Origin of the sequence: Ornithinimicrobium avium (genome assembly GCF_003351765.1) — a bacterium.
GTDB lineage: Bacteria > Actinomycetota > Actinomycetes > Actinomycetales > Dermatophilaceae > Ornithinicoccus > Ornithinicoccus avius.
Genome location: NZ_CP031229.1, coordinates 2,100,532 through 2,157,118, shown reverse-complemented (window position 1 = coordinate 2,157,118; position 56,587 = coordinate 2,100,532). Strand labels below are relative to the sequence as shown.

General features: G+C 71.4%; 53 protein-coding genes and 2 riboswitches (2 of these 55 running past the window's edge). Of the genes, 20 read left to right on the top strand and 33 right to left on the bottom strand.

Features of this window, described 5'->3' with window-relative positions; translation table 11 throughout:
* Positions 1-534, bottom strand: the 5' portion of a protein-coding gene (locus tag DV701_RS09930) for a DUF4082 domain-containing protein (RefSeq protein WP_162802948.1). 4,290 nt of this gene lie to the left of the window's left edge; only the first 534 of its 4,824 coding nucleotides appear in the window; its start codon is at positions 532-534; its stop codon lies off the left edge, out of view.
* 208 nt (positions 535-742) lie between these two features.
* On the opposite strand from DV701_RS09930, the gene lhgO reads away from it, so the two are divergent.
* Positions 743-1,963 (top strand): L-2-hydroxyglutarate oxidase, encoded by a 1,221-nt coding sequence (gene lhgO / locus DV701_RS09925; protein ID WP_114928159.1) that lies wholly within the window; start codon positions 743-745, stop codon positions 1,961-1,963.
* A gap of 21 nt (positions 1,964-1,984) precedes the next feature.
* Here the strand turns inward: lhgO and wecB are convergent, their stop codons facing one another.
* The 3 genes from wecB to DV701_RS09910 form a co-directional block, all read right to left on the bottom strand.
* A complete protein-coding gene (gene wecB, locus DV701_RS09920) occupies positions 1,985-3,085 on the bottom strand; it encodes a non-hydrolyzing UDP-N-acetylglucosamine 2-epimerase (protein WP_202863494.1) in 1,101 nt (366 codons plus the stop codon).
* A 56-nt stretch (positions 3,086-3,141) separates the two neighbouring features.
* Positions 3,142-3,699 carry a S26 family signal peptidase gene (locus tag DV701_RS09915; RefSeq protein WP_162802947.1) on the bottom strand — a complete coding sequence of 186 codons (558 nt, stop codon included), beginning with the start codon at positions 3,697-3,699 and terminating at the stop codon, positions 3,142-3,144.
* A gap of 94 nt (positions 3,700-3,793) precedes the next feature.
* A complete protein-coding gene (locus DV701_RS09910) occupies positions 3,794-4,159 on the bottom strand; it encodes a hypothetical protein (protein ID WP_114928157.1) in 366 nt (121 codons plus the stop codon).
* Between the two features lie 189 nt (positions 4,160-4,348).
* Here DV701_RS09910 and DV701_RS09905 point away from each other — a divergent pair, with 189 nt between their 5' ends.
* A complete protein-coding gene (locus DV701_RS09905; protein ID WP_114928156.1) occupies positions 4,349-5,608 on the top strand; it encodes an ATP-grasp domain-containing protein in 1,260 nt (419 codons plus the stop codon).
* A gap of 95 nt (positions 5,609-5,703) precedes the next feature.
* Here DV701_RS09905 and DV701_RS09900 read toward each other — a convergent pair whose 3' ends face one another.
* From DV701_RS09900 to DV701_RS09885, 4 genes are all read right to left on the bottom strand, one after another.
* Positions 5,704-6,669 (bottom strand): type IV toxin-antitoxin system AbiEi family antitoxin domain-containing protein, encoded by a 966-nt coding sequence (locus DV701_RS09900; protein ID WP_114928155.1) that lies wholly within the window; start codon positions 6,667-6,669, stop codon positions 5,704-5,706.
* Positions 6,670-6,812: 143 nt separating this feature from the next.
* Positions 6,813-8,552, bottom strand: coding sequence for a hypothetical protein (locus DV701_RS09895; RefSeq protein WP_202863493.1), 1,740 nt, complete (start codon positions 8,550-8,552; stop codon positions 6,813-6,815).
* A 136-nt stretch (positions 8,553-8,688) separates the two neighbouring features.
* A complete protein-coding gene (locus tag DV701_RS09890) occupies positions 8,689-9,306 on the bottom strand; it encodes a hypothetical protein (RefSeq protein WP_114928154.1) in 618 nt (205 codons plus the stop codon).
* A 184-nt stretch (positions 9,307-9,490) separates the two neighbouring features.
* Positions 9,491-10,357, bottom strand: a complete 867-nt coding sequence (locus DV701_RS09885) for a potassium channel family protein (RefSeq protein WP_114928153.1) — start codon at positions 10,355-10,357, stop codon at positions 9,491-9,493.
* A 170-nt stretch (positions 10,358-10,527) separates the two neighbouring features.
* Between DV701_RS09885 and DV701_RS09880 the strand changes: the two genes are divergently transcribed.
* From DV701_RS09880 to DV701_RS09870, 3 genes are read left to right on the top strand one after another with little or no spacing between them, the layout of a single operon-like run.
* On the top strand, positions 10,528-11,865 hold the full coding sequence (locus tag DV701_RS09880) for a DUF2254 domain-containing protein (protein WP_114928152.1): 1,338 nt from the start codon (positions 10,528-10,530) through the stop codon (positions 11,863-11,865).
* Positions 11,862-12,590, top strand: coding sequence for a DUF5058 family protein (locus DV701_RS09875; RefSeq protein WP_114928151.1), 729 nt, complete (start codon positions 11,862-11,864; stop codon positions 12,588-12,590). Before DV701_RS09880 ends, DV701_RS09875 begins: the two co-directional genes overlap by 4 nt.
* Positions 12,591-12,594: 4 nt before the next feature.
* Entirely contained in the window at positions 12,595-13,347 is a 753-nt protein-coding gene (locus DV701_RS09870) for a hypothetical protein (protein WP_114928150.1), read from the top strand.
* Between the two features lie 28 nt (positions 13,348-13,375).
* Here DV701_RS09870 and DV701_RS09865 read toward each other — a convergent pair whose 3' ends face one another.
* The 5 genes from DV701_RS09865 to DV701_RS09840 all read right to left on the bottom strand — a co-directional run bounded on the left by DV701_RS09865 (position 13,376) and on the right by DV701_RS09840 (position 19,788).
* Positions 13,376-14,899, bottom strand: coding sequence for a fatty acyl-CoA synthetase (locus DV701_RS09865; protein ID WP_228254968.1), 1,524 nt, complete (start codon positions 14,897-14,899; stop codon positions 13,376-13,378).
* A gap of 264 nt (positions 14,900-15,163) precedes the next feature.
* Entirely contained in the window at positions 15,164-15,580 is a 417-nt protein-coding gene (locus DV701_RS09860) for a DoxX family protein (RefSeq protein WP_114928148.1), read from the bottom strand.
* 80 nt (positions 15,581-15,660) lie between these two features.
* A complete protein-coding gene (locus DV701_RS19145) occupies positions 15,661-15,954 on the bottom strand; it encodes a type II toxin-antitoxin system RelE family toxin (protein WP_202863719.1) in 294 nt (97 codons plus the stop codon).
* Positions 15,955-16,074: 120 nt separating this feature from the next.
* Positions 16,075-17,019 carry a hypothetical protein gene (locus DV701_RS09845; protein ID WP_114928147.1) on the bottom strand — a complete coding sequence of 315 codons (945 nt, stop codon included), beginning with the start codon at positions 17,017-17,019 and terminating at the stop codon, positions 16,075-16,077.
* A gap of 195 nt (positions 17,020-17,214) precedes the next feature.
* A complete protein-coding gene (locus tag DV701_RS09840) occupies positions 17,215-19,788 on the bottom strand; it encodes an IPT/TIG domain-containing protein (RefSeq protein WP_114928146.1) in 2,574 nt (857 codons plus the stop codon).
* Positions 19,789-20,053: 265 nt separating this feature from the next.
* Between DV701_RS09840 and DV701_RS09835 the strand changes: the two genes are divergently transcribed.
* On the top strand, positions 20,054-20,251 hold the full coding sequence (locus DV701_RS09835; RefSeq protein ID WP_114928145.1) for an asparaginase domain-containing protein: 198 nt from the start codon (positions 20,054-20,056) through the stop codon (positions 20,249-20,251).
* An 11-nt stretch (positions 20,252-20,262) separates the two neighbouring features.
* Positions 20,263-20,490 carry a hypothetical protein gene (locus tag DV701_RS09830; protein ID WP_114928144.1) on the top strand — a complete coding sequence of 76 codons (228 nt, stop codon included), beginning with the start codon at positions 20,263-20,265 and terminating at the stop codon, positions 20,488-20,490.
* Positions 20,491-20,572: 82 nt separating this feature from the next.
* Here DV701_RS09830 and DV701_RS09825 read toward each other — a convergent pair whose 3' ends face one another.
* The 9 genes from DV701_RS09825 to DV701_RS09785 form a co-directional block, all read right to left on the bottom strand.
* Entirely contained in the window at positions 20,573-21,787 is a 1,215-nt protein-coding gene (locus DV701_RS09825; protein ID WP_114928143.1) for a metal-dependent hydrolase family protein, read from the bottom strand.
* Positions 21,784-23,484 carry a DUF885 domain-containing protein gene (locus tag DV701_RS09820; RefSeq protein WP_114928142.1) on the bottom strand — a complete coding sequence of 567 codons (1,701 nt, stop codon included), beginning with the start codon at positions 23,482-23,484 and terminating at the stop codon, positions 21,784-21,786. The genes DV701_RS09825 and DV701_RS09820 overlap by 4 nt, the downstream gene beginning before the upstream one ends.
* Before the next feature lie 64 nt (positions 23,485-23,548).
* A complete protein-coding gene (locus DV701_RS09815) occupies positions 23,549-24,370 on the bottom strand; it encodes an ATP-binding cassette domain-containing protein (RefSeq protein ID WP_114928141.1) in 822 nt (273 codons plus the stop codon).
* A complete protein-coding gene (locus DV701_RS09810; RefSeq protein WP_114928140.1) occupies positions 24,363-25,226 on the bottom strand; it encodes an ABC transporter ATP-binding protein in 864 nt (287 codons plus the stop codon). Before DV701_RS09810 ends, DV701_RS09815 begins: the two co-directional genes overlap by 8 nt.
* Positions 25,223-26,218, bottom strand: a complete 996-nt coding sequence (locus DV701_RS09805) for an ABC transporter permease (RefSeq protein ID WP_114928139.1) — start codon at positions 26,216-26,218, stop codon at positions 25,223-25,225. The genes DV701_RS09810 and DV701_RS09805 overlap by 4 nt, the downstream gene beginning before the upstream one ends.
* Complete coding sequence (locus tag DV701_RS09800; RefSeq protein WP_114928138.1) at positions 26,218-27,153, bottom strand: ABC transporter permease; 936 nt, start codon at positions 27,151-27,153, stop codon at positions 26,218-26,220. The genes DV701_RS09805 and DV701_RS09800 overlap by 1 nt, the downstream gene beginning before the upstream one ends.
* Positions 27,154-27,162: 9 nt before the next feature.
* Entirely contained in the window at positions 27,163-28,947 is a 1,785-nt protein-coding gene (locus DV701_RS09795; RefSeq protein WP_114928137.1) for an ABC transporter substrate-binding protein, read from the bottom strand.
* 115 nt (positions 28,948-29,062) lie between these two features.
* Positions 29,063-29,881 (bottom strand): hypothetical protein, encoded by an 819-nt coding sequence (locus tag DV701_RS09790; protein ID WP_114928136.1) that lies wholly within the window; start codon positions 29,879-29,881, stop codon positions 29,063-29,065.
* Positions 29,882-29,884: 3 nt separating this feature from the next.
* On the bottom strand, positions 29,885-30,055 hold the full coding sequence (locus DV701_RS09785; RefSeq protein ID WP_162802945.1) for a hypothetical protein: 171 nt from the start codon (positions 30,053-30,055) through the stop codon (positions 29,885-29,887).
* 586 nt (positions 30,056-30,641) lie between these two features.
* On the opposite strand from DV701_RS09785, the gene DV701_RS09780 reads away from it, so the two are divergent.
* On the top strand, positions 30,642-31,643 hold the full coding sequence (locus DV701_RS09780) for a glycosyltransferase family 2 protein (protein ID WP_114928134.1): 1,002 nt from the start codon (positions 30,642-30,644) through the stop codon (positions 31,641-31,643).
* A complete protein-coding gene (locus DV701_RS09775; RefSeq protein ID WP_162802944.1) occupies positions 31,636-32,304 on the top strand; it encodes a hypothetical protein in 669 nt (222 codons plus the stop codon). The genes DV701_RS09780 and DV701_RS09775 overlap by 8 nt, the downstream gene beginning before the upstream one ends.
* A 645-nt stretch (positions 32,305-32,949) precedes the next feature.
* Here the strand turns inward: DV701_RS09775 and DV701_RS09770 are convergent.
* From DV701_RS09770 to DV701_RS18240, 4 genes are all read right to left on the bottom strand, one after another.
* Positions 32,950-33,234, bottom strand: coding sequence for a DUF4235 domain-containing protein (locus DV701_RS09770; protein ID WP_114928132.1), 285 nt, complete (start codon positions 33,232-33,234; stop codon positions 32,950-32,952).
* A gap of 63 nt (positions 33,235-33,297) precedes the next feature.
* Entirely contained in the window at positions 33,298-33,627 is a 330-nt protein-coding gene (locus DV701_RS09765) for a hypothetical protein (RefSeq protein WP_114928131.1), read from the bottom strand.
* A gap of 19 nt (positions 33,628-33,646) precedes the next feature.
* On the bottom strand, positions 33,647-34,201 hold the full coding sequence (locus tag DV701_RS09760) for a S24/S26 family peptidase (RefSeq protein WP_162802943.1): 555 nt from the start codon (positions 34,199-34,201) through the stop codon (positions 33,647-33,649).
* Positions 34,202-34,208: 7 nt separating this feature from the next.
* Positions 34,209-34,568: a hypothetical protein gene (locus DV701_RS18240; RefSeq protein ID WP_162802942.1), complete on the bottom strand. Its 360-nt coding sequence runs from the start codon at positions 34,566-34,568 to the stop codon at positions 34,209-34,211.
* A 225-nt stretch (positions 34,569-34,793) separates the two neighbouring features.
* Positions 34,794-34,900: riboswitch (TPP riboswitch) on the top strand.
* Between DV701_RS18240 and DV701_RS09750 the strand changes: the two genes are divergently transcribed.
* Positions 34,901-36,082 (top strand): thiamine ABC transporter substrate-binding protein, encoded by a 1,182-nt coding sequence (locus tag DV701_RS09750; protein WP_228254967.1) that lies wholly within the window; start codon positions 34,901-34,903, stop codon positions 36,080-36,082.
* A 39-nt stretch (positions 36,083-36,121) separates the two neighbouring features.
* Here DV701_RS09750 and DV701_RS09745 read toward each other — a convergent pair whose 3' ends face one another.
* Positions 36,122-36,862, bottom strand: a complete 741-nt coding sequence (locus DV701_RS09745) for a hypothetical protein (RefSeq protein WP_114928128.1) — start codon at positions 36,860-36,862, stop codon at positions 36,122-36,124.
* 165 nt (positions 36,863-37,027) lie between these two features.
* Here DV701_RS09745 and DV701_RS09740 point away from each other — a divergent pair, with 165 nt between their 5' ends.
* From DV701_RS09740 to DV701_RS09715, 6 genes are all read left to right on the top strand, one after another.
* Positions 37,028-38,905, top strand: coding sequence for a sensor histidine kinase (locus tag DV701_RS09740; RefSeq protein WP_162802941.1), 1,878 nt, complete (start codon positions 37,028-37,030; stop codon positions 38,903-38,905).
* Positions 38,893-39,534: a response regulator transcription factor gene (locus tag DV701_RS09735; protein ID WP_114928126.1), complete on the top strand. Its 642-nt coding sequence runs from the start codon at positions 38,893-38,895 to the stop codon at positions 39,532-39,534. The genes DV701_RS09740 and DV701_RS09735 overlap by 13 nt, the downstream gene beginning before the upstream one ends.
* Before the next feature lie 47 nt (positions 39,535-39,581).
* Positions 39,582-39,691, top strand: a riboswitch (TPP riboswitch).
* Positions 39,682-41,394 carry an ABC transporter permease gene (locus tag DV701_RS09730; RefSeq protein ID WP_114928125.1) on the top strand — a complete coding sequence of 571 codons (1,713 nt, stop codon included), beginning with the start codon at positions 39,682-39,684 and terminating at the stop codon, positions 41,392-41,394. (Overlaps the previous riboswitch by 10 nt.)
* On the top strand, positions 41,394-42,383 hold the full coding sequence (locus DV701_RS09725; RefSeq protein WP_114928124.1) for an ABC transporter ATP-binding protein: 990 nt from the start codon (positions 41,394-41,396) through the stop codon (positions 42,381-42,383). Before DV701_RS09730 ends, DV701_RS09725 begins: the two co-directional genes overlap by 1 nt.
* A gap of 242 nt (positions 42,384-42,625) precedes the next feature.
* Positions 42,626-44,113, top strand: coding sequence for a sugar transferase (locus DV701_RS09720; RefSeq protein WP_114930988.1), 1,488 nt, complete (start codon positions 42,626-42,628; stop codon positions 44,111-44,113).
* Between the two features lie 467 nt (positions 44,114-44,580).
* Entirely contained in the window at positions 44,581-45,270 is a 690-nt protein-coding gene (locus DV701_RS09715; RefSeq protein ID WP_202863491.1) for an RDD family protein, read from the top strand.
* A 136-nt stretch (positions 45,271-45,406) separates the two neighbouring features.
* Here the strand turns inward: DV701_RS09715 and DV701_RS09710 are convergent, their stop codons facing one another.
* The 3 genes from DV701_RS09710 to DV701_RS09700 all read right to left on the bottom strand — a co-directional run bounded on the left by DV701_RS09710 (position 45,407) and on the right by DV701_RS09700 (position 50,457).
* Positions 45,407-45,955, bottom strand: coding sequence for a hypothetical protein (locus DV701_RS09710; RefSeq protein ID WP_114928123.1), 549 nt, complete (start codon positions 45,953-45,955; stop codon positions 45,407-45,409).
* Positions 45,956-46,347: 392 nt separating this feature from the next.
* Positions 46,348-47,145 (bottom strand): thioesterase family protein, encoded by a 798-nt coding sequence (locus DV701_RS09705; RefSeq protein ID WP_114928122.1) that lies wholly within the window; start codon positions 47,143-47,145, stop codon positions 46,348-46,350.
* A gap of 183 nt (positions 47,146-47,328) precedes the next feature.
* Positions 47,329-50,457, bottom strand: coding sequence for a S8 family peptidase (locus DV701_RS09700; RefSeq protein ID WP_162802940.1), 3,129 nt, complete (start codon positions 50,455-50,457; stop codon positions 47,329-47,331).
* Positions 50,458-50,582: 125 nt separating this feature from the next.
* On the opposite strand from DV701_RS09700, the gene DV701_RS09695 reads away from it, so the two are divergent.
* Both DV701_RS09695 and DV701_RS09690 read left to right on the top strand, forming a co-directional pair.
* Positions 50,583-51,620 carry a DUF2891 family protein gene (locus tag DV701_RS09695; RefSeq protein ID WP_114928120.1) on the top strand — a complete coding sequence of 346 codons (1,038 nt, stop codon included), beginning with the start codon at positions 50,583-50,585 and terminating at the stop codon, positions 51,618-51,620.
* Positions 51,617-53,122: a sensor histidine kinase gene (locus DV701_RS09690; protein ID WP_114928119.1), complete on the top strand. Its 1,506-nt coding sequence runs from the start codon at positions 51,617-51,619 to the stop codon at positions 53,120-53,122. The genes DV701_RS09695 and DV701_RS09690 overlap by 4 nt, the downstream gene beginning before the upstream one ends.
* A gap of 122 nt (positions 53,123-53,244) precedes the next feature.
* Here the strand turns inward: DV701_RS09690 and DV701_RS09685 are convergent, their stop codons facing one another.
* Positions 53,245-53,496 (bottom strand): hypothetical protein, encoded by a 252-nt coding sequence (locus DV701_RS09685; protein WP_162802939.1) that lies wholly within the window; start codon positions 53,494-53,496, stop codon positions 53,245-53,247.
* Between DV701_RS09685 and DV701_RS19140 the strand changes: the two genes are divergently transcribed.
* Positions 53,404-53,892 (top strand): GNAT family N-acetyltransferase, encoded by a 489-nt coding sequence (locus DV701_RS19140; protein WP_114928117.1) that lies wholly within the window; start codon positions 53,404-53,406, stop codon positions 53,890-53,892. The two genes, DV701_RS09685 and DV701_RS19140, sit on opposite strands and share 93 nt — an antisense overlap.
* 31 nt (positions 53,893-53,923) lie before the next feature.
* Positions 53,924-54,940 carry a HoxN/HupN/NixA family nickel/cobalt transporter gene (locus DV701_RS09675; protein WP_202863490.1) on the top strand — a complete coding sequence of 339 codons (1,017 nt, stop codon included), beginning with the start codon at positions 53,924-53,926 and terminating at the stop codon, positions 54,938-54,940.
* Between the two features lie 80 nt (positions 54,941-55,020).
* On the opposite strand, the gene DV701_RS09670 is transcribed toward DV701_RS09675, so the two are convergent.
* Positions 55,021-55,935, bottom strand: a complete 915-nt coding sequence (locus tag DV701_RS09670) for a siderophore-interacting protein (RefSeq protein ID WP_114928116.1) — start codon at positions 55,933-55,935, stop codon at positions 55,021-55,023.
* Positions 55,932-56,587: the 3' portion of an ABC transporter ATP-binding protein gene (locus DV701_RS09665; protein ID WP_114928115.1), read on the bottom strand. 196 nt of this gene lie beyond the right edge of the window; only the last 656 of its 852 coding nucleotides appear in the window; its start codon lies off the right edge, out of view — the gene reads right to left on this strand; its stop codon occupies positions 55,932-55,934. Before DV701_RS09665 ends, DV701_RS09670 begins: the two co-directional genes overlap by 4 nt.

The window sequence follows — 56,587 nt, the reverse complement described above, 5'->3', positions numbered from 1 at the left end:
CCCGTCCTGCCGGTCGAAGAGCGCGTAGTAGACGCCCGAGAGAGCGCCCGCCGGGATCGTCCAGGTGGCCGAGACCGCCCAGGTCCCGCAGTCGACGAGGCCGGTCGCCTCGTCGGTGACGGGGTCCGGCTGGTGCTGGGGGAGGGTGGCGCTCGGCGTCACGTCCGCCAGGTGGCGGGCGCCGTGGCCCTGGTACCAGCCCAGGCGGTAGATCCGGACGCGGTATGCGGTGGCGTCGCTCCTGATCTTGAAGGCCACCTCCTCCCCGGGGAGGAAGCTGTAGCGGGTGGTGAAGCCGGCGATGGCCTCGTCGTCGCCCCACGACTCCCACTCGGAGGGCGGTGAGCCGGGCAGCAGGTTCTCCCCCGCCACGCTCTCGCCGAAGCCGCCCTGGGCGAGCTGCGCGCCGGGGGAGGCGAAGACCGGTGCGGCCTGGCCCACCACCGCCGCGGAGCCCGCTCCTGCGGCGGCGTACCACAAGAACCTCCGGCGGCTCAGTCCATGCTGTCGTCGACGCTCGTCCGGATCGCTCACGGGACTCTTCTTCCGTCACCCTTGCTCGGCAGAGGGGACGGCGGACGTCGCCAGCCTCCCTGCACGGCGCGCACCGTGGCTGCCGCGGACGCGTCCGGCGCCGCTCCCTGCCGCGGTGCCTAGGGGTGAGGCTAGCGCAGATTTGTCGCCGTCCGCTAGAGTCTGGCCGGGCCCCGTCCGTCCCGGTCGTGGCGCGAGAGGGCGAGCCATGAGCAGCGTGCACGACGTGGTCGTCGTCGGTGGCGGCATCGTCGGCCTGGCGACCGCGATGACGCTGCTCCGACGCCGGCCGGGCTCGGACGTCCTGGTCCTCGAGAAGGAGGACCGGCCGGGACGGCACCAGACCGGTCACAACAGCGGGGTCATCCACGCCGGTGTCTACTACCGGCCGGGCTCCCTCAAGGCCCGGCTCTGCGTGGCCGGGGCCCGCGCGACCCGGGAGTTCTGCGACGCCCACGACCTGGCCTACCGCGACACCGGCAAGCTGATCGTCGCCACCGACGAGGCCGAGCTGTCCCGCCTGGGGGCGCTCCAGGAGCGCGCGAGCGCCAACGGCCTGGTCCTGGAGCGGCTGGACGCCGACGAGCTGCGCGGGAGGGAGCCGGAGGTCGCCGGGCTGGGCGCACTGTTCTCACCGAGCACCGGCATCGTGGACTACGGCGAGGTGGCCCTGGTGATGGCCCGGCAGGTCGAGCGCCTGGGCGGCGAGGTGCGGCTGGGGGCCGAGGTCACCGGCCTGGGGGAGTCGGCCGGCCGGGTGACGGTCCGTCTCGCCCGCGACGGCGAGGAGCTCGACGCCGTGCACGCCGCGAGGGTGGTGGTCTGCGCGGGCCTGCAGGCCGACCGGCTGGCGAGGATGGCCGGGGTCGACCCGGGCGTGCGGATCGTCCCGTTCCGCGGCGACTACTACCGCCTCCCCGATCACCGCCGGGGCGTGGTCGGGACGCTGGTCTACCCGGTGCCGGACCCTGCCCTGCCGTTCCTCGGGGTGCACCTGACGCTGACGATGGACGGCGGCGTCACGGCCGGCCCCAACGCCGTCCAGGCGTGGGCACGCGAGGGCTACCGGCGGTGGGCCGTCGACCCGCGGGACGCGGTGGACGTGCTGCGCTTCCCGGGCTGGTGGCGGTTCGTCCGGCGCCACCTGCGCAGCGGGGTCGCCGAGGAGTGGGACTCCCTGCGCCGGTCCGCCTACCTGGCGCGGGTGCGGAGATACTGCCCGGCCCTCACCGTCCAGGACCTCGCCGGCTACGAGACCGGCGTCCGCGCGCAGGCCCTCCGGGCCGACGGCACCATGGTCGAGGACTTCCTCGCGGTGACGACCGAGCGGACGGTGCACGTCCTCAACGCGCCCTCGCCGGCGGCCACCTCGGCCCTGCCGCTCGGCGAGATGATCGCCGACCGCGTCGCGCACCTCGCGGACCGCTGAGGGGGGACCTTCCGGGGGCGGTCAGAGCCCGAGGTGGCGCGCGACGACGGCGGCGATGCGCGGGCCGGCGTGCCCGTCCCACAGCGGCGGGACGCGGTCGGGGTCCGCCCGGCGGCCCTCGGCGAGCACCCGGGCGACGGCCGCGGGCAGGTCCGGGCGCGTGACGAGCTGGTTGGTGCCGTGCGTGATGGTGACGGGACGCTCGGTGTTGGGCCGCAGCGTCAGGCACGGGACCCCCAGCACCGTGGTCTCCTCCTGGACGCCGCCCGAGTCGGTGACCACGGCAGCCGAGCCGGTGACCAGGCCGAGGAACTCCACATACCCCAGCGGCGGGACGACCAGCACCCGGTCGTGGTCCATGAAGCCGGCCCGGGCCAGCCGCTCCCGGCCGCGCGGGTGCAGGGGGACGACCACGCGGACCTGGTCCGCGGTCGCGTGCACGGCCTGCACCAGCTCGGCCACGTCGGCGGGGTCGTCGACGTTGCCGGGGCGGTGGAGGGTGGCGACGAGGTAGGGCTCGGAGGGGTCCACGCCGACCTGCGCCGCGGCGGCGGTGGCGTCGAGGGCCCCGAGGTGCCGCATCAGCGTGTCGATCATCGGGTTGCCGACGAGGTGGATCCGGTCGGGGTGCACACCCTCGTTGCCCAGGTGGGCGACCGCGTCGGCGCTGGTGACCAGGAGCAGGTCCGCGAGGCGGTCGGTGACGACCCGGTTGATCTCCTCGGGCATGGTCCAGTCGAACGAGCGCAGGCCCGCCTCCACGTGCGCCAGCGCGACGCCCATCTTGGCCGCGACCAGGGCGGCGGCGGCCGTGGAGTTGACGTCGCCGTAGACCATGACGAGGTCCGGCCGCTCCGCGACGAAGAGCTCCTCCAAGCCGACCATGATGGCCGCCGTCTGCGTGGCGTGCGTGCCGGAGCCGACCCCGAGGTTGACGTCCGGGGCGGGGAGCCCGAGCTCGCGGAAGAAGACCTCGCTCATCCGGTCGCCGTAGTGCTGCCCCGTGTGCACCAGCAGCTGGCGGAGAGGGTGCCGCTCCAGCGCGGCGATGACCGGTGCGGCCTTGGGGAAGTTGGGCCGCGCCCCGGTGACGTGCACGACGAGGGGCTGGGCGCCGGTCACCAGGCGCGCTCCGGCGGCGCGGCCCCGGCCGGGATGAGGGCCTTCATGACCGCACACTAGCGCCGCGCGGGCGGCGGGCGCCCGCCCGTGCGCTCACCCGCGACGACCGCCCGGGCGGGGTGTTCCCCGGCGCTGCCGGACGGGACCCTGTTCCCCGCTGGCCAGGCCGAGGGCTGCCCGGCCGCTGGTCGACGCATCAGGATCCACGTCGTGGAGAGCCCGCCCGCGAGCGCGGCGATCACCGGCGGCTGAAGCAGCCGGAGGAGCAGCAGGCCGCCGCCGGGCACGTGCCACCACAGCGTCCCGCGCAGGTCGGCGGCGGTCGGCCGCCAGTCGTCGGGGCGGTCCCGGTTGTCGCCCTGGGTGGTGAGGCCGTCGCCGTCGCCGGCGACCACTCGGTGGATGACGAGCGACCCGGCACCCGGCCCGCCCGCCGGGACGGGGTAGGAGACCACGTCTCCCACCCCATACCCGTCCTGGTGCCTGAGCACGACGAGGTCGCCGTCGGAGAGCGTCGGCTCCATGCTGTCGCCCGACACGACGACGTAGGTCGCCGGTCCGCCCAGCTGGGTCGGACGCAGCGTGACGGCCCAGGCCAGCAGGACGAGCACCACGACCACCCATCCGGTGGCGTCCCGGAGGACCCGGGCCGGGAGGGGCCGCGACCGTGGCGGTCGCGGCCGCGTCGCCACGACCGCCACGACCACGTCAGCCCTCGATCCAGATGCGGACGGTGTCCAGGCTCTCGGGCGAGGGGTAGGGCGCCGAGAACCGCACGGTCGCCTGGCCGCTGGCGTCGAGCGTGACCTTGGCGGGGCTCGTCATGGTGTTGGTCTTCACCCACATGTCGGCGCCGGCGCACTCGGCGGCGATGCCGGAGATCCGCACGCTGCGGACGGTGTTGTCGTCGGTCTCCAGGCCCCAGTTGGCCTTCACGCCGTCGGTGTCGCTCAGGCCGCTGGCGACGCCGGCCTGGACGGTGCCGCCGTGCACGGTCAGCACCGACGCGGAGGCGAACGCCAGGCTCGCGACGGCCGTGCCGCCGAGCACCGCGGTGATCAGTCTCTTCTTCATGTCCATCCCTTGGTCAGGTCGGCGGGGCGGGTCCCCGTCGACGTCACCGAAGGTAGGGACGCGGAGGTGCCCCACGGATCGGCCGAACGGTCAGGACGACCTGGCCGGACGGTCATACCTCGGGGGTTGCCCGACCCGGACCCCGCGGACCGGTGCGGCGGACCGCCCGAGGGGATAACCTTCGGTGGCATGAGCAGCGATGTGCGGAACCACCTGATCGGGCTCCTGCTGGGAGCGGAGGAGGACTGGCCACGGGCCTTCGAGGCGATCCTGAGGATGGTCGGGCCGGTGCAGGACGGTGGGCAGACCCACGCGCTCAACAGCGAACGGGTGCGGATCTCCCCGTTCGACCTCACCGACCCGGTCCGCCACGGGCTGGTCATCGACCGCCTCGCCTACTGGTACTACCACCCGCGCGAGTGGCTCAAGAAGGCGTCGCTGATGGACGACACCTACCTGCTCAACAGCCCCTTCACCTTCCAGGCGATGGAGAAGCACAGCGCCTACGTCGCGATGCTGCGGCTGGGGATGAAGATCCCCAAGACGGTCCTGGTGCCCTACAAGAACCCGGTCGACAACGTCCGCTGGGCCTACACCTCGGCGCGCTACAACGACCCGTTCGACCTGGAGAAGATCGCCGAGGACGTCGGCTACCCGCTCTACATGAAGCCGTTCGACGGCGGCGGCTGGCGCGGCGTGTCCCGGGTCGACGACGTCGAGGCGCTGCACCGTGCCTACGACGAGTCGGGCAACATGCTGATGCACCTGCAGGCGACGGTCGACTACGACCACTTCGCCCGCGCGCTGTCGATCGGCCCGGAGACGATGGTCATGGACTTCCGTCCCGGCGAGCCGATGCACTCCAGGTATGCCGTGACGCACAACTTCCTCTCCCCGCAGGCCGGGTGGGAGACCCAGACGGTGAGCAAGGTGGTCAACGCGTTCTTCGGCTGGGAGTTCAACAGCTGCGAGATGCTGGTCAAGGGCGAGGACGTCTTCCCGATCGACTACGCCAACGCCTGCCCCGACGTGGCGCTGACCTCGCTGCACTACTACTTCCCGTGGGCGATCACCGCGCTGGTGCGCTGGTCGACCTACTGCCTGGTGACCGGGCGCAAGTCGTTCATCGGGGTGCGCACGCCGCGCGCCTACTTCGACATCGCCGACGACCCGGACCGCTCCTACGCCGAGAAGATGCAGGCCTACCGCCAGCTGGCGGACGACGAGTTCGAGACCGAGCGCTACTGGGAGTGGTGCCAGAAGCACCTGGCGCACCTGCCCGAGCGGGTGCTGGAATGGGTCGGCTCCGACGACTTCGACAAGCTGCTCATCGACACCGTGCAGGCGACCTACCCCCAGCACGAGCACGACCAGTTCGTCGCGCACTTCCGCGGGCTGACGGGGCTGTGGGTCAGGGACCAGGAGCACCTGAAGCAGTCGGCCGGCTGACCCTGCACGACCCCTCGGCCACTCCGGTGGCCCCCACCGGGTCGCTTGACGTGCACGTCAGGGGAGTGTTGTGGCCGTCATAGCGACCACGACGCTCACCCTTGCGGCAGCCGGCCCGGCGGTCGCCGCAACCTCACGTCCCGGCCCACGGCGCACGTCGGCCCGCACGGTGTCGGTCGACCGGTCCACCCTCGCGCCCGCAGAGCCAGGGCGACGTCGACCGCCAGCTCGCACGGGGTCTCCGCGACCTCGGCCCATCCTGCCCTCAGCGTCACCTCGCCCCGGCCGACGGTCTCCCGGTCACGGCCGCGGTCCTGGGCCTGCCGGTAGCGGTGGTAGAGCTCGCCGTCGATCTCCACCACGACTCCCCGAGCCTCGTCCTTGAAGTCCATCCGCCGCGTCCGGCCGTCCGCGGTGGCCTCCGGCCCGTCCATCGGCACCTGACGTGCCATGGTCGGCAGCCCGTGCGGCCGCTCGACGCGCTCGACGTATCTCACCTCCGCCACGCTCCCCAGGCCTTCCGCCGCCGCCGCCAGGATCTCCTCGAGCGCCGCCCGACGTGGGTGGCGCGGATGGTGGCGCAGCTCGGCGCGCAGCGCCTCGACGCTCACCCTCCTCCGGCTGACCGCGCGCGTGATGAGCGCGATGTCGTCGTCCAGCCTGCGCCCCGGCAGGGCCAGCACGTCCAGGATCGTCTGCGCGGCCGAGGTGACGGGTATGCCGTAGCGCCGCGCCACCGACAGCCGGGCCCGCCGGCGCACCCGCACGCCCGGGAGGTGAGCGCTCCGCCGTGTCGTGGCGGGCTCGGCCAGCGTCAGCACGGGTGGCTCGCGGTCGGTGAGTCCCCACAGGTTGAGGGCGCAGTCCAGGCTCGCGACCGTCCCCGCCCCGCGGGCCAGCGTCGCCGCCTCGAGCCGTTGGCGCCAGCTCGGGCTCCCGCTGCGGGTCAGGTAGACGCCCCGGAAGACGACCTGCCACCGGCCGGTGCGCAGGCGGTGCCTCTGCGCCGAGTGCGTGATGCCCGCGGCCAGCGCCTGGGACCGGGTGATGACGTCCTTCATGCCGACACGGTCGCCGATCGGCGACGGCTGGGGCCGAGGTTATCCACAACCGCGGCCGCACGGGTGAGCGTCGTGGTCGCCATGGCGACCACGACGCTCCACTGACGTGCACGTCAACCGGCCGCGGGGCCTCGACGGGGTCGTCAGTGGCAGCAGCCGTCCTCCGGGGCCTCTGCGGCGACCTCGGGCATGCCGGCCTCGGGCAGGTCGACCTCGGGCAGGTCGTGGGGCTCGCCCCGCACCGCGCTGAGCCGGCACAGGCAGGAGGCCACCACCGGCACGTCGGCGACGGCCTTCGCCACCGCCAGCCGGCCCGACACGATCGCCGCCTCGTCCTCGCGGCCGAGCCTGGTCAGGCACTCGTGGAAGCCGTGCAGGGCCCACACGTTGCCCGGGTGCTGGAGCGCGCGGGGGAGCGTGTCGTCATACCCCAGGTCGGCCCGGTAGACGGCGAGCGCCTCCTCGACGTGCCCCTGCTCGAGCAGCAGCGCGCCGTAGGCGTGGCGCGTCGGCTGCATCCACCCCCACGGCTCGTCGTAGGGAAGGGTGTCGTCGAGTTCGATCGCGCGTCGCAGGCTGGCGTAGGCGGCCTCGTGCTCGCCACGCCGGTACTCCAGCTCCCCGTCCAGCATCGCCGAGGCCACCGCCAGGATGTCGCGACAGGTGTTGTTGAAGATCGTCCTGCTGTCCGGCACCGCGGCCTGCGCCGCGCCGAAGAGCTCGCGCTCGGCCTCCGCCTCCTCGATCCGCTCCAGCGCCGAGAGCGCGACCCCTCGCCCGTAGTGGCGCGTCGCGACCGTCGTGGCGTAGAGCTCGGGGTCCGCGGGCTCGGTGATCTGCAGGATCTCCTCCCACCGGCCGAACCTGATCAGGGCGTGCACCCGCACCGACAGGAACCCCTCGAGCCAGTCCGCCATCGGTGGTGACCCGACCCGCAGCAGCTCCTCCGGGATCGTCGCCTCGATCGCCTCGACCGCCTCCATGGCGACCTGCGACTGCCCGCTGAACATCGCTCCATACACGAGGAAGTGCAGGTTGTGGGCGCGGTAGAGGGTGTAGAAGTTGAGCGGTCCGCGCGCGGCGAGGAAGCGTTCGTCGGCGCGGACCGCGGCCTGGTTGGAGGCGATGACCGCGCGGTAGTCGCCGCACAGGACGTCGAGGTGGGTCGGCATGTGCTGCAGGTGGCCGGCGTCGGGGACCAGGTCGCGCAGCCGGTCGGCGACCCTCAGCGCGCGCTCCGGGGTCGGCGACATCTCCCACAGGTGGACGTAGAAGTGCAGCGCGCCCGGGTGGTCGCGGCCCGCCGGGGTCTCCAGCACGCGGTCGAGCACCTTCGCCGCCTCGGGTGCGCGCGAGCCCGGTCGAGGCTCGCCGGTGCGCAGGTCCCACAGCTCCCACGGGGTGAACATCATCAGGGCGTCGGCATAGAGCGTCGCCACGTCGTGGTCGTCGGGGTATGCCGCGTAGGCGCGCCCCATCGCGGCGGCGTACTCCTCGTTCCAGATCGTCGGCTCGGTGCCGGACCCGAGGGGATAGCGGTGCCGCAGCGCCGCGACGAGCGCCTGCTCGACCGGGGTGGCCCCCGCCGCGAGCGCCTCGGCACGCCGGATCGCGGCATGGGTCCGCTGCACGGTCGTGCGCAGGTCCTCCTCGTCGAAGAACTCCCACGGCTTGTTGTAGTTGGGCCCCAGCGCGTAGGCGATGCCCCACTGCGCCATCGCGCACGCCGGGTCGGCCTCGGCGGCCCTCTCGAAGCAGCGCGCGCCCTCCTCGTGGTTGAACCCGTAGGTCCAGACCAGCCCGCGGTCGAACCAGCGCTGGGCCTGCGGCGAGGTGGTCGTCACCGCTCGCGAGTAGCTGCCGAGGTCGAAGTAGTCGTCCATGAGTTGCTCCCTTGCCCTGGCGTGTCGGGCTGCCGGCGGACCGCGCGACGGTGACGGCTGAACTCTTCCGGGTCGGTCGCGAAGCCCATGTGCACGGGCATCGTCTCAAAGGTGGCCCCGGGGTGGGCGACTCAGCTCAGCGGTAGTCCATCCCCACGTCGTCCACCCTGCGGTGGTAGCGCATCCCCGCCTGGCCGCCGAGCAGCGCCGCCGCCAGCGGGACCAGGGCGGCCAGGACCGCCGCGACGATGCCGATCGTGGTCAGGTCGCCCTCGCCGAGGGGGATGCGCGGGAAGGCGTTGACCCGGCCGAGGAGGTTGAACCGATCACCGGCGAGCATGCCGAGCAGCCCGACGACGATCGCCGCCACCAGCGCCCACAGCCAGACGCCGAGCCCCTGCTTCGCGCCGTCGAAGCGCGCCATCCGCCCGGCCACGTAGCCACCGCAGAAGTAGGAGACGAACAGGACGACGACCAGCCCGACCAGGCCGGCCCAGCCGATCGCGCTCGAGGCCTGCTGCGCCTGCTGGGCGGCCTCCTCGACCGTGGTGCCGGTGCCCAGGCCGACCGCCGCGCCGACGGCGGCGAGCAGGGCGGTGAGCAGCACCGCCATCCCCATGGCGCTGAGCCAGCCGAAGAACGTCGCGCCGGGCTGGAGGCCGCCGAACGCCTCCCGCTCGCGCTCCACGATGGCGTCGCGGTCGGCGGCAACCCGGTCCAGGTGTCCGTCGCTGTCGTCGTGTGATGTGGTCACGGCTCCTCCTTCAGGTAGGGCCATCCACCCTGCACGCAAGCACGACTGAACGGGCGCCGCAATCGCAAACGGCCCCCGGGCATGGTGGTGGCCCCGCACCTGACGGACCAGGCGGGGGCCGTCTTCGACGTTAGGTCGACCCGACGGCCGGCGCAATCCGCCCAAAGGGGTGAAAAATCCTGTGCTACTGCCCGTGGCCGTGCTCGACGGCGTAGGCGTCGAAGACCTGCTGCGGCCCGGCTCCCACGTGGAGGAAGTTCGCGTCCAGGGTCGCGCTGAGCTGCTCGACCGAGGACGACAGCCGCAGACCGCTGCGGTGCACGCAGCGGTCCGGGCAGGCCAGGGCCGAGGACGTCAGCCGCACCAGGTAGGACGCGTGGTGGGCCAGGGAGAGGTCGGGGTCGGACTCCTGGAAGTAGAAGCCCTCGCCGTGCTGGGCGAAGTCGATGCGCACCGTGCCGACCTGCGCGGCGAGGGTGTCCAGGACCCTGGTCGCGACCGCAGGGTCGGTGTCCTGCAGGCTGTCGGCGTAGCCGGCGTCGGCCAGCCCCTTGAGCTCCAGCGCGAGCGCGCGTCGGCGGGACAACGGGGGATAGATCTGCGTGAACCACGTCAGGCCCGCGGTCAGCAGCGCGAACCCGGTCAACGCCTCCAGGGGGGAGACGGCGCGCACCCACGGCTGGGTGGCGACCACGTCGCCGTAGCCGAGCGTGGTCAGGGTGACCGCCGAGACGTAGAGGGACTCCACGGCATCGACGTAGCGGCCGGGGTCCAGGCCGGAGGAGTAGGTGAAGCCGCGCGGCACGTGCGGCAGGTAGATCAGGGCCCACCCGCACACCTGCAGGATCACCCACAGCAGGAGCACGAGCAGCATCCCGGACGGGCCGACGACCACGAGGCGGTGCCGGGTGGCCCTGGAGAGCTTCCACAGCGCGGCGAGGACCAGTCCGGTGAGCCGGCCCTGCCCGGTGGGGTGCAGCAGGGTGTGGAACATGTCCTGCAGGCCCACGAGGACGAGCAGCACCCCGGCGAGGGTGAGCACGACGCTCATCGGGGGTGCCGGTCCTGGGTCATCCTCGTTCCTTCCGCTGGTGTGCTGGGCTCGCTCGCTCCTCGGACCCACCGTAGGGACGGGCCGGACGGCCCGCACGCCCAGGCCGTTCCCGGGCGAGCGCCGCGCGCCGCCCCCTCGACGGGGCGGTCGCCTGCCACGCTGGCGCCATGGACGTCATACATCGGCTCGGACAGCGCTTCTGGTTCGTCCCGGCGCTGCTGTGCCTCGTGGCCGTCGTGCTCGCCGAGCTGCTGGTCTGGGTCGACGGCACGTGGGTCCTCAACCTCCCGGGCTGGGCGGACGGCATCGTCTACCGGGTGGGGGAGACCGGCAGCCGCGACATCCTGGGGTCCATCGCCGGCTCGGCCCTGGGCGTCGCCGGCACCACGTTCTCGATCACGATGGCGGTGCTTGCGCTCACGTCGTCCAGCTACGGTCCCCGCCTGGTGCGCAACTTCATGGCGGACCGGGGCAACCAGGTCGTGCTGGGGGTGTATGTCGCGACCTTCCTCTACAGCCTGCTCGTCCTGCGCTCGATCCGCACGATCGGCGACCCGGCGGACTCCCAGGCAGAGGCGTTCGTCCCCCACCTCGCGGTCAACTTCGCGGTCGTCCTGGCGGTGCTCAACGTCGGGGTCCTGGTCTACTTCATCCACCACATCTCCAGCTCGATCCAGATCGCCACCATCTCCCGGCGGGTGCGCACGGACCTGTTCGACACCATCGACCGCCTCTACCCCGAGCACGTCGGCGAGGAGGGCGACCCCGTCCCCGGGCGGCAGGCGTGGTCCGAGCAGGCCGAGCCGGTGCGGGCCTCGAGGGCGGGATACGTCACCCGGGTCAGCGGTGAGGAGCTGATGGACGAGGCCCGGGACGCAGACGTGCGCGTCGACCTGCACGTGCGGCCGGGCGACTACGTCGTGCAGGGCACCCTGCTCGCCTCGGTGCATCCTGCCGGCCGGGCCACCTCGCAGGTGAGGGAGTCGATCGGCGGGACGGTCCGGGTCGGGGACGAGCGCGACCCCTTCCAGGACGTCTCCTTCGCCGTCCAGCAGCTGGTGGAGCTCGCGGTCAGGGCCCTCTCCCCGGGGACCAACGACCCGTTCACGGCCATCAACGCGCTGGACGACCTGTCGGCAGGGCTGTCCCGCCTGGCGGCCCGGCCGATGCCCTCCGGGTGGAGGGCCGACAAGGACGGCACCGTGCGCGTCCGCACCTCGCCCGTCGACGCCGGCGAGCTCACCACGACGGTGCTGGACAACATACGGTGGTATGCCGTCTCCTCCCCGGCCGTCATGCACGCCGCCGTGGACCTCGTGGAGCGCGTGGGCGCCCGCGCGGAACAGCCCGGCCTGCGCTCCGAGCTGGCCGGGCAGCTGGCGCTGCTCGAGGAGGCGTTCCGCCGCGGGGAGCAGCAGCCCCACGACGTGGCGGCCTTCACCTCCAGGGTCGAGGCGGTGCGGGCGGCTACGATGAGGCCCGACCCTGGAGGTGGTCAGCGATGACCGAGACGCTGCAACTGGCGCACAGCCCCGTCGTGTGGGGGCTGGCGCTCGGGATGGTCGGGCTCGTGCTCGTCCAGACGTACATGTTCGTGGCGATGGCCAACAGGTACGTCAAGGACACCGGGGTCATCACCCACGCCGAACGGGCCAAGGCGATCCGGGTGGGCACGATCGCCACGATCGGGCCGGCGATCGCGGTCTTCACCGTCGCGATCGTGCTCATCGGCCTCATCGGCGCACCGATCACGCTCTCGCGCATCGGGATCATCGGCTCGGCGGCGTTCGAGGGGCTCACCGCCAACGCCGGCTCGGGCGACACCCTCGGCACGGCGGAGTTCACCCCCACGCTGCTGGCCACCGCCACCTGGGTGATGGCCTTCGGCGGCGCCGGCTGGCTGGTCACGACGATCCTGTTCACCAAGCCGCTGGAGACCGCGCAGGAGAAGTTCGAGCAGACCAACCCCGCCCTGATCGGGCTGGTCGGGGCGATGGCGCCCTTCATGGTCTTCTTCGTCATGGGCTACGAGCAGTCGATGGGCGGCATCACCGCCGACGAGGGTGCCAACTACGGCCCACTGGCCGCGGTGGTCGTCGGCGCGCTCGCCATGTGGGGCTTCGTCCGGCTGGCGCACCTGCGCCGCGGGCTGGCCTGGATGGGGGAGTGGGCGATCGGCCTGGCCCTCGTCCTGGCCATCATCGCCGGCGTCCTCGCGGAAAGGATCTGACGCCATGGACACTCCTGACCTCACGACGCAGCAGCACCACGACTACGACCACGCCTACTACCGCAAGGTGCACGACCGCGGGCGGCTGAGCCTGCTCGTCGCCCTGGTCGGCTCGTTCGCGATCCCGTTCTACCTCTCGGTCGTCCTCGGCCACGGGGTCGACGTCACGACGCTCACGGCCGGGATGATCTTCGTCCTCGGGTTCGTCGGCATCATCTGGATCGTCGAGCCCATCTCCTACTACCCCGTGCTCGGGCCGGTCGGCAACTACATGTCCTTCCTGTCCGGCAACATCGGCAACATGCGGATGCCGGTCGTCGGCGGGGTCCAGAAGGCGCTGGACGCCGAGCCGGGCACCAAGCGGGCCGAGCTGGCCGCCGTCTACGGGCTGGCGGCCTCGACGATCACCAACCTGGTCATCCTCTTCGTCGTCATCATCGGCGGCACGTTCATCGTGCAGGCGCTGCCCGACTCGGTCCTGGCCGCCTTCACCTACGCCATCCCCGGGATCGTCGGCGCGATGATCTACGCCTTCGGCTCCAAGCTCTCGCCGCGCAACATCGTCATCGTCGTGGTGCTGGGCCTGCTGATCGTCCAGGCGATCCGGCTCGTCGGCCAGGTGTCCGAGGGGGCCGGCCGCCTGCTGGGCACCGGCCAGGTGGGCATCGCGGCCGCCGTCGCCATCGTCGTGGCGCTCCTGCTGGCCCGCCGCGAGGGCCCGGCCCAGGACCCGGAGGTCGAGGATCCGGGCGAGTAGCCGCCCCGCCCCGGGCGCGCCCCGCCCGCTACCCGTCCCGCAGCTCCCGCTTGAGGATCTTGCCCGAGGCGTTCCGCGGCAGGTCCTCCACGAACGTCACCCGCTTGGGCACCTTGAACGCCGCCAGCTGGCCACGCACGTGCTCGACGATCCCGGCCTCGTCCACCTCGCCCTTGCGCACGACGAACGCCGCGACGGCCTCGACCCACTTCTCGTCGGGGATGCCGACCACCGCCACCTCGGCCACCGCCGGGTGGGTGTAGATCGCGTCCTCCACCTGGCGCGAGGCCACCAGCACCCCGCCGGTGTTGATCACGTCCTTGATCCGGTCGACGACGAAGACGTAGCCCTCCTCGTCCATCCGCACCAGGTCCCCGGAGTGGAACCACCCGTCGCTGAACGCCTCGGCGCTCGCCTCCTCGTTGCCCCAGTAGCCGTCGCACAGCTGCGGCGAGCGGTAGAGGATCTCCCCGCTCTCGCCCACCGGCACGTCCGCCCCGGCGCCGTCGACCACCCGCGTCTGCACGAAGAGCACCGGCTTGCCCGCCGAGTCCGGCCGCTGCGCGTGGTCCTCGGGCCGCAGCACGCAGGCCAGCGGCGCGATCTCGGACTGGCCGAAGCAGTTGTAGAACCCGCAGTCGGGGGCCTTCGCCAGCAGCGTGCGCAGCGTCGGGCCCGGCATGATCGAGGCGCCGTAGTAGGCCTTGCGCAGCCCGGACAGGTCCCGCCCCTCGAAGTCGGCGTGGTTGGTCATCGCCACCCACAGCGTCGGTGCCGCGAAGAACGCCCGGTGCCCGTCCTGCTCGATCCGCCGCATCACCTCGCCGGGGTCGGGCACCTCCAGCACCGTGCTGGTCGCGCCCACCGCCAGCCACGGCAGGAGGAAGACGTGCATCTGCGCGGAGTGGTAGAGCGGCATCACGTGCAGCGGGTGGTCCTCGGCCGTCAGGTCGAGGTCGACGATGCAGGAGAGGTACTCGTGCACCAGCGCCTTGTGGCTCATCATCGCGCCCTTGGGGCTGGAGGTCGTCCCCGACGTGTAGAGCAGCTGGGCCAGGTCGGTGTCGGCGACCTCGACGCCGACCTCGGGCAGCTCGCCTGCGGCGGTGGCGATCTCGACCACCGAGCCGTCGGCGTCACGCAGCGGAACCCGGTGCTCCACCCCCGCCAGGACCGCCTCGTCCACCCCGGCCAGCGACCGCTCCAGCGCCGGGTCCACCAGCAGCGCCCGGCTCCCGGAGTCGGCCAGCAGGTAGCCCAGCTCGCCGCCGAGCAGGTTGTAGTTCAGCGGCACGTGCACCAGCCCCGCCCGGGCGCACGCCAGGAACCCGATCAGGTAGCCGTCGCTGTTCCGCCCCAGCGCCGCCACCCGCTCACCCTTGGTGAGCCCGAGGTCCAGCAGGTATGCGGTCACCCGCGTCACCGCCTCGTCCAGCTCGGCGAAGCTCCAGGTGCGGCCGGCGAAGACCAGCGCGGTGCGGTCGCGGTAGCGTGCGGCGCTGCGCCGCAGGATGCCGTCGACCGTGCTGGATCGGGTGATGAGTGCGGACACCGTGGCCTCCTCGCCATGAGCCCGGGGCCCTGCCGGTCCCGGCTTCATTGCAAACTAGCAGCCGTCGTCAGCAGCACGGTCGCAACGGTCGCCCGGCACTGAGGAGTGTTGGTGTCGTCATGACGACACCAACACTCCGCTGACGTGGACGTCAACCGGATCCGGCGGAAGTGCGTCCCCGCTGCGTCGGGCATGCCGTGCCGGAACGGATGGCGCGCTTCGATGGTGAGCTCGGGCGTCTAGGACCGGAAGGTTCCGCGTGGATCACGCAACGGTCGCCGTGCGGGCCACTCCCGCCCGCAGGGCGGTCCTGACCAAGGGCCACTGCAGCGGCAGCCGCGCCAGCGTCCCGACGAAGGCCAGCACGTGCGCCGGCCTACGGGTCCGCGCCGCACGCCGGCCGTAGGAGAGGCTCATCTGCACGTTGGCCGGGAAGACCCCTAGGAGCAGGAGCGCGCTCGCCATCCCGGCCGGAGCCCGGGTGCGCGGGGCAAGGAGACCCACCGCGCACGCCAGCTCGGCCACCCCGGAGACCAGGACGAGCTCCCGCCGCGCTGGCAGCTGCCTGGGCACGATCGGCTCGAAGACCTGCGGGCGGACCAGGTGCAGGGCGCCGGAGGTGAGGAAGACGGCGGCGAGCGCTTCGACGTCGGCCGGTGGGCGAGGACAGGGGGTGGGCACGGCCCCATCGAAGCACGGGGCCGCACCTGGGAGTCACTCCTCATCAAGCAGCCGACACCTCGGCAGCTCTGCGGCCGGCGTCAGTGCCGTCCGTCCACGTCCCGTCGATGCTCGGTCCGCAGGACGACAACCTCGCGTGCCGGTTCGTTGATCCGGTAGAGAACGCGGTAGGTACCTCGCCTCGCCGAGTGGATCCCCTCGAGCTGTCCACGTAGCCATCTGCCGACACGCTGAGGGTGGGAGGGCGACGTGGTCCGAGGGGTGGACGCCGGTAGGCGACGTCGGCCTCCCGGATGTCGGCCAGCGCCTCGTCGTCGCTGAGCACGGCCAGCGTCTCCTCGAGCTCGGTAGGTCCTCGGTGCTGAGGAGCACAGCGGCGGCCCTGCCGTTGCGGGTGATGGTCACGCGGTCGTGCTTCCGCTGCACACGGTCGACGACGTCGCTGAAATGGTCGCGGACTTCACGCAAGCGCAACTGTGCGTGGATGACGTCTCTCACCAGCCACGCAACCGTGCGTCCCGACCGACGGCGCACGAGGAGCCGCACGCCTGGGGTCGGCCCTGCCAGCCGCGGGACCGCTGGACGAGCGCGACGTCGACGGCCAGCTCGCACGGCCGCTCGACCACCTCGACCCAGCCTGCCCGCAGGCTCACCTCGCCCTTCCCGGCGGCCTCGCGGTCCCTCCTACGGTCCTCGGCCTGCTTGTCCCGGTGGTAGAGCTCGCCGTCGATCTCCAGCCTGACCCTGCGGACCTTGTCCCTGAAGTCGATCCGTCGCGACCGACCGTCCCGCACGGCCGTCGGTCCGTCCATCGGCACCTGCCGCTCCATCCTCGGCAGGCCGTGCGGTGCCTCGACGCGCTGCACGTACCTCACCTCGGCCACGCTCTCCAGCCCGTCCGCCGCAACGGCCAGGATCTCGGCGAGCGCGGCCCGGCGCGGGTGCCGCGGATGGTGCTCGAGCTCCGCGCGCAGCGACTCCACGGTGACCTTCTTGGTGCGGACGGCGCGGATGATCAGCGCGACGTCGTCGTCGAGCGTCCGCCCCGGCAGCGCGAGCACGTCGAGGACCGTCTGGGCCGCCGAGGTCACCGGTATGCCGTGCCGCCTCGCGCGCGCCAGCCGCCGGCGTCGACGCACGCGCACCCCGGGCAGGTGGCAGGTGCGGCGCGTGTCGACGGGTTCGGCCAGCGTGAGGATCGGCGGCTCCCGGTCGGTCAGGCCCCACAGGTTGAGGGCACACTCCAGGCTGGCGACCGTGCCGGCCCCGCGGGCGAGCGTGGCCGCCATGAGCCGTTCGCGCCACGTCGGGGTCCCGCTGTGCGTGAGGTAGACACCGGGGAAGATCTGCTGCCACCGCCCGGTGCCCAGCCGGTGCCGGATCGTCGCCCGGGTGAGGCCCTGGGCGAGCGCCTGCCGGCGGGCGGTGACGTTCTTCACGGGGACACGGTCCCCGATCTGCGCCGCCCGCCGCAGAGCTTGTCCACAGGCCAGCCGTCCGGTGCCGGTGTGCCCGGACCCGCCAGGGAGTGGGCGCGGTCGACCGGACGGCCCGCACCGTGGAGCGTTGGTGTCGCCAGGACGACACCAAGGCTCCGCTAACGTGCACGTCAAGCCGGTGCCAGCCCGAAGGCGCTACCCCTGCGGACGGTCGACGTCGAAGTACACCGGCTCGGACCGGGTCGGCGCCCACACCTGCGAGCTCGTCGTCTCCGCCCAGGCCTCGAACCGGCCGCCCCGCAGCTTGCGAGCAGCCCACGGGCCGTCGTGGCCCAGGAGCGCCTTGAGCGGGATCTGCGCCCAGAATCTCCCGTCGTCGTCGGTGAGCACGTCGACGACCATCGGGTCGTCGGCCCGCTCGGGACGGATGGCGAGCGTGACCCGCTGCTGCGGCGCGGCGGGGCGCACCTGGCCGGTCAGGTAGACAGAGTCGGACGACTCGTCCTTGTCCAGCCGGATGTCGCCCCTGTGCTTGGGCGTGACCGACACCCCGATCCCGCCGACCGTGCGGTGGGTCGAGCCCGGGTTGCCGGTGACCGGCAGCTCCTTGTCATAGCTGTGGGGCAGCCGGCCGACCAGGTCGCCCCACGCCGTCGACGGCAGCTCGCTCCTGCGCCCCGGCTTCTCGAGGAAGAGATAGTTCTTGATGTCCGAGGTCGGCAGGACGGTCAGCTCCAGCCGGCGCTCGCCCCTGGCGTCCACCTCGACCCAGCGGTGGGGGACGTGCACGACATACCCCTGGGCGGCGCCGAGCGCCTCGACGGACAGGACGACCTTCTCCTCGCGCGGGTTGCGCACGCAGAACGTCATGGTGACCGGGTCGGGCGGGCTGCTGGCCGGGGCGGCGAAGTGGAAGACGTTCTCCTGCACCTGGTTGTTGCCGGGTGAGACCTCGCCGAACTGGTTGCCGGCCACCACCTTCAGGCAGGTGTGCTCCCCGACCGTCGGCGTCCACCTGACGAAGGCGTCCGCGCTGCCGCCGCTGGCGATGCTCGGGATGAGCGTCGTGGCGATCGGTGCCCACGCGCCGTTGTCGCCGACGCCGGGCGGGCTGATGGCGTAGTAGGTCATCTTCACGTCGGCGGCGGCGTCCGCCCCGGTGCAGCGCACCTGCGCGTAGAGCCGGTTGGTCTCGCCGGGCCGGGGTCGCTCGAGGGTGGCGACGGTGCTGCCGTCGACCTGCTCGGGGCTGATGCCCCAGGGCTGGCGGTCCACCCACACGTCGTCGCTGACCCAGGACGCCCCCGACTGGCTCATCTCGAGGTCGAAGGTGCCGGCCGGGTTCGGCCCGATGGTCTGGGCCCACTCGACGCCCACGTCGACGACGAGCGGGTTGGTCGAGGTGGGCGCACCGACGGTGATCCTCAGCCCCCGCAGCGGGTCCTCGATCACCGCGCCGCTGCTCTGGGTGAGCGCGTCGTGGAGCAGGGTGACGAAGCGCATCTCCTGGTTGAGGTCCACCCGGTCGGTGAACACCTTGGTGACCAGGACCCCGCCGGTGCCCGAACCCACCGGGATCGCGGTGTCGAAGACGAGGGAGTTGCCCGGGCCGCCGTTGCGCTCCCGCACCTCCACGTAGTAGAAGAGCCCGCTGCCGATCTTGATGCGCAGCGCGTGCGCCCGCGAGGTGGCGGCGTTCTCCACCGAGCCGTGCGCCTGGAGGGTGTAGGTCTGGGAGAACGGGTTGCGGTCCCAGTCCAGCTCGACGACGTTGCTCGCGTCCCAGTAGCCCAGCTGCTGCATGAAGTGCGCGCTGAAGCACGGGTGCGAGTCGTGGTTGCCCATCAGGTCGAAGCTCTGGGCGGTGGCCACGGCCGGGTCCACGAGGTCGGAGGAGTAGACGTCCTCGCCCAGCACCGCCCCCGCGTCGACGAAGTTGTGGGCGACCTCGTGCGCGAAGCGCCCCCAGTCCGCGTTGTCGCCGATCGCCATCAGGCCCAGCGGGGCCGAGGTGGTGATGTTGATCGAGGTGGCGGCGTCGGAGTAGCTGAAGTTGCTCGACGACCAGCCGCCCCACGCGCGGATGAACCCGCCGTCGAGGAAGAGCACGACCGCCATCGCGACGTAGTCGTCGAGGTCCAGCCCCTGGTCGACCGCGCCCTGCGCGGCCTCGGCCATGATCCGGTTGAGCCCGTCGGGGTTGTCGATGTTGTTGATGCTCGCGTCGACGTAGTCGGTGTAGGCGCCGCCGAGCGCGACCCAGACGGTGTAGTCGAGGTCGAGCCGCGTCCGCCCGTAGGACACCTGGTCGTAGTAGGTCACCGCGTGGTCGAACTCGGTCATGATCGCCGAGCGCGTCGTCGACGGGTCCGACGGGACCTTGTCGGTGGCGTTGCAGCAGACGACGAGGACCTTGGGCGTGCCGATCGGGTCGACCCCGGCCGACGGCTGCCCCTCGCCGGCGCCGTGGAAGAAGATCGGCGGTCCGTCGCCGCCGGTGCCGACGGCCGGGAACGGGTCGACGACGAAGTCGACGGTGCTGCTCGCGCTCCGGCCCCCCGTCTCCACCTCGACCGGCCCGTCGGCAGCCCCGTAGGGCACGATCGCACGCAGGCTCGTGGAGCTCGCGGACACGACCAGCCCGTCGACGCCGCCGAAGCGCACGGTGTTGTCCCAGCGCGCCGGTGCGAAGTTCCTCCCGCTGACGGTCACCATCGTGCCGGGCGGTCCGTGCATCGGGCCGGACCCGCTCACGTACGGGCCCAGCACGTGCGGCGCCGAGACGTCGATGAGGTCCTTGAGCCGCCAGAGCCGGTCGTCGTAGCGACGCAGCAGGTCGCGCAGGTGTGGATCGATCTGGAATCAGGCATGATGCCTCCCCCGAGAAAAACCGTCTACCCCTTGTCGACGGTGGTCCAGCACACTACACCCTTCGGGGTGCGGGCGCCAGGGTCGTCGGCGTGCCGCTTCGGACAGTGGCCACTGACCCGTATCGACGAAGGATCTTGTGCCGACGGATCTGGGAGAGTGTGTTATGCGACGTGTGGCGGTCGGGAGCCTGGGCGGGACGATCACGATGACCGGCGGCCCGCAGGGCGCGCAGCCGAGGCTCGGAGCGGCCGACCTGCTGGCCGGGGTGGCGGGGGAGGACCTGCAGGTCGAGGCGGAGACGCTCGAGCAGCTGCCCAGCGCCAGCCTGACCCCCGCGCACGTCCTGCGGGCGGTGGGCTGAGCCGCGAGCGGGTGGCCGCCGGCAGCGACGGGGCGGTCCTGGTCCAGGGCACGGACACGCTGCCCGAGAGCGCCTTCCTGGCAGACCTCCTGGACCGGGGCGTCCTGCTCGGTGGGACGCTGTCGGCACGCCAGGCACGCCAGGCACGGCTGCTGCTGTGGGCGTGGCTGGCCCATGACCGGGCCGCTGCGGGAGGGACCACGCTCGCCCACCTGCTGGAGACCTACGCGGACCCGTAACGGCGACGGGGAGATTCACGGATTAGACACACCGCGCGGCATCGAGACTGGGCCGCGCACGCACGCGCGCCTCGGTGGACGCTCAGTCCACCAGGCGGCCGTCCCGGGCGGCCACGCGACCAGACTGTATGACGATCCGTCCCGGTCTGTTGGTCCACAGCAGGGCGGGGTCCTCGGCCAGACGTCCCGGCAGGATGAGCAGGTCGGCGCGAAGACCGACCTCGATGCGGCCTCGGTCGGTCAGACCCATCAGCTCGGCGTTGACCTCCGTCGCCGAGCGCAGGGTCTCATCCAGCCCGGAGGCGTCGGCCTGCAGCTCGAGGCCTCTCAGCTGCTCGTCCTCCAGGTCTCCCATCAGGTCCGAGCCCCATCCGACCCGGACGCCGGCACGGTGGGCCAGCTGGACCGCGTCCTGACCGCGCAGGAGGACCTCGCCGTTCTTGCGCAGTCCCTCCGCAGACAGCCCGCTGTCCGAGCCACGGCGGCTCATCGCGTCGTAGGCCACCAGGGTCGGCACGAGGAAGGCGCCGGCGGCCGCCATGTCGTCCGCGGCCCCCTCGTCGATGAGGTTGCCGTGCTCGATGGACCTGACTCCCGCGGCGACCGCGCGGCGCACGGCCTCGGCAGGATAGGCGTGGGCAGCCACGTAGCTGCCACGCCTGGCAGCCTCCCGGCACACCGTCTCCAGCTCCTCCTCCGAATACTGCGACAGCTGGATGGGGTCGGTCGGTGAGACGACCCCGCCCGAGGCCATCACCTTGATCGCGTGGACGCCGGCACGGAAGCGCTTGCGCACAGCCGCCCGGAGGGCATCGACCCCGTCGACCACCTCCCCCATGTGGCCGTGGCCGGAGCACAGGTCGAGGACGCCGGGATGTTCGTCTCCGTGTCCGCCCGTCTGTGACAGCGCCGGCCCGGTGTAGAAGTAGTCGGGACCCGGCAGGACGCGCTCCCGGAGCGCGGCCGCCAGTCCGGGGTCGCCGCCGGCCACGTCGCGGACGGTGGTGAAGCCGCGCTCGAGGGCCGCCCGGCAGCGCACGGCCCCCTTGATGCCGACATAGCTCAGCGGGTGGGCGTTGATGGCCAGGTTCTCGATCTCGACGCCGTAAGCGTGGAAGTGCGCGTCGATGAGGCCGGGCAGCAGCGTCCCGCCGCCGCCTTCGATCACCTCCGCGTCGTCCCCGGCGGGACCGGGTCCGGCGGCGGGAGAGATCGCGTCGATCAGTCCGTCCGACAGGGTGACGTCCACAGGGGCGTCGTCGGCGGCCAGGCGGACGTCCCGGACGACCAGCGTCATGCGGCTGCCTCCTTGCTCGCGAAGGGGGACCTGCCGCCGTCCCGGACGAAGGCATCGACCTCGTCATCGAGGACCTCCAGGGGGACTGCGCCCAGGGAGAGCACCAGGTCGTGGAAGGCGCGCAGGTCGAAGTCGTCCCCGAGGGCCGCCTCGGCCCGCTGCCGCGCCTGCAGGATCGTGGTCTTGCCCAGGTAGTAGGCGACCGCCTGCCCGGGCCAGCTGATGTAGCGGTCGATCTCGGTGACGACCTCGTGCATCCCGATCGCGGTGTTGGCCGCGAGGTAGTCGATGGCCTGCTGCCTGGTCCATCCCAGGGCGTGGATGCCGGGGTCGACCACCAGCCGGACCGCGCGCCACATCTGGTAGCTGAGCATGCCCATGGTCTCGAACGGGGTGGTGTACATCCCCATCTCCACGCCCAGGTGCTCACCGTAGAGCGCCCAGCCCTCGCCATACGCCGAGTTGTAGAAGAAGCGGCGGAAGGGCGGCAGGTCCGTCATCTCCAACGCGTAGGGGATCTGGAAGGCGTGCCCGGGTGCCGCCTCGTGCAGGGTGAGCGCAGGTAGCGAGAAGAGTGGCCGGTCGGGCAGGGAGTAGGTGTTGAGGACGTAGTGGTCCACGCCACCGCGCCCGAACGTGTAGAACGGGGCGAGGTCGGCCGGCGGCTCGATGATGGCGAAGCGCTGGCGGGGGACGCGCCCGAAGTACTGGTGCACGACGCCGTCGAACTTCTTCGCGTGCCACGCTGCCTCCTTGAGGAGGGCCTGCGGCGTGTCGACGTAGAAGGAGGGGTCCGTGCGCATGTGGGCCAGCATCGCGGGCGCGTCGCCGTCGAAGCCGGCCTCGTGCGCGACCTCGCCCATCCGTGCCGTGATCTCGGCGACGGCGTCCAGCCCGGCCTGGTGGACCTGCTCGGGCGTGAGGTCGAGGGTCGCGAACTCCCGCACCTGGTCCCGGTAGAACTCCTCCCCCCAGTTCTTCGTGGCCGAGATCTCCAGCGGCAGGTGCGGGAAGTAGTCGTCGGCCAGGAACGCCGCGAGCTCGCGGAACGCGGGCAGCACCTGCTCCTCGAGGACGCGTTCGAGCTGCGGCCCGATGTGCTGCGCGACCCTGTCCGCGTCGGTGCCGCGGTAGCGGCCCACGGGCAGGTGGAGGTCGGTGTCGGCAGCCGACCGCGCCTCGGCGACGGTGCGTGCGGTGGCGTCGCGCCCGGCCATCGTGATGCGGGGCGGGGCGAAGCCGCGGGCCAGCCCGGCGCGCATGTTGGCGATGTGAGCCTGGAAGTGCCGCGGGACCCCGTCCAGCAGCTCGAGGTAGCCCTCCACGCTCGCGGGGGTGGGGTAATGCCGTCGGGCCGCGTCGAGGATGTCCTGCCAGAAGGCGGTGTCGGAGTTGATGGGCGCCTCGAACATCCGGTTCTTGTGCTGGGCCAGGAAGGTGTCCAGCTGGTAGAGGTAGACCTTGCGGTCCGAGCGGGCGCGCTGACTCAGCTCGGAGGGGTCGATCTGGAGCACCTGGTCGCGGACGCAGCTCCAGTGGGCGGCGCGGCGTTCCTGCGCCGGGGGTGAGACGTCGGGGAGGAAGGGCTCGAGCTCGCCGGAGATCCAGCGTGGCTGGCGACCCAGCTCGCGCTCGCGCCAGGCCCACTCCTCGGTGTAGATCGCGACGAACCGGTCCTGTGCGCTCGACTCTGACATGCCTCTCCTTCTCTCCCGCGGTGGCGGGTTGGTGTGGTGCGGCGGGCGGGGCGCGGCCCGCCGGTTAGGTGTCCGGGCTCGACCACTCGGCCGGGATCCGGGGGATCGCGGCGAGCAGCTCGCGGGTGTAGGGGTGCTGCGGGTCGGTGAAGATCTGGTCCCGGCCGCCCTGTTCCACGATGCGACCCTGGTTCATCACGCAGACCCAGTGCGCCAGCTGGCGGACGACCGCGAGGTCGTGGGCGATGAAGAGGTAGGAGAAGCCGTAGGACCGCTGCAGGTCGCGGAGCAGCTCGATGATCTGGGCCTGCACGGACACGTCCAGGGCGGACACAGCCTCGTCGCAGATCACCAGCGCCGGGCGCAACGCGATCGCGCGCGCGATCCCGATGCGCTGGGCCTGCCCGCCGGAGAACTGGTGCGGGTAGCGGTCCACGTACTCGGGCTTGAGACCGACCTGTTCCAGCAGCGTGCCCGCGAACTGCCGGGATCCTCCCGGGACCGCTCGCCCCTGGTAGACGAGGGGAGCGGTGATGATCTGCTCCACGGTATGACGCGGGTTCAGCGACGAGTACGGGTCCTGGAAGACGAACTGCACGCTCGAGCGCAGTGTCGTCAGCTCACGGCCACGGCTCTGCGTGACGTCCTTGCCCTCGAACTCCAGCCGGCCGGACGTCGGGTCGATCAGCCGGGCCGCGATGCGTGCCGTGGTGGACTTGCCGGACCCCGACTCGCCGACCAGGGCGACGGTCTCGCCGTGGTGCACCTTGAAGCTGACGTCCTGGAGCGCCTGGAAGTCGCGCGTCCGCGGGAGCAGGCCGGAGCGCTCGGGCACCTTGAAGACCTTGCCGATCCCCTGCGCGCGCAGGAGGGGAACCTCACTCACCGGGCACCTCCGGTCGTCCGCCCGCCGCCAGGACCTCGTGGCGGGTCAGCAGGTCGGGCACCGGGTCGTCGATCCGCGGCGTGGCGGCGAGCAGCTCTCGGGTGTAGTCGGCCCGGGGCGAGGAGAAGACGTCCCGCGTCCGGCCGGTCTCCACGACCTGGCCCTCCTTGAGGACGAGCACGCGGTCGCTGACCTGCGCGACCACGGCGAGGTCGTGGGTGATGAAGATAAGGGCGGACCCCATGCGCTCCTGCACCTCGTCGATCAGCCCGAGCACCTGCGCCTGGACCGTGACGTCCAGGGCGGTCGTGGGCTCGTCGGCGATGATGAGGTCCGGCTCGCACGCCAGGGCCATGGCGATCATGATCCGCTGCCTCATCCCGCCGGAGAACTGGTGGGGGTAGTGGTCGACACGGGACCTGGCGTCGCGGATGTGCACCGCCTCCATCGCCTCGACGGCGACCTTGTGCGCGGCACGCCGGGACCCGCCCCGGTGCGCGCGGTAGGCCTCGGCGATCTGCGAGCCCACCGTGTAGTAGGGGTTCAGGGAGGACAGGGGATCCTGGAAGATCATCGCCATGCGGTCGCCGCGCAACGCCCGCATCCGGCGGTCCGGCAGGTGCGTGACGTCGGTCCCGTCGAAACAGATCTCGCCGGTATATGCCGCTTCGGGCGGGAGCAGCCCCATGATGGCCAGGGCAGTCATGGACTTGCCCGAGCCGGACTGCCCGACGATGCCGAGGGACTCCCCGCGGGCCAGCTCGAAGGACATGTCCTGCAGGACGGGGGTGGCCGAGCCGCTGCCGTCCGGGAAGGAGATGGTGAGGCGGTCCAGGGTCAGCAGGGGTGCGGTCATGACGCCCTCGTCCGGATCCGGGGGTCGAGCGCTGCATACAGCATGTCGACCACGATGTTGGCGACAATGACGATGAAGGCGGCCAGCAGGGTGACGCCCATGATGACCGGCTGGTCGTTGTCCGTGATGGCGTCGCGGGCGAGCTTGCCCACGCCGTTGAGGCCGAACACCGTCTCGGTGATCAGGGCACCGCCGAGGAGGGCGGCCAGGTCCATGCCGTAGAGGGTGAGGACCGGAGTCAGCGACGGGCGCAGTGCATGGCGGAGCAGGACGGTGCGCGGCGCCAGGCCCTTGGCCCGGGCGGTGCGCATGTAGTTCTCGCTCAGGGTGTCCAGCACGTTGGCCCTGGTGATCCTCGTGTACATCGCGGCATACATGAGCGCCAGCACGACCCACGGCATGAGGTAGCTGTCGAACCACAGGCCGGGATCGTCCCGAAAGGCGACAGTGGTGGGGAACGGCAGGACCTGCAGCTTGACGACGAGGACGTACTGCAGGATCAGCGCGACGAAGTAGTTGGGGAGCGCGATCCCCGCCAGGGCGACCGCGTTGAAGGAGTGGTCGACCCAGGTGCCCTTGCGGTAGGCCGAGATGAGACCGGAGAGCACGCCGTAGGAGAGCCACAGGATCCCGGCACCGATGCCGAGGGTGAGGGTCACCGGCAGGCGCTCCACGATCATCGTGGTGACGTCCTGGTTGCTCTGGAACGAGTAGCCCAGGCAGGGTGCCGCGCAGTGCACGGCGGTCGCCCCTTCCCCGTAGGTGCTCCCCACGAAGAGGCCTGAGACGAAGGTGCCGAACTGCACCCAGAAGCCGCGGTCGAGCCCGAGCACCTCACGGATGGACTCGATCCGCTCCGGGGTGCAGGTCTGCCCGCAGATGATGACGGCCGGGTCTGCGGACAGCTGGAAGAAGATGATGTGGGTGAAGAGCAGCACGCCGAGGAGCGTCAGAGCCGCACCGAGCAGGCGGCGCGCGGCGAAGATGAGCATCAGCGACCTCCCCGGCGGGACATGAAGTTCTGCAGGTGGTCATCCAGCACGATGGCCGACAGCACCGTGAGGGTCAGGAAGGTGCCTGGCAGCGCGAAGAACATGGGGTCGGTCTGGTACCAGGGCACCGCCGAGTAGATCATCTGACCCCACGACGGCTGCGGTGGCTTCACGCCCACGCCGAGGAAGCTCAGGCCCGCCTCGGTCGCGATGTAGATGGGGAACGTCAGGCTGGTGTAGACGATGATCGTGCCGGTCAGCGACGGCAGGATCTCCCGGAAGACGATCTGTCCACGGCTGGCCCCGGAGGCGACGGCCGCCTCGACGAACTCCCGCTGGCGTAGCGAGAGCACCTGGCTGCGCACCACCCGGCCGATCTTGGGCCAGCCGAAGATGGACAGCACCGCGATGAGCATCGCGATCCGGTTGGCGCCGGGGACGGCGGAGAGGATGGCGATCATGAAGATGAGCTGCGGGAAGGCCATCAGGAAGTCCATGACGCGTGAGATCACCTGGTCGGTCCAGCCACCGAAGTAGCCGGCGACCAGTCCCAGGACGGTGCCCACGAGCATGGTCAGGACCGTGGCCGCGGTCGCGATGAACAGCGAGGTGCGACCGCCGTAGAGGATGCGTGAGAGGAGGTCGCGCCCGTTGAGCGGCTCGACGCCCAACCAGTGGTCGGCGCTGATGCCTCCCAGCGGCCCGGCCGGAAGGCCGGCCGGGCCCAGGGCGTCCTGGTTGAACGCGTAGGGGTCGTTGCCGCTCCAGCGCGCCAGGAGCGGGGCCAGGACCGCGAGGAGCACCACGACGGCGAGGACCGCGATCGCCAGCACCGCCGACGGGCGCCGGAGCAGGTAGCGGGGCAGGCCCCAGCGTGGCGCAGGCGCCACGCCGAGGTCCTCGCCCCCGGTGCCGATCTGACTCTCGATGGTCATGGCGACGGTCTACTGGTCAGGGTCGATGAGGCCCACGCTCGCGTAGTCGACGTATCCCGTGGTCCCGGCGTGGGAGTAGGCGTCGCCGACGTTGGGCCCGACCATCTGCAGCGGCGTGTCCCGCACGAGGGGGACCACCGGGGCGAGCTCGAGGATCTGCTTGTCGAGCTCGGCGTATGCCGCGTTCTGCTCGTCCAGGTCCGTCATCTCGGAGATCTGGTCGAAGGCCGCGTTGATCTCGGGGTTGTCGAGCATCGAGAGGTTGTAGTTGCCGGTGTCGCTGATGCGGTCGCCATCGAAGAGCGGCGCGAGCAGGACCTCGCCGTAGAGCCACGAGGAGCACCAGCCGGTGATGGCGATGTCGTGCTGCTGGCTGGGGTTGTAGATGGTGGAGTAGTAGGTCGAGGCCTCGATGACGTTGAGGTTGACGTCGATGCCGAGCTTCTTCAAGGAGTCCTGCACAGCCTCGGCCTGGGACTGCCACTTCGGCAGCGCCCGCACGTCCATGGTGAGCTCGAAGCCGTCGGGGTAGCCGGCATCGGCCAGCATCTGAGCGGCCTTCTCCGGGTCGCCCTCGTGGTTGTCGCTGGGGTAGAGGTCGAAGTCGACCCAGCCGGGGGTCGCCGGGAGCAGCATGTCGGTGGCGATCGCAGCCATCATCGGCCCGCCGGTCGCGGTGAGGACCTGCTGCTTGTCGATGGCGTAGGAGATGGCCTGGCGCACCTCGAGCTCCTGCAGGGGCCCCTTGGTGGTGTTGATGCCGAGGTAGGTGGTGCAGGTCGGCTGGTCCCGCACCGTTCTGGCCATGAGGTCGTCCTTGCCGAGGACGAGCGGGAGCGACGCGGCCTGCAGGGGGTTGGTGGAGGAGGACACGGCGTTGCGGTCCTCGCCCTGGGCGGAGATCATCCGCTGGTCGATGGTGGAGGCGTCCAGACCGAAGACGAACTCGAAGGAGTCGGGCAGGGCCGTGCGCACCTCGTCGGTCTCGGCCGACCACTTGTCGTTGCGGACCAGGACCAGCTCGGAGCCCCGCTTGTAGCTGTCCAGCTTGTAGGGGCCCGAGCTGATCGGCTGCTCGTCGAGCTGGTTGACGGAGGTGACCTTGCCCTCCGGGAAGGGCGCCGTCGCAGTGGCGGCGACGATGTTCGGGAAGCCTGCCAATGGCTGGTCGAGGTGGAAGACGATCGTCTTGTCGTCGGGCGTCTCGATCGAGTCCAGACCGGCGGGGTCCTCGTAGATGCCGGCGTAGTCGTCCAGCCCATCGATGTACTGCAGGTGGTCGGTGGACCCGAGCCGGAGCCGCGCGTCCGCCGAACGCTCCAGCGCATACTTGAAGTCCTGGGCACGGATCGGCGTGCCGTCCTCGTAGAAGATGTCGTCCTTGAGCGTGAAGGTCCAGGTCTTCTTGTCCTCGCTCGCCGTGCCCGTGTCGGTCGCCAGGTCGGGGACCACGGTGTTGCCGGCGTCCCCCGTGCCGGACTGGTAGGTGGTGAGCGTGCGGTAGATCAGCCGGTAGAAGTTGTTGACGTTGCCGTCGTTGCCCTTCACCGGGTCCAGGTAGGAGAGCTCGGCGTTGCCGAGCACGACGACCGTGCCGCCCTCGCTCGCCTCGGGAGTGCGCAACGCCCACCCGTCCTCGTCGAGCTCCGCCCCGCTCGCCGCCGCCTGGTCTCCGGAGCCGCTCGCCCCGGCACCGTCGCCCGGGGTCCCGGGCTGCTGCCCGCCCTCCCCACTGCATGCCGTCAGCGCCAGAGCAGCACTGGCCGCCACTGCCGTCCAGACTCTTCTCACCATGACAAACGCTCCTTTGCGTCAAGTTCGTCCGGCTCCCTCGAAGGGGTCGGGCACCAACACGGCATGCGTTGATACCCAGTAAAATAGCACTTGGCACAGTAAGGCGCAGAGCCTTTTAGGAGCGGTCGAGTGCCCTCGCAAAGGCCATGGCCCACTCCTCCGCGGACGCCGAGTCGGGTGCCTCACCGCGCAGGTCCAGCACGGCGACGCGGTCGTCGTACTCCTCGGCCCAGGACAGCAGCGCGTCGGCCACGCCCTCGTCGTAGAGGTCGTCGGGTCCGATCGCGATCAGCACGGGGACGTCCTCGTCGACCTGGCCGACCAGCTCGTCCAGACCGTCGGCGACGTCCTCCTCCCCGCTGTCCAGGCCCATGGACACCAGGACCGCGTCCGGCTCGGTGGAGGCGTCGACGAAGCGCTGGTAGCGCTCGGCCGCGTCGTGGATCGTCGACCCGTCCCGGCTCGCGCTCCAGACGTCCAGCGGCTCCCCGGCGCCGTCCGACAGCTCGATCGGGTCGTTGAACGAGACGTCGGCCGTCTCACCCCAGTGGTGGATGGTGACGGGCCGGTCGCGACCGACCCGGTCGGCCCACAGCTGCACCCACTGCGTCGGCAGGTGGCTGAAGCCGTCGCCGACCACGAGCAGGTCGGCGTCGCCGGACCACGCGTCCACCCACTCGGACACGGAGGCAGACCCGCCGTCGGGCGCCTCGGTGGCGGTCGCCGACGGCCCCTCGGACGTCGTCGCGGCAGGGTCCGCCGTGCCGGTCGGACCCGCCGTGGAGTCGCCGGGGGCCACCGGTGCCGCGGCGGACGGGTTCTGGCTGGCGGGGTGGGGCCGGTTCACGCTCCAGTAGGCGAGGCCGGACGCGCCGACCGCGACCACGCACAGGACTACCAGCGCCAGGTTCTGGACCTTGGTGGGGATCTCCACGGGCTAGCCCTGCGCCGCCGACGCCTCGGCTCCGCGGCGCACCTTCCGCGAGCGGGGCCGCTTGCCGCGTCCCTCGGTGGCCAGGTCGGGCCGATAGCTGGTGTAGGCCTCGTAGGCGTCGGGTCCCTTGATCGGCAGGCGGTTGAGCACCAGTCCGAGCACGTTGGCGTCCACCTGGTCGAGTGTATGCAGCGCTCGCTGCAGCTGCTCGCGCTTCACCGTCGCCCCGAGGGGTGCGGCGACGAGCCGCCAGTTCTGCCCGAGAAGGGGCGCGTGGTAGGTGAGTTCAATAGGGGGTCCTGGAGGAGAGGCGAAGGAGCGCTCATACCCTACTCGAGGTCAGCTTGTGGAGAAGCGCCCGGCGGAGAACCAGGCGTACCGTTTCCGTGGCGCAGGGAAGGTCCCGCTGGCCTTGTCGTTGGGCGCCCTTGAGCGAGGTTGGAGATCACTACGCACGCCGGGGCCGCCGCAGCGGACTCCGCCGCGGTCGCCACGTGCCCCACCCGCGCGCCGTCCTCTGGTCGGCTCGACCCGCTGGACCGCGACCGCCGCCACCCCCAGCAACCGATTCGCACCGACATCGACCTGCTGAACCTCATCCCCAAGTTTGCGTACCCTGGGACACGCCCGTGACCTCACCTACGTGACCCTGAACTGCTAGACACAGCCATGATCACCGAGGTCACGGGTACTTCACGGAAGGCGAAGTCCCCCGACGTGCCCGGTCAAGTTCGAAGAGCCCCTGAGCGCAGGAGGAAACATGGTCCCGGATGTCAGTTTCGTGGTGCCGGCGCACAACGCTGAGCGCACCCTGGCCGCGACCATCTCTAGCGCGCTCGCGCAAGAGGGAGTGACTGTCGAGGTGGTCGTCGTCGACGATGCCTCTAGCGATAGGACGGCGGAGATCGCGGAGTCCTTTGGCCCCCCGGTCCACGTGTTGCGCAACAGGACCAACCAGGGTGAGGGACGCTCCCGCAACAGAGCGATCGAGAACGCACGGGGACGGTGGGTCTCGGTGCTGGACGCCGATGACACGGTGGCTCAGGCGCGTTCACGGCGGCTGCTGGACCGCGCGGAAGCGGCGGAGGGGCTGCCCATCGTCGTGGACAACATCCTGATGCACCGTTACCGCCCGGGTGATGGCGACGCGGGGGTGTCGGTGACGAGCTGGCCGATGTTCCGGCCGGCGCGGCTCGCCGGATTAGGGACGCTCACTCTTGCGGAGTTCGTACGAGGCAGTCGACCGCTCAGGTCCTGGTCGGAGGCATACGGCTACCTCAAGCCGACTCTTCGGCGCGACTTCGTGGCTGAGCACGGCTTGACCTATAGCCCGCACTTGCGGGTGGGGGCCGACTTCTACTTCCTGGCCCGTGCCCTGCACTTCGCCGGGGCAGCAGCCGTCGAGCCTCTTGGTGGTTACCACTACACGATCTACCCCGAGTCGGTATCCGCGCGTGTGGGCCCTCCCCATATCAAGGCCTGGATGCGCGCGGACGCAGCGATCCTGGAGGAGTGCGATCTCGAGCCTACCGCCCAGAAGGCCTTTGAGCACCGCAGCGCGATCCTGCATGAGGCGCTGGAGTACGTACGTCTGGCGAGCCTCTTGCGAGACCGCGATGTCGTCGGCGCCGCCCGGCAGGCCGCCGCCAACCCTCTCCTGCTCATCCATCTCTCCCGGCCCGTGTGGTGGCGCGCCCGTCGAGCAGCGAGCTGGGTTCACGCGGAGGCCAGCTCGTGGGTTCGGGGCACGGGCCGTGGCTAACCGAGAGATCGTCACCCACGTCTGGTCACCACTCGACGTAGGCGAGCAGCGCTGGCTGATCTGGGGAAACGCCGGAGCGATGGTCGTCATCGTCGCGGTAGGGCTGGCGAGGATCATCTGGGGGATCGACCTGCAGCTGATGACCGCCGATGCTGGCGCTGTCGAGGCGTCGCCGGTCGCCGGCATCATGTCAAACATCGGCATCCTGGTCTGGGCGGCCGGCGCAGGGATCCCTCTCTTTACCTCTTTCTACAGCCATGGTTGGCAGGCGAGGCTGCTCCGGGCCGGTGGCTTGATGACCCTTCTCTTAGCGATAGACGACACCCTCATGCTGCACGATGAGGCGCTGCCGGCCCTCGGGATCCCGGAGAGCGTGGTGCTGGCCGTCCTCGGACTGCTGACCGCAGGTTTCCTTGTCTGGTATCGACGACACGTCTTGGCGGGGCCGAAAGTCTTCATGATGCTGGCCGTCGCCGGGTTCACGCTCATGCTGGTTCTCGACACGCTTGAGCCGTTGGGGTTGCTCAAGGGCCACGCCGTGATCGAGGAGGGGTTCAAACTGATCGCCATTGTCAACTGGACTGGTTACTTCGTGATGCTGGCCGCCCGGACCCTTGCGGGGCGGCTGACCGAGGAACGGCGGGATATGCAAACGCAGTGAGCGTAACCATCCGTATGCGTTTTGCTGCCAGAGTCGGGGCCGTGCGCCGGGGGTGCCCCGATGTATGGGGGGTCGGCGCCCGGCTCGTCCATAGGTACGGCGAAGGTGACGACCATCACCCTGCGCATAGCCGCCGCGGTCCTACAAGATCACCAGATCACCGTTCGACGGTGTCGGCTCCATGCTGTCTCCATTGACCACGATGACCGTCGCCGGACCGCCGAGTTCCTCTCCATCCGCTCACGAGGGCCCCGGCTGCGGCCACCACGCTGGATCTGCTCCCAGACGAGGTTGTCGTCCACGTCTGCCTGGAGGGCGAGTACCTGTGCCGCCAGTCGATCACCGGCGGCCGCGCTACCCCACCTTCGCTGCGATCGAGGTGTTCGACTCACCGTCCGCGGCCAGCAGCACGATCCGTGCCCGTTGGGCCAGGCCGGCCAAGCAGGGAGGACCGGGTCAGCCGGGCAAGTTCGGCATGGTCACCATCACGCAACCCCAGCGCGGGGCAGGTCGATTCGCCATACCCCATCGTCCCCAGCCGACCACTGTAACTCAACCAACTACACGCTGCACTGGGTCGCAGGAAGGAAGGCTCTGACTGCGCGACAATGGTTGCCGAGCGCCCCACCCGAGTGGGTTAGCCTCTCAGGAGTTGGCTCGGTCGGCGGTCTGCTCGGGGGTCTTGCCGGCTCCCTTGGCCATCATCCGCGTCGTTTGCCGGTTGGCCAGCATCCTGGCCAGCCCGACGAGCGCGCCGGACAGGACGGCGAAGGCGATGGCCTCCTTGAGGTCGATCTCGGGGTCGTCCGGGTTCTGGGGCGAATCGCTGCCGGTGACGAACTTCCACGTGCCGTCCGTCGTCTTGCGGGCGACGATCGCAGCCACGACGGCGGCTCCTGCGGTGACAGCTTTCGCGACGAGGTTAGCCATGGGACCGATCCTGCCACAGGGTTCTTCAGTGGCGAGCCGGAGCCGTCCATCGATCCTGGCGGGTCAGGGGGCGGGCGCTGGCCCCGGTGGGGGTGCGGTGTCGCCCGCGATGTCGACCATGAGCTCTGACGGAGGCGATACGTCTTCTGCGGTGACGACTTCGTCTGCTCCGAGATCATGGTCCGGGTCAACGGTGCCCTGCGTCTCGGTCGGCTCGGCCCCGACGATCTCTGCCGGTCGGGAGGCCTGGATCGGGGAGGGCTGACTGCCTGGATCCTGGATTCCCAGATCGACGGTGTAGCTCCATGTCTGCAGTACGCCTCCGTCGACACCGAGCGACGATGCGGACGCGGCGATCCACGAGCCGAGGAAGGCGCCGGTGGCGAGCACCATCGCTGTGCCGAGGGCCGCGCTAGTTCTCATCGCCGCCCTCTGCACGTGTCGACCGCGGGCTGCGTAGAAGGAACCACGTCGTAGCCAGGCCACCCGCCAGCGCCGCCATTAGTGGCGGGTGAATGAGGCGCATGAGGTAATCACCGCCGCGGGGTACGTGGAGCCACAGGGTGCCCTTGACGTCGGCGCCCATCGGTCTCCAGTCGTCGGTCTGATCGCGGTTGTCGCCCTGCGGGACGAATGCGTCGCCCTCCACCCCCACCAGCCGGTGGATTACGAGGGCTCCGGCGCCGGGCTCGCCGTCAGGGACGGTGAACGTTGCGATGTCGCCGACCGCGTACGCGTCGTGCGCCCTCAGGACTACGAGGTCCCCGTCGGAGAGCGTCGGCTCCATGCTGTCGCCCGACACCACGATGAACGTCGCGGGTCCCCCGAGCTGCGTGGGACGAAAGGTGAAAGCCCATGCGAGGACGACAGTGATGAGCAGCGCCCACCCGAGGACGCTCTTGCGATGTCCCTTGCTGCTGGAGCGGACGACCCGTGGCGGCCGTGGCCCAGCGGTCACGGCCGCCACGGCGGAATCAGCCTTCGATCCAGATCTTGATCGACTCGAGGCTCTCCGGAGACGTCGGCGCGAAACCCACCCTCGCCTGCCCACTGCCGTCGAGCGTGACCTTCGTGCTGTCGTCCATGACGTTGGTCCGGACGAACATCTCTGCTCCTGCGCACGCGGCATCGATGCCCTCGATGCGCACCCCGCTCACGCTGTTGGTGCCCGTCTCCAACGACCAGTTGACCTTCACGCCCGTGTCGTCGCACGTGAGGTCGGTGGACACGCCCGCCTGGATGACGCCACCGTCAACGGTCAGCAGCGATGCGGAGGCGAACGCCAAGGATGCAACAGCGGTGCCGCCGAGTACGGCGGCGATGATCTTCTTCATATTCTCTCCCTCGAGAATCAGCGGCAGGGCCCATTCCCTGCCAGCTACGCCACGATAGGCAACCGGATTAACGGATTAGGTCACGATCAGGTCTCGATCGTGTGGTGTCGGTAACACGTGCTGCAGGGAACGACCAGAGAGTCACCCCCCTGGGTGTAGCGAGATCGCGTCCATCGCTTGACGTCGGTCCCCATCTCGTGCGGGAGCGGTGCTAGCCTCGATGCCACGAAACGACAGGGGAGCGCGCGAGCGCTGAGAGTGCGGCACCAGACCGCAGACCCTCCGAACCTGCACCGGTTAGCACCGGCGAAGGAAGTCGCAAGGAGACGACGATGACCCGCACCACACGCACCCGTGCCGGCGCCCTGGCAGCCTGCCTGGCGGTGGCCCTCCCGCTCACCTCGTGCTCGCTCATGGGCGGCGGTGACGACGAGACGCCCGCGCCGGCCACCGCGCCGGCACCCACCACGCAGGAGGGTGACACCGAGGGCGCCACCGCCACCGGCGGCACCGACGCCGAGGAGGCCACCGAGGCCGCTGCGCCCACGGACACCGGCACCGTCACGCTGGTGACGCACGACTCGTTCGCGCTGCCGGACGACCTGATCGCCCAGTTCGAGGCCGACACCGGCTACGACCTGCAGATCCAGCTCTCCGGCGACGCCGGGCAGCTGACCAACCAGCTGGTCCTGACCGCCGGCAGCCCGATCGGCGACGTCGCCTTCGGCATCGACAACACCTTCGCCGGGCGGGCGATCGACAACGACGTGCTCACCCCATACACCCCGGCTCGCCTGCCAAGGTCCGCGAAGGAGCACGCGCTCGAGGGCGGCGACGCGGCATACCTGACCCCCGTCGACTTCGGCGACGTGTGCGTCAACGTGGACGACGTCTGGTTCGCTAACCAGGGGATGATGCCGCCGGCGAGCCTGAACGACCTGCTCAAGCCGGAGTACGAGGACCTCTTCGTCACCCCCGGCGCCACCACCTCCAGCCCGGGTATGTCGTTCCTCCTCGCCACGATCGGGGAGTTCGGCCCGGGTCAGTGGCAGCCCTACTGGGAGGACCTCATGGCCAACGGGGCCAAGATCACCAGCGGCTGGACCGACGCCTACACCGTGGACTTCACCGCCGGCGGCGGGGACGGGGACCGGCCGATCGTGCTGTCCTACTCCTCTAGCCCGCCGTTCACCATCCCCGAGGGCGGCTGGCAGCCGACGACCAGCGCGCTGCTGGACACCTGCTTCCGGCAGACGGAGTATGCCGGCGTCCTGGACGGGACCGACAACCCCCAGGGGGCGCAGGCGGTCATCGACTGGCTGGTCAGCCCGGCGGTGCAGGCGGTCATCCCGGACAGCATGTACATGTATCCCGTCGACGGCCGAGCGCCGCTGCCCGACCTGTGGGCGCAGTTCGCGCCGCTGGCGGAGGAGCCGATCGTCGTGCCGGCCCGGCAGATCGAGGAGGAGCGGCAGACGTGGCTGCAGGAGTGGTCGGACATCGCGACGGGGTGAGGTAAGGCGCCGGTGCGCCCCAACCCGGTCGTCCGACCGCTACCCGCGCTCGACCCATTGCCGGTTGCTGAGCCGCAGTGCCGCGGCCGCCACATACAGGAGACCGACGATCTCCAGTGCGCCGCCCGCCACGGCGAACCACTCGTTGGTGACGACGATGTTGATGACGTGCCCCACCGTCCAGCACGCGATGAGTGCCCCCGCCCACCAAGGCACTCCCGTCTCCTGTGACCGGGCCGCGAGGAACGCCGTCAGGCCCAGCAACAAGGTGCCCAGGAGATTGCCGATGACGAACAGCACAAAGAACGGTATCGACCACGCGCTCGCCGGAGAGCCATCCAGTGCCGCTGCCGCGTCGACCTTGCCCACAGCCAGCGCAACCGTGTCGAAACCGGTGAAGCTGATGCCGAAGTAGCACAGATAACCGGTCATCATGAGTCCCACCGCCCACAACGCCAGTTTGGGCCGGCTCGGACGAAACACCCGCAGAGCTGCGGGAAGTCCGAGCAGGGCCAGCATGGAGCCCACCGTCGCCAGCACAACGGCGGCGATCAAGGTGCCGGGGAAAGCACCGTACAAGGCGAGCGCGTCCGCGGCGCTGCCGCTGTCGGTCAGCCCTGAGGTGGTGGACGCCCATGCGTAGAGGGAGTTGCACACCAGCTGGAAGAGGAAGGCCACGGGAAGAGCCAGGGCCGCGGCGTACCGCCGGAACCGGACGGTGCGGTCGTGCTCGACGGCGTCGTCCTGCTCGGGGACAGCGCGGGGCGTCGTGGTGGTCATGGCCTGCTCCTCATGTCGAACCAACAGGGTTCGAGACTTGCAGCCTGGGACCTCCGGCACATCGGGGACTGCACGGGAAACGTCTACGGGCTGGCACGGATGACCGGCGCGGCGTTCGTGCCATAGCATTGCTCGATGGGGGCCTCGTCACGTTCGCGGCGAACGATGATCGCAGCCACCGCCGCGTCCGCGCTGGCCGGTGTGGTCGCAGCATGGGAGCTCCTGGTCGCCGTCCTCGCGCTGGTCCGAGATCCGCTGGAGGCGCTGTTCTTCGCCGCCGTCCTGGGGGTGGGGTGCGCCCTCCTGGTCCTGGGTGGTCTTCTGACACGCCGCCTGCCGGAGCTGCCGTTCGGTCCACTGGTCACAGCCGCGGGGGCGGTCCTCATGGCGCTCCATCTCCTGCCCGAACGGCAGGCCTCCGCGCTGGAGGGGACCTGGATGCTTCTCTACCTGCCCCTGGCGCTCATGCTGGTGTGGTTCCCCTCGGGACGTGCCGCCACGGCAGGGTGGAGGTGGGCGGCCCGCTCGACGACCGGCGTCGTGGTCCTGTTCAACGCCGTCTGCGTCGTCGCTGCCGTTGCGCCGGGGCTGCGGCCCGTCCTGGAACCGCCCGGACTGGTGCTGGTCCTAGCTTTCCTGGTCATGCTCGGCTGGTGCTGTGCTGCTCCGCTTGCCCGATACCGGTGTGCTCCCTCCACGCAGCGGCTGCGGCTGCGGTGGATGTTCGTGGCGGGTCTCGCCCTCCCCGGGACCTTGCTCCTGTGCTGGGCCAGTTACCTGATGTTCGGGGCGCCGGACCTGGTGGTCATCGGCCTGCTGGTGAGTTACGTCATCATCCCGGTCGGGGGCGCCGTCGGCCTGCTGCGGCCGCGGCTGTTCGACGTGGACCGTGCCGTCGTGGCCGCCACGACGGCGACGGTGCTGGCCGCGGCGGCTCTGTGCGTCGTCGCCGCCGCCGTCTGGGCGGTCGGGTTGCGCCTGACCGAGTGGTCGACCTTCGGTGCCGTCGGTGCCGTGGCGGTCCTCACCGCCGGGGCAGCAATCGCCTACCCAGGACTCCGGGGGCGCCTCGAGGAAGTGCTCTACCCCGAGCGCGCCCGTGCCCTGCGTGCCGTCCTGGCGCTCACTGCCGGCGTGGAGGCGGGCACGGCGAGGCCCGAGGACCTGCAACCGGAGCTGCGCACGGCGTTGAACGACCCTGGTCTGGTGGTGGCTCACCGGGGATGGACGGATCCGACGCTGCTCCGTCTGGACGGAACGCCTGCTGAGCCCACCGCCGCTACCGGCATCCTTCGTCTGGGTGGTGAGCAGATCGGTGCCATCGTCCCCTCGGGGGCCGGAGCGCGCCAGGTCCCCGCGGCGGTCTGCAAGGCATCGGCACCGCTGGTCGCATCCATCCGTTCTCGGGCGGAGATCAGCCGGGCTCTTGCCGAGGTGGAGCTGGCCCAGGAGCGGATGCTGCTCGCCGGCGAGCGCGAGCGTCACCGGCTGGAACGCGACCTCCACGACGGAGCGCAGCAACGCCTGGTGGCGCTGGGGATGCGTCTGCGGGTGCTGCAACGTGCCGGAACCACCTCACCGGCGCAGTCCGAGGAGCTGGACGTGGTCGTGGCCGAACTTGCCACGGCGGTGGCAGAACTGCGGCAGGTGGCTCACGGCGTGCGCCCGAGCATCCTGGACGCAGGCCTCCCTGCGGCGCTGGCTGAGCTGGCACGGCGTGACCCGGAACGGATCACGGTGGATGCGGGCACGGACATGGTGCCGGCGGAGGTTGCCCTCACCGCCTACTTCGTGGTCAACGAAGCCGTCACGAACGCGTTGCGTCACGCTGCCGCGGAGCGTATCCACGTGACTCTTCACCAGGAGGGCTCCGCCGTGGTCGTCTCGGTCACCGACGACGGGCTGGGGGGAGCTCGGGTGCGGCGACCTGGAGGACTTGCCGGGCTCGAGGAGCGGGTGACTGCTTCGGGTGGCCGCTTCCGGGTGGCGTCCGGAGCAGGCCGGGGGACCACGGTGCAGGCGGTGCTGCCGTGCGGGTCGTGATCGCCGAGGACTCGGCGCTGTTTCGCGAGGGGCTGGCCGCGCTGCTGGTGACGGCCGGCCACACCATCGTGGGACGCGCGGCCACCGCCGCCGCCGCCGTCGCCCAGGTACGCGCGCACCAGCCGGACATCACCGTCCTGGACGTGCGCATGCCCGAGCGTGACGAAGGAGTGGCGGCCGCGGCGGAGATCCGCGCCTGGGAGCCGGAGGCTCCTGTGATGCTGCTGTCCCAGCACGTCGAGACCCGCCACTGCGTCGACCTGGCGACGGGTGGTTCCTTCGGCTACCTGTTGAAGGACCGCGTCCTCGACGTCGACGACTTCTTCGTCGCGCTGGACCGCGTCGCGCGGGGTGGGACCGCCCTCGATCCCGAGGTCGTCGCGCAGCTGGTCGGTGCCGCGCGGGCGGACACCGAGCTGGCGTTGCTCACGCCTCGAGAGCTGGACGTGCTGGGACACATGGCTCAGGGCTTGTCGAACCGCGCGGTGGCGCGCCGGCTGCACCTGTCCGCGCGCACGGTCGAGACCCACATCGGCAGCATCTTCGCCAAACTGGGCCTGGTGGACGCCCCGGACGAGCACCGCCGGGTGCGCGCCGTCCTGGCCTACCTGTCCGCCGCGAGAACCTGAGCCGGGTCCGGAGCGGGTCGTGGCCCCACCGGTGAAGTACCCTAACCAGGTCACGACAGGGGAGCGCCGCCGGCGCTGAGAGTGCGGGAACCGCCCGCAGACCCTTTGCGAACCTGCTCCGGTTAGCACCGGCGAAGGAAGTCGAGCATGTCAGTCTCCACGGCACCGCGGGAGCCGGCCGCCCGCGCGCCGGCGCGCGGGCGCGGCACCGCATACCTGACCGGTCCCGGACTCACCCTGGGGCTGGCGACGCTGGTCCCGCTGGCGTTCCTTGGCGTCTTCTTCGTGCTGCCCGTCTCCGGCATGCTGGCGCGCGGCTTCTTCCCCGACGGGGGCCTCGACCTGTCGGCGGTGCCGGAGGTGCTCGGGCGGGCGCGCACGCTGCGGGTGCTGTGGTTCACGCTGTGGAGCTCGGCCGCGGGGACGGTCCTGACCCTGGCGCTGGGGCTGCCGGTGGCCTTCGTGCTCTACCGGCTGCGCTTCCCCGGCCGGGGGCTGCTGCGCGCGCTGGTGGTCATGCCGTTCGTGCTGCCGACCGTGGTCGTGGGCGTGATGTTCCGCTCGCTGCTGTCCGCCGGCGGGCCGCTGGGGTCCCTGGGCTGGGACGGGACGTGGGTGCCGATCCTGCTGGCGTTCGTCTTCTTCAACCTCGCCGTCGTCGTGCGCACCGTGGGCGGGATGTGGGAGGGCCTGGACCGGCGCGCCGAGGAGTCCGCCGCCACCCTCGGGGCCACCCCCTGGCAGGTATGGCGTTCGGTCACCCTCCCCGCGCTCGTCCCCGCGGTCGTCTCCGCCGGGACGCTGGTCTTCCTCTTCTGCTCCACCGCCTTCGGGGTCGTGCTGACCCTCGGCGGGCTGCGCTACGGGACCATCGAGACCGAGATCTACCTGCTGACCACCCAGCTCCTGGACCTGCGCGGTGCGGCCGTGCTCTCGGTCCTCCAGCTCCTCGCGGTCGTCGGCATGCTCGCGCTCGCCGCGCGGACCCGGCGCTCGCGGGAGCGGGGGCTGAAGCGGGTCGGCGCGCGGGCGGCGGCCCGCCGGCCGGGGCGGAGCGACATACCCGCGCTGGTGGCGACGGGACTGGCGGTGGTGTTCGTGCTGCTGCCCGTCGGCTCCCTCGTCGTGCGCTCGCTGCGGCGGCAGGGTGGGTGGACGCTGGCGAACTACCGGATGCTCACCGACCCCGGCTCGACGCCGGTGCTGCGGGTCAGCGTCGCCCAGGCCGTGGAGAACTCGCTGCGCACCGCCGTCGACGCGACCGTCCTGGCGATGGTGCTCGGGGTCGTCGTGGCGCTGGTGGTCTCGCGGCGGCCGCGCTCGCGGTGGTGGTCGGGTGTGGTCTCGACGATGGACGGGGTGTTCATGCTGCCGCTGGGGATCTCCGCGGTGACGGTGGGCTTCGGCTTCCTCATCACGCTGGACCGGCCGCCGCTGGACCTGCGCACCTCGCCGGTCCTCGTGCCGGTCGCCCAGGCGATGGTCGCGCTCCCGCTGGTCGTGCGCACCCTCGCCCCGGTGCTGCGCTCGGTCGACCCGCGCCAGCGCGAGGCGGCCGTCGCGCTCGGCGCCGGGCCGTGGCGGGCGGCGTGGACGACCGAGGCGCCGGTGCTGGCCCGGCCGCTGCTGGCCGCGACCGGCTTCGCCTTCGCGGTGTCGCTGGGCGAGTTCGGGGCGACCTCCTTCCTGGCCCGCCCGGACCGGCCGACGGTGCCGGTCGTCATCTACCAGCTGATCTCGCGCCCGGGCGCCGAGAACCTCGGCATGGCCCTGGCCGCCAGCGTCGTGCTCGCGCTGCTCACCGTCGTGGTCATGGGCGTGGTCGAGCGGCTGCGCGTGGGATCGGTGGGAGCGTTCTGATGCTCGAGCTGTCCGGCGTCACCGTCCGCTTCGGGACGAAGACCGCGGTCGACGACGTGTCCCTGTCCGTCGAGTCCGGCTCCGTGCTCGCGGTCCTGGGCCCCTCCGGCTGCGGCAAGTCGACGCTGCTGCGGGCGGTGGCCGGGCTCGAGCCGCTGGCCGCGGGGAGCGTGCGGTGGGAGGGCCGCGACCTCGCCGGCGTACCGACCCACGAGCGGGGCTTCGCGCTGATGTTCCAGGACGGGCAGCTCTTCGCGCACGCGTCGGTGGCGCAGAACATCGCCTACCCGCTGCGGCTGCGGCACGTCGGCCGCGCCGCGCGGACCCGGCGGGTGGCCGAGCTGCTGGAGCTGGTCGGCCTGCCGGGGTACGGCGAGCGCCGGCCCACCACGCTCTCCGGCGGCGAGCAGCAGCGGGTCGCGCTGGCCCGCTCCCTCGCCGCCGACCCCGCCCTCCTGCTCCTCGACGAGCCGCTCTCCGCGCTCGACCGCTCGCTGCGCGACCGCCTCGCCGGCGACCTGCGCGAGATCCTCGTGGCCACCGGCACCACCGCGCTGATGGTCACCCACGACCACGACGAGGCCTTCACCGTCGCCGACCGGATGGCGGTCATGCTCGCCGGCCGCGTGGCCCAGGAGGGGCCCTCCTCGCAGGTATGGCGTGCGCCCGCCTCCCGCGAGGTCGCGGAGTTCGTCGGCTACGGGACGTTCCTCGACGGCGCGCGGCTCGAGGCGTTCCGGGAGCACGCCGGCGAAAGGGTGCCCCGGTCCGGGGTCCTCGCCCTGCGGCGCGGGGCGCTCAGGGTCCATGAGGCGGGCGAAGTCACCGGTGTGGTGCGTCGGGCCGTCAGGGTCTCCGACGCGGTTCATCTACAGGTCGACGTCGAGGGCGTCGGCGAGGTAGCCGCGACTGCGGACGACCCTGGGGTCCAGGCCAAGGACCTCGTCAAGATGCGGGTGCACCTGCGCGACTGCGCGGTCGTCTCCTGAGCTTGCCGGGGCCGCGCAGCCACGTCCGTCCCACGCCTCGCAACAGGCTCTCCTGAACCAATCGGAGTCGACTGGTAGACGCTATCGCCTCTACAGGGCTAGGGTGCGAGGGTAAAGAAGAGGTAAAGGCCCGCTCCACGGTCGGCAATGTGGCGATCGGCGGGACTAGCAGATGGGACCTTCTCTTGACGACTTCTGGGGAGATCAGGGCTGGAGTGCACGGGGTCCAGTCAGAGGACGACATGGGGGCCGCTTCGCGACTCGCCTCACTCTTCGTCGTGCCTGAGGTATGGACCCGTCAACGGGACGCTCCCTCTCGTGCACGTCGCTACCTGGATCGCTACCTGCTGACGCTCCGTAGCGTAGACACGCTGGCGGTGATCTTCGCCGTGCTGTGCGCACAGTTTGTGAGATTCGGCGGCGAGAAGCCGCCGCTCAGCGGTTTTGCGCTCGTCGACTACACGGGCGTGTCGGCAGCGCTGACGGTGAGCTGGGTGACCGTACTCCACCTCGTGCACGCCTACGACGGGCGGCTCGTCGGCCATGGCGTGCAGGAGTACAGCAAGATGCTGCGCGGGTCGGTGTGGTTGTTTGCGGCGCTGTCGATCACCGCCTACGCCTTTCAGCTCGACGTCGCGCGCGGATACGTGCTGGTCGCTTTTCCTCTGGGCACGGCGATATTGCTGCTCGGGCGCTGGCTCTCCCGACGTTGGCTCATCCGTCGTCGGCGGGAGGGGCTGCTGTGCGACCAGGTCCTGCTCGTGGGCGACAGAGATCATGTCGCGGGCCTGGCCTCGGCGCTGGGCCGGGCGCCCGGCGCCGGCTATCACGTCGTGGGAGCGTGCGTCGACGGAGGCACGGGGACCGCGGCCGGGGTGCCGGTGCTCGGTACGGAAGCGGAGGTTCTCGGCCGGGCGATCGAGCTGGGTGTCGACGTCATCGCGGTGTCCTCCTCTGCGGACCTGGGGCCCGACGGCCTGCGGCGTCTGGGTTGGGCGTTGGAGGGCACCGGCATCGACCTCGTCGTCGCTCCCGGGATCATGGAGGTGGCCGGTCCGCGTGTGCTGACCCGCCCGGTGGAGGGGTTACCCCTGATGCACGTGGAGTCTCCGAGTTTTTCCGGACCCCGGCTGACCCTCAAGAACATGATGGACCGGATCGCGGCCTTGTTGCTGCTCCTGCTGCTCTCGCCGGTTGTGCTCGGGGTGGCGTGGTGGGTGTGGTTGGATGACCGCGGGCCGGTGCTTTTCCGTCAGGTGCGAGTCGGCCAGGACGGCCGGACCTTTGGGATGTGGAAGTTCCGAAGCATGGTCGTCGACGCCGAGAAGCGGGTGTCCAGCCTCATGTCCTTCAACGAGGCCGCCGGGCCCCTGTTCAAGGTGCGCAAGGACCCTCGGGTGACGCGGGCCGGACGGGTGATCCGCAAGTACTCCCTCGATGAGCTGCCGCAGTTGTTCAACGTGCTCAGCGGTGACATGAGCCTGGTGGGTCCCCGTCCACCTCTGCCGCGCGAGGTCGCCGAGTACGAGTTAGCCACTCGGCGTCGGCTCCTGGTCAAGCCGGGACTAACCGGGCTCTGGCAGATCAGCGGCCGCAGCGACCTCTCCTGGGAAGAGGCCGTGCGCCTGGACCTCTACTACGTGGAGAACTGGAGCCCGCTACTGGACTTCCTGATCCTGCTGCGGACCGTAGGCGTCGTGCTGCGGCCAAGGTCCAACGGCGCCTACTGAGGAACTTTCGCGCGGCCGGCGCCTGGGCGCGCGGTGCCAGTTTCGTGGCCACCTGCTGATGTTGACCCGCTGTGCGCCGCATAGGACCGCGGACGACTTGATGCCCAACACCCGGCCACCGCGATCCACGTCCTCGGTCCCCGTGTCGTCGACCTACTCCTGGCAGGGCGAGCTTCCCCGAGTTGCGCCTTTACCAGACGCACGAGGTGACCGCCGTCCCCGTCACCCGCCCTAACGGCGAGCCGCAGACCTCGAGGAGGTCGCGGGCGAACTTCGCTCTGGGATCCTTGCGTCGCACCGCAGGGCGCCCCACGATCCCGAGCCCACGACGCGGTGACCCCTTCCCACCTGGCCCGATCCCCGCTATGGTCGCGGGGAAGCCACGCAACGACAGCGTGACCGGTGCGTCTCGGGCGGCACACGCGGAGACGATCCGTACCATTCGTGTGCCAGGGGTGAGCTTTCCGATGACCGATCCCACCAGCCCGTACAACGCGTCCGCGAACGAGCCCCGCCGTCCCGGCGGAGCGCCGCCGCCGCCGACCGGGTTCCAGCCCGGGCCCGAGCAGACCTACCAGCCGGCGCCCGAGCAGACCTACCAGCAGCCGGCGTCCCAGCAGTACGGCGGCTACCAGCCGGCCCAGCCCTACGACGGGGCCGTGAGCGGCGTCGGGCGGCCCGCTGAGCTGATGGACCGGTTCGTGGCTCGGCTGATCGACCACGTCCTCCTGTTCGCGGTGAACATGGTCCTCGTGGTCTTCCTCATCGTCGGTGTGGTGATGAACGGCTCCGGCGGGCTCATGGGTCGCGGCAACTTCTTCACCAACGTCGTCAGCTCGGTCCTCGCGGCCGCCATCTACCTGGCCTACTTCGCCTACCTGGAGTCCACGCGTGGGCAGACCATCGGCAAGATGGTGATGAAGCTGGAGACGCGGGGTCAGGACGGTGGCCGTCCCTCGATGGAGCAGGCGATCCGGCGCAACATCTGGGTGGCCTTCGGCCTCCTCGGCGTCATCCCGATCATCGGCGGCGTCCTCGCTGGCCTGGGCCAGCTGGTCGCGATGATCCTCATCGCGGTGGGCATCAGCGGCGATGCCGTGGCGCGCCGTGGCTGGCACGACAAGTTCGCCGGCACCCAGGTCGTGAAGATCGGCTGACGCCCGCTTGACGAGCGCGTCAGTGGAGCGTTGTGGTCGTCCTGGCGACCACAACGCTCCACTGACGTGCACGTCAAGACCGGCGCGTCATGCACGAGAGCGAGGTATGCCGCTACGGCGCGGCGCGGCCTCCGGGTCAGCGGGTGCTGCTGCCGGAGCCGACCGGGCTCTTGGGGTTGGCGCAGTAGGAGAAGGCCTTGTCCTTGGCCGCGTGGTAGCTGGCCGTCCTGCCCGCGGCCCGCAGCACGAGCTGGTAGCCAGGGACGAGGGCCTGCGTGTACATCATGCCGGGCTGGGGGCAGCCGAGGCTGCCGTCGGACCAGGTGACCTCGGCGAAGCCGACGACCTTGACGTCGTCGACGGCCACGTCCATGCGCTTGGCGTAGTCGGCCACCGCCGCCTGGACGTCAGGGCGGTCGAGCACGGCCTGGGGGACCGGGCCGGTCGGGAGATCGGGCTGACCCGTGCTGGGCAGGGGGACCGGCCGGGGTGTCTTCATCTCGTCCTCCGAGGTGCTGGGTGCGGACGTGCTCTCGTCCGGGATGCTGGTCTGCGCCGGGCCGGTGGCGGTCGCGACGTCCGTCGGGGTCGGGGTGCTGCCCGGCGTCGACGCCTCGCCGCAGCCCGTCAGGCCGAGCGTGAGCGCACCGACGAGCGCGGCGGCCCGTGGGATCGTGCGGATCATGCGTCCTCCTCGGGTCGGTCGTCCAGTCTAGAAGAGCGGCCGGTGGGGCCGGACGAACGTTGTGGCGGGGGCGGGGCGCCAGGTCCCCTGACCCTGCGCCCCGCCCTCCGCGCCCCCGTCGTCATCGCCGGTGGGCGACCCCTCGTGACGAGGTGTCAGGTGTCCCGTCCTGACACTAGTTAAGACGTCGGGAGCGGCCCGAATGTTGCAGTCTGGAGATGTGATCTGTGCCACATCGTGCGCAGCGTCCCTGGAAAAGAAGGAACCCCGACGACAACGCTGTCGTCCGGGGATCCGCCATCATCCTCCGCGCTGCTCCGGTGGAAAGCCAGCGACGTGACCGAATCGTTACCGGAGCTCACCCGGACGGGTGGGGCGGGCGGCCGGCGGGCTCAGGGCGCGACGTCCCGGCTCCGCGGCCGGAGCGTCAGCGACTGCTCCACCGTGCCGACGGGGCCCTGCACGTCGTGCACGGCGGAGGAGGACTGGCCGATCCCGGTCGGGCCCCAGGAGACCTGCGTGTCCAGGCCGACCCACGGTCCCTCGGGCTGGCGGTGCAGGTGCAGGGTGAGGTCGACGTTGGGGAAGAGCCACTCGTCCGGGTCCTGGCGCCAGGCGATGCCGTTGGCGACGTCGAGCATGCCGCACCAGCGGGCCAGCTCCGAGACCTCCTCGCCGGCCACGAGCGGGTGCCGCGTGCTGACCCACACCTTGCCGCGGCCGGGGCGCAGCCCGTCCAGCGCGCGGAACTCCAGCGTGCGCAGGAAGTCGCCGCCCCAGTGCGACATGCCGTGCCAGACCGGCACCGAGGTCGGGTCCGGCAACGGCTCGGCCTCGGCTCCGGCGACCTTGGAGGTGTCGGCGCGCGCGAGGCGCCAGGCGCTGGCGCGCACGACGTCGCGGCCACCGGCGCTGGCGACCGCCTCGACCAGCTCGATGGTCCGGCCGGGCCGCAGGGTCCGCGTCCGCACGGTCGTCTCCGAGCGGTGGATCATCCCCAGGATGTCGAACGTCAGGCGGCCCCACTGCAGGTCCGGGCGCGGGTCGTGCCGCTCCAGGTTGTGCACCAGCAGGCCGGTGACGACCGCCATGTGCTGCTCATCCTCGCTCCAGGCGCCCATCGTGTGCCGGGTCGGCTCGTAGCGTCCCTCGCCGAGCGCGACGTAGTAGTGGTCCTCGTCCGCGGTCATCCCGCGATTCTAGTGAGGCCCGGGAGCCACATCCGTCGGGGTGTAGTCGCACCTGGCCGTTTGCTGAGAGTCTCGATCCGACCGCGCAGGGGGCGGCCACCGCAGGCCCGGACCTCGGGCCGGCAACCGAAGGACCCCCTCGCGTCGGGGCGAGGGGGTCCTTCGTTGCTGTCGCGCGTCAGCTCATCGGCCGCTGCCCAGGAGCAGTGCCTCGTCCTCGCCGGCAGCGTTGTCGAGCACGACGATCATCTGACCGAGCGGGCTCTGCTCCCGCCAGGCGTCCAGGTCGGCCGTGATCTGCAGCTTCTGCGAGGCACCCGGGGCGACCTCCGTGTAGTAGCCGTCGGTGTCGAACGCCTTGTTCCACGGGTCGTAGACGGCCGTGCCGTCCATGACGTCGAAGCCCGCGCCGGCCAGGTCGAAGCTGGCGACCTCGTAGCTGAAGCTCGTCCCGTCAGTGACGCCCAGCGCGCTCATCGGCACCGGCATCAGCAGCGTGCTGCTGTCGGTCGGTGAGGTGGCCAGGTAGTAGACGTCCATGGCGCCGGTCGCCAGGTCCATGGTGAACACCGCGTTCATGCCGTCGGCGGAGCCGCTGGTGACCAGGCCGTAGTCGAGGGCGAAGACAGCCTGGTCGGCCACCCCGTCCCCGTCCACGTCGATGAGCACGTCGTGCTCCAGGCTCGCCGCGTTGGACCAGCGGTCCCAGTTGTTGATCGCGAAGACCATCACGTCGTCCTCCGGGAAGGACTGCACGCCGGCCGCCCGCAGGTCGTAGCCCTGGCCGCCCATCGCCTCGTAGTCGACGTCCTGACCGTCGGACAGACCCCAGGTGTAGAAGTCCATCGCGGCCGGCAGGGCTCCGCCCTTGTTGACCAGCGTGACCTTGGTGGTCGCCTTCTTCGCCGGGTCCAGCTTCGGGCCCTTGGCGTCGCCCTGCGCGAGCGAGCGCGGCACCATCAGGTAGGGCACGTTGAGCTCGCCCGAGTCGGCGGAGAGGCGGACCTGCCCGCTGATCTCGTGGAAGGACCACTGGTCCCCGCCGAGGGAGGTCGGCACGTCGGCCGCGCGAGCGCTCAGCTTGATCGTGACGCTGGCGGTCCTGCCCGGCTTCACGGTGATCCTCGAGGGCGACACCGTGACGTTCGCGGGGAGGCTGTCCGGCGACGCGACGGTGCTGACGCGGTAGGTCTGCGTCGTCGTGCCCTTGTTGACCACCGTCACCTTCTTGGTGGCGTTGAAGTTCTTCGCCGACTCCACGAAGCCGAAGTTGAGAGTGCTCTCCCAGCCACCCGTCTCCAGCTTGTCGCCGAAGGCGACGGTGTCGGTGGTGACCGTCTGCATGGCGTCGACCAGGCCGTTGCCGGTGATCCTCAGCGCGTAGTCGCCGACGTTGTCGCGGTCGGCGCTGCTGATGATCGCGCCGGTGACCTCGTAGGCGGTCCACTCCGGGTGCGCCTGGACGCCGAGCGCGGCGACGCCGGAGGTCATCGGGGCGGCCATCGAGGTGCCGGACATCCGCACGCCCTTGTAGCCGGTCCCGACGGCGGCAGACTCGATCGCGACGCCCGGCGCGGCGACGTTGGGGGCCAGCCCGCTGTCGCCGGAGCGTGGCCCGCCGGAGGTGAAACCGGCCGAGTCGGTGTAGCCCGGGTTGTCCAGGATCTGACCGACCATCGAGACGGGCTGGCCGTCGGCGGCCACGAGCTGGTCGCCGTCGTCGGTCGGGTTCGGGCCGAGCACGCCGCGCACGCCCAGGAACGGGATCGTGACGGTGTAGGGCGCACCGGTGTCCGGGTTGTCCAGGATCGGGCCCTCGTAGGGCGGGAAGCCGGGGTCGGTGTTGATCATCGCGACGGCAGCGGCTCCGGCCTGCTGGCCGAAGACTCCGCGCGCCACCCGGGCGCAGGTGCCACGGACCGTGACGGCCAGCTGGTTGCCGCCATCCGCGATGCCGTTCTCGGTGAAGGCCTCGACCGAGCAGCCGAGCGACTCGTCCTCCGTGGTGCCGGGGATGTCCTCCAGGACGACCACGTCGTAGGCGGTGCCGTCCTCCGGGATGATTCCGTTGGCCGAGATCGCCGGGATGGCGCCATCGGGCAGCGTGATCTGCACGCCCGGGTAGGTCGCCGTCGGATCGACCGCCGCCACGGACAGCACGCCGCGGGCGGTGGACGGGGAGCCGACGAGGTAGGGGTTGTGGCCCGCGTTGCCGGCCGAGGCCACGACGACCACGCCCGCGGCCGCCGCGTTGGCGGAGGCGATCGCGGTGGAGTCGTCGGCGTAGCCGTAGTCGGAGCCGAGCGACATGTTGATGACGTCCATGTCGTTCGCGACGGCCCAGTCGATGGCCTCGACGGTCACGTCGGTCGAGCCGGCGCAGCCGAAGACGCGCAGGGCGTAGAGGTCGACCTCTGGTGCGACGCCGGGCCCGATGAGGAAGTCGGTGTCGGGGGTGCTCGCGTCGTAGGGCCCCTCGTAGGTGCTGCCGTCCGCCAGCACGCCGCTGCCGCCGGTGCTGCCGGCCACGTGCGAGCCGTGCCCCTGGCAGTCCAGCGGGTTGGGGTCGGGCTGCGGCACCGATCCGGGCTCGCTGGCGTCGTAGTCGTCGCCGACGAAGTCCCGGCCGCCCTTGACGCGCGGTGCGTCCGGACCGAACAGCGCCGGGTCGGCGGGCGCGGTGTCCGTCGCGTCGGCGGCCTCGTAGGCATCGACCGTGCCCGGCCCGCCGAAGTCGGCGTGCGTGTAGTCGATGCCGGTGTCGATGATCGCGACCTTGACGCCCTCACCGGTGTAGCCGGTGTCCTGCCACACCTGCGGCACCCCGAGGAAGGGGATCGCGGTGGCGTTCTCGAGGTGGTGGACCACGACGGGGCGCACGGCCAGGACGTCCGCGCCCGCGGCCAGGTCGGCCACCTTGTTGCGCGCGATCGAGACCTTGACGCCGTTGATCGCGTGCTGGGTCTGGGCCAGGACGGTGCCGCCGTCGGCCCTCGCCGCGGCGACGACGCCGCGCTGCTGGGCCTTGATCTGCTTGACCAGCTGCTTCTTCTGGCCCTTGGACAGCTCCGTGCCGCTGCTGGCCTGCACCTCGGAGACGGACGGCCGGGACAGCTGCACCATCACCTGGACGGTGCGGTCGTCGTCGGCGCCCACCGGCAGGACGACAGGGTCGACGGCGCCCACGCGGGGGGCCAGGACGAACCGGTCCACGGGGTCGGCGGGTGAGGCGCCGGCAGCTCCGCCGGCCAGCGCCAGGGGGGTGAGGAGTGCCGCCAGGCTCATGCCGGCGACGAGTGTTCTACGTACCACGGTGTACACCCTTCGTTGGGGATCGGTCGCACGCCCCGAGACACGCACCATCGGTCACCGTACGCGGCGGTCCCCGCCCCGGCAAGGGGGAGCGCTCCGGGCTGCCGCCGTGTTCAATGGCTCGCATGCCCACCACCCGCACGCCCACCGACGCCGCGGCGTGGAGCCGGGTCGGCCGGGCCGTCGTCGGCACCACCTACCCGTGGTCGCCCGGCCACGTCGTCATGGGACCAGAGGACGCGCACCTCGTCCCCGAGCAGCTGCACCCCAGCTTCCACGGGTCGCTGGACTGGCACTCCTGCGTGCACGTCCAGTGGTCCCTGGTCACCCTCCTCACCAGGTATGCCGACGCGCTGGACCCGCAGGAGCGCACCGCGGTCGTCGCCCTCCTCGACGAGCGCCTCGGCCGCGAGCACGTCGCCGTCGAGGTCGACTACCTGCGCGCCCGGCCCGCCTTCGAGCGGCCCTACGGGTGGGCGTGGGCGGCCCAGCTGGTCGCGACGCTGGAGGAGGCGGCGCGCGGTGGCGCGGCACCGCATACCGGGGCGTGGGCGGAGGCGACCGCCCCCCTCGGCGAGACGGTCGCCGACCTCGTGCTCGGGTGGCTTCCGCGCCAGCCCTACCCGGTGCGGCACGGCAAGCACCAGAACGACGCGTTCGCCCTGCGGCTGCTCATCGACGCCTACGGGCGGCTCGGTCGCGAGGACGTCGTCGCCGCCTGCCGCGGACGGGCGCTGGACTGGTTCGGCGCCGACACCGACGCGCCGACGGCCTGGGAGCCCGGCGGCACCGACTTCCTCAGCCCGGCGCTGACCGAGGCCAGCCTGATGGCGCACGTCCTGCCGCACCAGAGGTATGCCGCGTGGCTCGCCGGCTTCCTGCCCGGCCTCGGCGAGGGGCGCCACGAGCACCTGCTGGCGGTGCCCGAGGTGCGCGACCCGGCCGACGGGCAGTACGCCCACCTCCTGGGCCTGGCGCTCAGCCGCGCGTGGCAGCTGCGCGAGCTGACCGCCTACCTGCCCGGGGCGGAGGACCGGCTGCGGGAGGCGGCGGACGCGCAGGAGGCGGCGGTGCTGGAGCAGATCGTCGCCGGCGACTTCATGGCCACCCACTGGCTGGTGTCCTTCGCGCTGCTGGCGCACGGCGTGCTGGAGCCGGCGTGAGCGAGGCGGTGCAGGAGCACGTCCGCCGGTCCAGGTGGGGAGGCTGGTCGGTCCGGCAGCGGCTGCTGGTGCTCATCGTGCTGGTGATGACGGCGGGGCTGACGGTGGTCGGGGCGGTGAACTTCGGGCTGCAGTACGGCTCGCTCACCGAGCGCGTCGACGCCGAGCTGCAGCAGGAGGTCTCCGAGCTGGGGCAGATGGCCCAGCGCGGCCCGGCGCAGGACGGGAGGCCCTACGCCGACGTGTCCGACCTGTTCTTCGCCTTCCTCACCACCGCGGTCGCCGGCAACGACGAGGCGATGATGGGGATGGTCGAGGGGGAGGTCGAGATCTTCTCCGGCGGGGCGCGCACCTTCGAGGTGGCGCACGAGGAGGTGCAGACGGCCGCGCGGGGCCTGTCCCTCGAACCCGGCCGGGCCCGGGTGACCGAGCTGCGCTCGCAGGGCACCCAGCTGCGGATGCTCGTCGCCGACGTCCGGCTCCCGCTGGAGACGCGACCCGCCCGCTTCGTGGTCGTCAAAGACATCGGGCAGCAGCGTGCCGAGATCCGGCGGTACGCCCTGACCTACGGCGTGCTCGCGGTGCTCGTCCTCGGGGCCGTCGCCGGGCTGGCGCACCTGCTCCTGGGGCGGCTGCTGCGCCCGCTCACCGAGCTGCGCGCCGCGACCGCCGCGACCACGACCGACGACCTGTCCCGACGGGTGGACGTCAGCGGCGCGGACACCGACGTGGCCGAGCTGGTCGTGCGCTACAACGAGATGCTGGACCGGATCGAGGCCGGCGTGCAGCAGCAGCGGCAGTTCCTCGACGACGCCGCCCACGAGCTGCGCACGCCGCTGACGATCGTGCGCGGCAACGCCGAGCTGCTCAGCGCCGACGACCCGCAGGACGTGGAGGCGACCCGCAGGCTGGTGCTCGGCGAGGTCGACCGGATGCAGCGCCTCGTCGACGACCTGCTCATGCTGGCCCGGGTCCAGCGGCCCGACTTCCTGCGGACCGGGCGGGCCGACGTCACCGAGCTCACCGTGGAGGCGATGGACCGGGTCACCGCCCTGGGGGAGCGGACGTGGCGGCTGCGCGCCGGCGCGGAGGGCAGCATGCGGATGGACCGTCAGCGGGTGCTGCAGGCGGTCGTGCAGCTGGCCGCCAACGCGGTGAAGTTCAGCGAGCCGGGCTCGGCGATCGAGCTCTCCTCGGCCTGGGCCGTGACCGGGTCGCCCGCGGCGATCGGCGCGGTGGCCGCCGGCGCCGTGGAGGCCCGGCGCTACCTCGTGCTCAGCGTGCACGACGAGGGGATCGGCATCCCCGACGAGCAGCAGGAGCGGGTCTTCGAGCGTTTCGCCCGGGCCGACAACGCCGGTCAGGCCGAGGGGTCCGGGCTCGGCCTGGCGATCGTCAGGGTCATCGCCGAGGCGCACGGCGGCGCCGTCGGGGTGGCCTCGGTGGCCGGCGAGGGGTCGACGTTCTGGCTGGCGCTCCCGGACGGGTCGGCGCCGGCCTAACCCGTTCCACGGGAGAGGCTTCGCCCCGAGACAGACAACGTCCTGCACGTCATGCAGCGTTGACAACACTGCACGAGGGGCAGGACGTTGTGTGTCTCGACCGCGGTGCGGGGTGAGAGGCGTCAGCCGCGGCCGCGTGCGAGCGCGGGACGGCGGCGGGGACGGGGTGCCGGGGCCGGGCCCTCCGGCCGGAAGGACAGCCCGATGATGAGGAGGCCGGCGCCGACGACGCCGAGGATGAAGACGGCCGCGGTCCAGAGGGGGTACCAGATGGAGGGCTCATCCATGCCGGGGGCGCTGGCCCTCAGGCCGAGCCCGGCGATGCCGGAGAGGAGGCAGATGGTGCCGACGACCGCAAGCTGCTTGGGACGCATCCGGCCGACCATAGCCCCGCCCGGGCCAGGTGCCAAGTCCTCGCCGGGAGGCGGGGATGGGGGGATGAACGCGACGGCGTCGAACCTCCGGGTGGTCCCGGCCAGCGACGCGAGCGGGAGGACCGGACCGACGACGGGGTCTGGGCGATCACCTGCCTGTTCGTGCGGGCCGGGCACCGCAGGCGCGGGGTGAGCAGGGCCCTCGCGGTCGCGGCGGTGGCGCACGCCCGGGAGCGCGGCGCCCGGGCGGTCGAGGCCTACCCGCTGCTGACCAGGAACGTCATCGACGAGGAGCTGCACGTCGGCACGCTGGCGACCTTCGAGGCGGCCGGGCTGCGCGAGGTGACCCGGCCCACGCCGCGGCGCATGGTGATGCGCCTCGGCCTGGGCCGGTGAGGGTCCGCGCCGCACGGCCTATCATCGAGCCGTGACGGGGACAGGTGGACAGCTCGTGGACGTCGACCGGCGGGTGCTGGGCGAGCAGGAACGGCGCAGCATGGTGCTCGCCGGGCTGACCGTCCTGGTGCTGCACCTGCTGGGCTGGGGCAGCCTCTTCCTCCTCGTGGCGCCCTCCCGGCTCGAGCTCGGTGGCGAGGCGCAGGTCTTCGGCGTGGCGCTGGGGGTGACCGCCTTCGCCCTCGGTGCCCGGCACGCCTTCGACGCCGACCACATCGCCGCGATCGACAACACCACCCGCCGGCTGGTCGGCGAGGGACGCCCGGCGACGACCGTCGGCTTCTGGTTCTCCCTGGGCCACTCCACCGTCGTGGTCGCGCTCGCCGCCCTCGTCGCCGCCGGCATGTCCACGCTGGTGCGCGGCGCCACCGACGCGGAGTCCACGTGGACCGCCTTCACCAGCGTCTGGGGGCCGCTGGTCGCCGGCGTCTTCCTCCTCGTCATCGCGGCGGTCAACGTCGCCTCGCTGCGCGAGGCCGACGGCAGGCCCGGCGGGCCGGTCACCCGGATCCTCGACCGCGTCGGCGCACACGTGCGCACCCCGCGGCAGATGTATGTCGTGGGTCTGCTGTTCGGCCTCGGGTTCGACACCGCCACCGAGATCAGCCTGCTGATCCTGGCGGGGTCGGCCGGGGTCGCCCAGCTGCCGTGGTGGGCGGTGATGACCCTGCCGGTCCTCTTCGCCGCCGGGATGGCCACCCTCGACCTGGTCGAGGGGTGGGTGGCGCGCTACGCCTACGGGTGGGCCGTGGAGGCGCCGGGGCGGATGCGCCGCTACAACGTCACCGTGACGGTCCTGTCGGTCCTCGTCGCCGGGGTCGTCGGCCTGGCCTCCCTGTCCGGGGCGCTGTCGCAGTGGTGGGGCTGGCCGGACCCGATGGCGTGGACGGCGGCCGTGGCCACCGACCTGTGGGGCTGGCTGCTCGCCGCCGTGCTGCTCGCGGCGGCCGCCTGGCTGGCGCTCGCGCGCCGTCGGCGCACCCGCTGACCAGCGCTCCCGGTGCGGGTCGGTCGGACCGCCCGCGCCCCGGACTCGTCAGCCGCCTGCTACCGACGGGTCGGAGTGGCTCAGCCGCGCGCGCGCCCCAGGATCCAGTAGGCGCAGAAGTAGACGTCCGTCCTACCCAGCCCGCGCTCGCCGACCAGGTGCTTGCGCACGCCCGCGGCCAGCTGCTGCTCGCCGCACACCCAGCCATAGTCCACCGCCGGCAGGTCGGCCGCGCGGACGGCGACGAGCAGCGCCTCTCCGGGGGTCTGCACGCGGTCCACGAGGGTGAGGCTGCCGCGCTCCGGCTGCGGCAGCGCGGGCAGCGCGTCCGCGCGCGCGAGCTCGAGGAAGACGTGCAGCTCGCGATCGGTGCCACGGGCAGCCTCGATGATCCCGGCGATCGAGGGGTATGCCGTCTCGTCGCCCGCGACCACCTGCACCCTGGCGTCGGCCGGCTGGTGGTAGCAGGCGGTGCCCGTCTGGACGGCGACCGCGTCGCCGGGCGCGGCCGCGCGCACCCACGTGGCGCCGGGCCCCTCGTCGACCTCCCCCTCGGGGTGCAGGACGACCTCGACGTCGAGCTCGGCGGTCTGCGGCCTCCAGTCGCTCACGGTGTACCAGCGCACGTCCGGCCGGTCCTCCTCCGGCATCGTCGCGAGCACCGGCCGGGGGTGCGGGCCGGTGATCGAGGACAGGTCGGGCAGCGTGGTGCCGGGGCGCGGCATGACCAGGCCGACGTACTCGTCCGGGGCCTGCACCTCATACCCCCGCAGTCCCGGGACGTGCAGGGTGAGGCGCCGCAGCCACGGGGCGACGTCGGCGGCGCCGATGACGGTGCCGGGCACGCAACGGTGCTCGGTGCGCTCCAGCGGCATCGCCGTCGAGCGCGAGTAGGCGGCCCGGACCGCGACGGTGGCGGCCCGTGAGCTGAGCGCCCGGCTCGCGACGCGGGTGACGGTCCGGCGGGCCGCGGACAGGGTGGTCGGGGCGTTCATCGGTGGACCTCCAGCTCGGGGGCGAGGCGCGGCGAGGCCGCCGTGCCCAGGACGTGACCGACCGGACGGTGCCGGCCGAGGGGGATGACGGACAGGTCGCCGGTGGCCTCCTGCCACAGGACCCGGCAGGTGATGCCGAAGACGTCGCAGACGGTCTCGGCGGTGACGACCTCGCGCGGGGTGCCGCGTGCCACGACGCGGCCCTCCCGCATCGCCACCAGGTGGTCGGCGTAGCGGGCCGCCATCGCCAGGTCGTGCAGCACCATGACGACCGTGGTGCTCCGGTCGACGGACAGGTCGCGGACCAGGTCGAGGACCTCGACCTGGTGGGCGATGTCGAGGAAGCTGGTCGGCTCGTCGAGCAGCAGCAGATCGGTGCGCTGGGCGAGGACCATCGCGATCCACACCCGCTGGCGCTGGCCGCCGGACAGCTCCTCGACCTGGCGGGTGAGGAGGTGCCGGGTGCGGGTCTGCTCCAGGGCCTCGGCGACGACCTCGTCGTCCTCGCGGCTCCAGCGGCGCAGCAGCCCGTGGTGCGGGTGCCGCCCGCGCCCGACGAGCTCGCCGACGGTGATGCCCTCGGGCACGACCGGGTGCTGGGGCAGCAGGGCCATCGATCGCGCGACCTGCCGGGTCGGCATCCGGTGCACGT

Coding starts and splice junctions, on each gene's coding strand:
- lhgO (WP_114928159.1), top strand. CDS start 743: ATGAGCAGCGTGCACGACGTGGTCGTCGTCGGTGGCGGCATCGTCGGC.
- DV701_RS09910 (WP_114928157.1), bottom strand. CDS start 4,159: ATGAAGAAGAGACTGATCACCGCGGTGCTCGGCGGCACGGCCGTCGCG.
- DV701_RS09905 (WP_114928156.1), top strand. CDS start 4,349: ATGAGCAGCGATGTGCGGAACCACCTGATCGGGCTCCTGCTGGGAGCG.
- DV701_RS09900 (WP_114928155.1), bottom strand. CDS start 6,669: ATGAAGGACGTCATCACCCGGTCCCAGGCGCTGGCCGCGGGCATCACG.
- DV701_RS09895 (WP_202863493.1), bottom strand. CDS start 8,552: ATGGACGACTACTTCGACCTCGGCAGCTACTCGCGAGCGGTGACGACC.
- DV701_RS09885 (WP_114928153.1), bottom strand. CDS start 10,357: ATGAGCGTCGTGCTCACCCTCGCCGGGGTGCTGCTCGTCCTCGTGGGC.
- DV701_RS09880 (WP_114928152.1), top strand. CDS start 10,528: ATGGACGTCATACATCGGCTCGGACAGCGCTTCTGGTTCGTCCCGGCG.
- DV701_RS09875 (WP_114928151.1), top strand. CDS start 11,862: ATGACCGAGACGCTGCAACTGGCGCACAGCCCCGTCGTGTGGGGGCTG.
- DV701_RS09870 (WP_114928150.1), top strand. CDS start 12,595: ATGGACACTCCTGACCTCACGACGCAGCAGCACCACGACTACGACCAC.
- DV701_RS09835 (WP_114928145.1), top strand. CDS start 20,054: ATGCGACGTGTGGCGGTCGGGAGCCTGGGCGGGACGATCACGATGACC.
- DV701_RS09825 (WP_114928143.1), bottom strand. CDS start 21,787: ATGACGCTGGTCGTCCGGGACGTCCGCCTGGCCGCCGACGACGCCCCT.
- DV701_RS09820 (WP_114928142.1), bottom strand. CDS start 23,484: ATGTCAGAGTCGAGCGCACAGGACCGGTTCGTCGCGATCTACACCGAG.
- DV701_RS09810 (WP_114928140.1), bottom strand. CDS start 25,226: ATGACCGCACCCCTGCTGACCCTGGACCGCCTCACCATCTCCTTCCCG.
- DV701_RS09805 (WP_114928139.1), bottom strand. CDS start 26,218: ATGCTCATCTTCGCCGCGCGCCGCCTGCTCGGTGCGGCTCTGACGCTC.
- DV701_RS09800 (WP_114928138.1), bottom strand. CDS start 27,153: ATGACCATCGAGAGTCAGATCGGCACCGGGGGCGAGGACCTCGGCGTG.
- DV701_RS09795 (WP_114928137.1), bottom strand. CDS start 28,947: ATGGTGAGAAGAGTCTGGACGGCAGTGGCGGCCAGTGCTGCTCTGGCG.
- DV701_RS09780 (WP_114928134.1), top strand. CDS start 30,642: ATGGTCCCGGATGTCAGTTTCGTGGTGCCGGCGCACAACGCTGAGCGC.
- DV701_RS09770 (WP_114928132.1), bottom strand. CDS start 33,234: ATGGCTAACCTCGTCGCGAAAGCTGTCACCGCAGGAGCCGCCGTCGTG.
- DV701_RS09765 (WP_114928131.1), bottom strand. CDS start 33,627: ATGGTGCTCGCCACCGGCGCCTTCCTCGGCTCGTGGATCGCCGCGTCC.
- DV701_RS18240 (WP_162802942.1), bottom strand. CDS start 34,568: ATGAAGAAGATCATCGCCGCCGTACTCGGCGGCACCGCTGTTGCATCC.
- DV701_RS09750 (WP_228254967.1), top strand. CDS start 34,901: ATGACCCGCACCACACGCACCCGTGCCGGCGCCCTGGCAGCCTGCCTG.
- DV701_RS09745 (WP_114928128.1), bottom strand. CDS start 36,862: ATGACCACCACGACGCCCCGCGCTGTCCCCGAGCAGGACGACGCCGTC.
- DV701_RS09740 (WP_162802941.1), top strand. CDS start 37,028: ATGATCGCAGCCACCGCCGCGTCCGCGCTGGCCGGTGTGGTCGCAGCA.
- DV701_RS09730 (WP_114928125.1), top strand. CDS start 39,682: ATGTCAGTCTCCACGGCACCGCGGGAGCCGGCCGCCCGCGCGCCGGCG.
- DV701_RS09725 (WP_114928124.1), top strand. CDS start 41,394: ATGCTCGAGCTGTCCGGCGTCACCGTCCGCTTCGGGACGAAGACCGCG.
- DV701_RS09720 (WP_114930988.1), top strand. CDS start 42,626: ATGGGGGCCGCTTCGCGACTCGCCTCACTCTTCGTCGTGCCTGAGGTA.
- DV701_RS09715 (WP_202863491.1), top strand. CDS start 44,581: ATGACCGATCCCACCAGCCCGTACAACGCGTCCGCGAACGAGCCCCGC.
- DV701_RS09710 (WP_114928123.1), bottom strand. CDS start 45,955: ATGATCCGCACGATCCCACGGGCCGCCGCGCTCGTCGGTGCGCTCACG.
- DV701_RS09705 (WP_114928122.1), bottom strand. CDS start 47,145: ATGACCGCGGACGAGGACCACTACTACGTCGCGCTCGGCGAGGGACGC.
- DV701_RS09695 (WP_114928120.1), top strand. CDS start 50,583: ATGCCCACCACCCGCACGCCCACCGACGCCGCGGCGTGGAGCCGGGTC.
- DV701_RS09685 (WP_162802939.1), bottom strand. CDS start 53,496: ATGCGTCCCAAGCAGCTTGCGGTCGTCGGCACCATCTGCCTCCTCTCC.
- DV701_RS09670 (WP_114928116.1), bottom strand. CDS start 55,935: ATGAACGCCCCGACCACCCTGTCCGCGGCCCGCCGGACCGTCACCCGC.